This is a genomic window from Gloeocapsa sp. DLM2.Bin57 (genome assembly GCA_007693955.1).
Taxonomy (GTDB): Bacteria; Cyanobacteriota; Cyanobacteriia; order Cyanobacteriales; family Gloeocapsaceae; genus Gloeocapsa.
Window position 1 is genome coordinate 1 of sequence record RECR01000071.1, and the last position, 41,390, is coordinate 41,390.

At 38.1% G+C, this 41,390-nt stretch carries 36 protein-coding genes and 1 rRNA gene; 13 read left to right on the plus strand and 24 right to left on the minus strand.

What is annotated here, in order from left to right; all coding sequences use genetic code 11:
• Positions 1-328, minus strand: a 16S ribosomal RNA gene (locus tag EA365_08925); the annotation flags it as partial.
• Positions 329-463: 135 nt separating this feature from the next.
• Entirely contained in the window at positions 464-1,483 is a 1,020-nt protein-coding gene (locus EA365_08930) for a methionyl-tRNA formyltransferase (GenBank protein TVQ44904.1), read from the minus strand.
• A 115-nt stretch (positions 1,484-1,598) separates the two neighbouring features.
• Here EA365_08930 and EA365_08935 point away from each other — a divergent pair, with 115 nt between their 5' ends.
• Positions 1,599-1,895 carry a 4a-hydroxytetrahydrobiopterin dehydratase gene (locus tag EA365_08935; GenBank protein ID TVQ44937.1) on the plus strand — a complete coding sequence of 99 codons (297 nt, stop codon included), beginning with the start codon at positions 1,599-1,601 and terminating at the stop codon, positions 1,893-1,895.
• Here the strand turns inward: EA365_08935 and EA365_08940 are convergent.
• The 6 genes from EA365_08940 to EA365_08965 all read right to left on the minus strand — a co-directional run bounded on the left by EA365_08940 (position 1,892) and on the right by EA365_08965 (position 11,869).
• Positions 1,892-3,718, minus strand: coding sequence for a serine/threonine protein kinase (locus EA365_08940; protein TVQ44905.1), 1,827 nt, complete (start codon positions 3,716-3,718; stop codon positions 1,892-1,894). The two genes, EA365_08935 and EA365_08940, sit on opposite strands and share 4 nt — an antisense overlap.
• Before the next feature lie 34 nt (positions 3,719-3,752).
• Positions 3,753-5,690: a polysaccharide biosynthesis protein gene (locus EA365_08945; protein ID TVQ44906.1), complete on the minus strand. Its 1,938-nt coding sequence runs from the start codon at positions 5,688-5,690 to the stop codon at positions 3,753-3,755.
• A 102-nt stretch (positions 5,691-5,792) separates the two neighbouring features.
• Complete coding sequence (locus tag EA365_08950) at positions 5,793-7,877, minus strand: M3 family peptidase (protein ID TVQ44907.1); 2,085 nt, start codon at positions 7,875-7,877, stop codon at positions 5,793-5,795.
• A 48-nt stretch (positions 7,878-7,925) separates the two neighbouring features.
• Positions 7,926-8,828, minus strand: a complete 903-nt coding sequence (locus tag EA365_08955; GenBank protein ID TVQ44908.1) for a transglutaminase family protein — start codon at positions 8,826-8,828, stop codon at positions 7,926-7,928.
• A gap of 4 nt (positions 8,829-8,832) precedes the next feature.
• Positions 8,833-10,125 (minus strand): TldD/PmbA family protein, encoded by a 1,293-nt coding sequence (locus EA365_08960; GenBank protein ID TVQ44909.1) that lies wholly within the window; start codon positions 10,123-10,125, stop codon positions 8,833-8,835.
• 154 nt (positions 10,126-10,279) lie between these two features.
• Positions 10,280-11,869 carry a glycoside hydrolase family 57 protein gene (locus EA365_08965; protein TVQ44910.1) on the minus strand — a complete coding sequence of 530 codons (1,590 nt, stop codon included), beginning with the start codon at positions 11,867-11,869 and terminating at the stop codon, positions 10,280-10,282.
• 200 nt (positions 11,870-12,069) lie between these two features.
• Here EA365_08965 and EA365_08970 point away from each other — a divergent pair, with 200 nt between their 5' ends.
• The 3 genes from EA365_08970 to EA365_08980 all read left to right on the plus strand — a co-directional run bounded on the left by EA365_08970 (position 12,070) and on the right by EA365_08980 (position 15,454).
• On the plus strand, positions 12,070-13,176 hold the full coding sequence (locus EA365_08970; GenBank protein ID TVQ44938.1) for a histidine kinase: 1,107 nt from the start codon (positions 12,070-12,072) through the stop codon (positions 13,174-13,176).
• A gap of 8 nt (positions 13,177-13,184) precedes the next feature.
• Positions 13,185-14,609 (plus strand): receptor ligand binding family protein, encoded by a 1,425-nt coding sequence (locus EA365_08975; GenBank protein TVQ44911.1) that lies wholly within the window; start codon positions 13,185-13,187, stop codon positions 14,607-14,609.
• Positions 14,610-14,674: 65 nt separating this feature from the next.
• Positions 14,675-15,454 carry a metal ABC transporter permease gene (locus EA365_08980; protein ID TVQ44912.1) on the plus strand — a complete coding sequence of 260 codons (780 nt, stop codon included), beginning with the start codon at positions 14,675-14,677 and terminating at the stop codon, positions 15,452-15,454.
• 58 nt (positions 15,455-15,512) lie between these two features.
• Here the strand turns inward: EA365_08980 and fabG are convergent, their stop codons facing one another.
• Entirely contained in the window at positions 15,513-16,196 is a 684-nt protein-coding gene (gene fabG / locus EA365_08985) for a 3-oxoacyl-ACP reductase FabG (GenBank protein TVQ44913.1), read from the minus strand.
• A 94-nt stretch (positions 16,197-16,290) separates the two neighbouring features.
• Here fabG and EA365_08990 point away from each other — a divergent pair, with 94 nt between their 5' ends.
• Positions 16,291-18,120 carry a serine/threonine phosphatase gene (locus EA365_08990; protein TVQ44914.1) on the plus strand — a complete coding sequence of 610 codons (1,830 nt, stop codon included), beginning with the start codon at positions 16,291-16,293 and terminating at the stop codon, positions 18,118-18,120.
• A 46-nt stretch (positions 18,121-18,166) separates the two neighbouring features.
• Here EA365_08990 and EA365_08995 read toward each other — a convergent pair whose 3' ends face one another.
• Positions 18,167-18,385: a DUF4327 family protein gene (locus tag EA365_08995; protein TVQ44915.1), complete on the minus strand. Its 219-nt coding sequence runs from the start codon at positions 18,383-18,385 to the stop codon at positions 18,167-18,169.
• A gap of 191 nt (positions 18,386-18,576) precedes the next feature.
• On the opposite strand from EA365_08995, the gene EA365_09000 reads away from it, so the two are divergent.
• From EA365_09000 to EA365_09010, 3 genes are read left to right on the plus strand one after another with little or no spacing between them, the layout of a single operon-like run.
• Complete coding sequence (locus tag EA365_09000; GenBank protein TVQ44916.1) at positions 18,577-20,166, plus strand: peptidase S8 and S53 subtilisin kexin sedolisin; 1,590 nt, start codon at positions 18,577-18,579, stop codon at positions 20,164-20,166.
• Positions 20,156-20,980, plus strand: a complete 825-nt coding sequence (locus EA365_09005; GenBank protein TVQ44917.1) for an HAD family phosphatase — start codon at positions 20,156-20,158, stop codon at positions 20,978-20,980. The genes EA365_09000 and EA365_09005 overlap by 11 nt, the downstream gene beginning before the upstream one ends.
• Before the next feature lie 43 nt (positions 20,981-21,023).
• Complete coding sequence (locus EA365_09010; protein TVQ44918.1) at positions 21,024-21,668, plus strand: hypothetical protein; 645 nt, start codon at positions 21,024-21,026, stop codon at positions 21,666-21,668.
• A 27-nt stretch (positions 21,669-21,695) separates the two neighbouring features.
• On the opposite strand, the gene EA365_09015 is transcribed toward EA365_09010, so the two are convergent.
• The 3 genes from EA365_09015 to rsmA are packed head-to-tail and all read right to left on the minus strand — an operon-like array spanning position 21,696 to position 24,220.
• On the minus strand, positions 21,696-22,481 hold the full coding sequence (locus EA365_09015) for a YdcF family protein (protein ID TVQ44919.1): 786 nt from the start codon (positions 22,479-22,481) through the stop codon (positions 21,696-21,698).
• Position 22,482: 1 nt separating this feature from the next.
• Positions 22,483-23,427: a 4-(cytidine 5'-diphospho)-2-C-methyl-D-erythritol kinase gene (locus tag EA365_09020; protein TVQ44920.1), complete on the minus strand. Its 945-nt coding sequence runs from the start codon at positions 23,425-23,427 to the stop codon at positions 22,483-22,485.
• A 4-nt stretch (positions 23,428-23,431) separates the two neighbouring features.
• Entirely contained in the window at positions 23,432-24,220 is a 789-nt protein-coding gene (rsmA, locus tag EA365_09025) for a 16S rRNA (adenine(1518)-N(6)/adenine(1519)-N(6))-dimethyltransferase RsmA (protein ID TVQ44921.1), read from the minus strand.
• Positions 24,221-24,232: 12 nt separating this feature from the next.
• Between rsmA and EA365_09030 the strand changes: the two genes are divergently transcribed.
• On the plus strand, positions 24,233-25,180 hold the full coding sequence (locus tag EA365_09030; protein TVQ44922.1) for a class I SAM-dependent methyltransferase: 948 nt from the start codon (positions 24,233-24,235) through the stop codon (positions 25,178-25,180).
• A gap of 175 nt (positions 25,181-25,355) precedes the next feature.
• On the opposite strand, the gene EA365_09035 is transcribed toward EA365_09030, so the two are convergent.
• The 4 genes from EA365_09035 to feoB form a co-directional block, all read right to left on the minus strand.
• On the minus strand, positions 25,356-25,502 hold the full coding sequence (locus tag EA365_09035; protein ID TVQ44923.1) for a DUF3593 domain-containing protein: 147 nt from the start codon (positions 25,500-25,502) through the stop codon (positions 25,356-25,358).
• 79 nt (positions 25,503-25,581) lie between these two features.
• Entirely contained in the window at positions 25,582-27,369 is a 1,788-nt protein-coding gene (gene ltrA / locus EA365_09040; protein ID TVQ44924.1) for a group II intron reverse transcriptase/maturase, read from the minus strand.
• A gap of 980 nt (positions 27,370-28,349) precedes the next feature.
• Complete coding sequence (locus EA365_09045) at positions 28,350-28,541, minus strand: DUF3593 domain-containing protein (GenBank protein TVQ44939.1); 192 nt, start codon at positions 28,539-28,541, stop codon at positions 28,350-28,352.
• 5 nt (positions 28,542-28,546) lie between these two features.
• Complete coding sequence (gene feoB / locus EA365_09050) at positions 28,547-30,391, minus strand: ferrous iron transport protein B (protein TVQ44925.1); 1,845 nt, start codon at positions 30,389-30,391, stop codon at positions 28,547-28,549.
• A 177-nt stretch (positions 30,392-30,568) separates the two neighbouring features.
• Between feoB and EA365_09055 the strand changes: the two genes are divergently transcribed.
• On the plus strand, positions 30,569-32,029 hold the full coding sequence (locus EA365_09055) for an SGNH/GDSL hydrolase family protein (GenBank protein ID TVQ44926.1): 1,461 nt from the start codon (positions 30,569-30,571) through the stop codon (positions 32,027-32,029).
• 36 nt (positions 32,030-32,065) lie between these two features.
• Here the strand turns inward: EA365_09055 and EA365_09060 are convergent, their stop codons facing one another.
• Positions 32,066-33,448 carry a ferredoxin:protochlorophyllide reductase (ATP-dependent) subunit N gene (locus EA365_09060; GenBank protein TVQ44927.1) on the minus strand — a complete coding sequence of 461 codons (1,383 nt, stop codon included), beginning with the start codon at positions 33,446-33,448 and terminating at the stop codon, positions 32,066-32,068.
• A 12-nt stretch (positions 33,449-33,460) separates the two neighbouring features.
• Complete coding sequence (locus tag EA365_09065) at positions 33,461-34,321, minus strand: ferredoxin:protochlorophyllide reductase (ATP-dependent) iron-sulfur ATP-binding protein (GenBank protein TVQ44928.1); 861 nt, start codon at positions 34,319-34,321, stop codon at positions 33,461-33,463.
• 358 nt (positions 34,322-34,679) lie between these two features.
• On the opposite strand from EA365_09065, the gene EA365_09070 reads away from it, so the two are divergent.
• Positions 34,680-34,865, plus strand: a complete 186-nt coding sequence (locus tag EA365_09070; GenBank protein ID TVQ44929.1) for a hypothetical protein — start codon at positions 34,680-34,682, stop codon at positions 34,863-34,865.
• Positions 34,866-34,894: 29 nt separating this feature from the next.
• Positions 34,895-35,761, plus strand: a complete 867-nt coding sequence (locus EA365_09075) for a hypothetical protein (GenBank protein TVQ44930.1) — start codon at positions 34,895-34,897, stop codon at positions 35,759-35,761.
• Positions 35,762-35,790: 29 nt separating this feature from the next.
• Here the strand turns inward: EA365_09075 and EA365_09080 are convergent, their stop codons facing one another.
• The 5 genes from EA365_09080 to mutL form a co-directional block, all read right to left on the minus strand.
• Positions 35,791-36,549, minus strand: a complete 759-nt coding sequence (locus EA365_09080; protein TVQ44931.1) for a hypothetical protein — start codon at positions 36,547-36,549, stop codon at positions 35,791-35,793.
• Between the two features lie 127 nt (positions 36,550-36,676).
• Entirely contained in the window at positions 36,677-37,600 is a 924-nt protein-coding gene (locus EA365_09085; protein TVQ44932.1) for a carotenoid biosynthesis protein, read from the minus strand.
• 89 nt (positions 37,601-37,689) lie between these two features.
• Positions 37,690-38,568: an SDR family oxidoreductase gene (locus EA365_09090; protein TVQ44933.1), complete on the minus strand. Its 879-nt coding sequence runs from the start codon at positions 38,566-38,568 to the stop codon at positions 37,690-37,692.
• A gap of 15 nt (positions 38,569-38,583) precedes the next feature.
• Positions 38,584-38,832: a LapA family protein gene (locus EA365_09095; GenBank protein TVQ44934.1), complete on the minus strand. Its 249-nt coding sequence runs from the start codon at positions 38,830-38,832 to the stop codon at positions 38,584-38,586.
• The gene (mutL, locus tag EA365_09100; GenBank protein TVQ44935.1) at positions 38,833-40,491 is read right to left on the minus strand and encodes a DNA mismatch repair endonuclease MutL; all 1,659 of its coding nucleotides are present in this window, start codon (positions 40,489-40,491) and stop codon (positions 38,833-38,835) included.
• A gap of 15 nt (positions 40,492-40,506) precedes the next feature.
• On the opposite strand from mutL, the gene EA365_09105 reads away from it, so the two are divergent.
• The gene (locus EA365_09105; GenBank protein TVQ44936.1) at positions 40,507-41,241 is read left to right on the plus strand and encodes an ATP-binding cassette domain-containing protein; all 735 of its coding nucleotides are present in this window, start codon (positions 40,507-40,509) and stop codon (positions 41,239-41,241) included.
• Positions 41,242-41,390 lie beyond the last annotated feature (149 nt).

Here is a 41,390-nt window from a genome sequence, read left to right on the forward strand (position 1 = left end):
CCCCACTGCTGCCTCCCGTAGGAGTCTGGGCCGTGTCTCAGTCCCAGTGTGGCTGCTCATCCTCTCAGACCAGCTACTGATCGTCGCCTTGGTAGGCTTTTACTCCACCAACTAGCTAATCAGACGCGAGCTCCTCTTCAGGCGAATTACTTTCACCAATAGGCACATTGGGTATTAGCAGCAGTTTCCCGCTGTTGTCCCCATCCTGAAGGCAGATTCTCACGCGTTACTCACCCGTCCGCCACTATTCCCGAAGGAACCGTTCGACTTGCATGTGTTAGGCATACCGCCAGCGTTCATTCTGAGCCAGGATCAAACTCTCCATATTAATATGTTGAGTTTTTTTGGCTTTTGTTTTATAATGTTTCTTTAACTGGGGGTCAGTTACTTACTTTTAAACTTATTAATTTGTTTCGGTTCAGAGTTGCGCCTCAACCGCGCATTTACTAATCTATCTCTTTTCTTAGGCTTTGTCAACCCTTTTTTGAAAAAAAACTGAAAAAATTTTTTGACCTGCTGCTAATCGTTTACCGTTAACGAAGTCAATCCCTGACTGAGAGCGCTTTCCAGGTAATTGGACTTCTTTTAGTAATAATAATCCTTCTCCTGTTTGGATGATTGGTCCTAAATTTTTGGCGATCGCCACGATTGAGCCTATCTCCCCAGTTAAGTTACTAAATTGGGGAATGAGTTGACTAATTATCTCGGGTAAGTCTTGACTATATTCTGTAATTAGGGGTACTGTAGCGAGAATCTTGATCTCTTGCTCTTGCCAAGATGTATAACAATTAGGAAAAAATGCTCTAATTTGATTGTGTAGAGTTAAAGCAGATTTTGACCAGTCTAATAAATAATCTGATTTTTGTAATAGTGGTGCGTAGTTAGCTTGTTGGTTATCTTGGGGAATTGGAGTGATCTTACCTTCGGCTAATTTGAATAAGGTTTCTATGAGTAATTCTGCTCCTAGATTAGCTAAAGTTATAGCTAAATCTTGACTATTATCCAATAATCCTATATCAGTATAAGCTTTGAGCAGCATTGGTCCTGTGTCCATTCCTTCATCCATGAGTATGGTAGTAATTCCCGAGCTGCGATCGCCGTTATAAATACTCCACTGAATCGGTGCTGCTCCTCGATATTGGGGTAAAATTGAACCGTGGACATTGACAGAACCTAATTTAGGCATACTAAGTATTTCATTAGAAAGTATTTGTCCATAGGCGATGACTACGAATACATCAGCTGCTGTTGCTGCTAATTGTTGTAAAGTTGCTGGATGTTTTTTTACTCGTTTGGGTTGCCATACTGGTAAATTATGAGCTAAAGCTATTTTTTTCACTGGAGAAGGAATTAATTGACTACCTCTACCCCGACGTTTATCGGGTTGGGTAACTACCCCTAGTAACTCTATTTGAGGATGATTAATTAAAGCTTCAAGGGTAGGAACAGCAAATTGTGGTGTACCAAAAAAAACTACGCGCATTTTTTCAATTAACTAAATTATGAACATTATCCCGATTTTAGTTATTAATCTAATTCTCTGTTTAGGATTAATAGGTTATAATAATTTAGAGGAGTTTAGTTATCAAAACAACCTTATGGCTAGTACACAACTTTTATCAACAGAAGAATTAACTCAAAGTATCAGCCAGTTAGAAGGCTGGAGTATTGAAAACAAAAAGTTACATAAACGCTACCAATTTCGTTCCTTTGTAGAAGCCTTTGGTTTTATGACCAGTTTAGCTTTAGTAGCCGAAAGTATGGGACATCACCCCGAATGGTTTAACGTCTATAATCGCGTCACCATTGATTTAACTACCCATGACGCTGGAGGAATTACCAATTTAGATATAGATTTCGCCACAAAAGCTAACGAATTAGCGAATAAATTCTAGATATTAAGAACAACTCTGAATCCTCCCCTACTGTTAGAAGCGTTTGCTGCACTTTTATAACGTTTAGCACAACGACAGTTATTCGGAGCACTAAAACAAGAACCACCTCGTAAAACATAATAATCATCTTGAGGGTCAATTCTTGGTTTATCATCACCAGTTGCACCTAAATAATCATCATGCCACGAATCTAAACACCATTCCCAAACATTCCCCAACATATCGTATAACCCCAAGGGATTGGGATAAAAACTACCTACCTCGGTTGTTTCCTGTTTATAGACGCCTTTAGGTTCATTAGCATAGATATTGTAGCCATTATAATTAGCTAATTCTGTCGTAATAGTCTCACCACAATAGAAAGGTGTAGTTGTTCCACCTCGACAAGCGTACTCCCATTGAGCTTCCGAAGGTAGCGTGATTTTTTTACCTAGTTTTTGAGAGAGTGTAGCACAAAAAGCCAGACAATCATAATAACTCACATTTTCTACAGGTCTATTATCCCCTTTAGTTTTATTAAATAAACCTTTAAAGCGAGAGGGATTATTACCCATAATTGTGCGCCATTGCAGTTGAGTGATAGGATATTTTCCCATCCAGAAGGGGAGTACATCAACCCAATGTCGTGGTCCTTCGCTATCATCTCTACCTTTTTCTGAATCAGGAGATCCCATCATAAACCTTCCCCAGGGGATATAAACTAAATCCAAAGTTATACTATTACCGAGGTCAAGAGTTTGATATCTAGCGGTTTTAGGTTCTTGTTTAATAACCTTACCAAAGGAATTAACAGTAATAGCCTTAAAGTTCAATACATCTCTACCAAAAGTAGAAGTTTGATTTACTGTTGTCGGACTTGGGGAAGTTACTATCACTGTGGGAGGAGGTTGGACAGGTATAACCGAAGGTTTAACAGTAGGTTGGGTTAGAGATAGTAAATCCTGTCTAACTTCTTTAGCCTCTTTATAGCGTCTTTTGAGAGCATCCTCAATCATTTTATCGAGAACTTGGGCTAATTTGGGTTCTACAGTAATTTTTTGTTTTTTGAGATACTCTTTCCAACTCCATTTATTCTCATAGTCATCATAAATTAAATCCGTTGTTCCTGTGGGTAAACAACCCGTGAGTAAGCGTATGCAGGTTACCCCCAAACTATACACGTCACTAGCTTTAACTGCTCTACCATTGATTTGTTCACGAGAAGCATAACCAGGACTATAAATAGAGGTTAGAACACTAGGATCTTTACCACTAGTGACTCTGACTGCGCCAAAATCGATTAAGATCAACTTATTATCACTGCGACGACGCATAATATTTTCTGGTTTGATATCGCGGTGAAGTAAATCTTTACTTTGGATATATTCTAGAACTGGTAAAAGATTATGGAGTATTTCTCTAATTTTAGTTTCGTTAAACCGTCCTTTACGTTCAAATTCTGTTAACAGGTTCTCCCCATCTATAAACTCTTGAATCAGGAAAAAACTATTATTTTTAGAGAAATAGCGATAGATTTTGGGGATCTGATCATGATTCAGATTGTAAAGTTGTTGTGCTTCTCGTTGGAAAAGTTCCAGGACTTTGGGGTTATAACCCTCATTAGAGAGCAATTTTTTAATGACTATTTTTTGGTTAAATAAATCTACATCCTCTGCTAAATAAGTACGTCCAAATCCTCCTTCTCCTAATAGCTTAATTATGTGATAATGTTCAAAATTGTAACTATGGGTGCTTTCGATTAATTTGCTACCGCAACCGTGACAAAACTTATTTTTGTCGGGATTATCTGGTTTAGGACAAGCAGGATTAAGACAAAAAGGCATGAGTTAGCTCACAATTATCTCTACTCAATTAGAATTATAATGGATTTCTCTGATTAGCGTAACCATTAAATTCATTGATTACCGGATCATTTAAGAGATTATGAGCACATTGATACTCTGGTACTAACTTTTGCAGATAGACAATTACTTGTCGATGTTGATTAGCTTGAGCCTTATCTAAAAGTGTCTGTAACAGAGATTCTAACTCATGCCAACTCAAGCGACATTCATAAGCACAGAAAACCTTAGGGTGTTGGGTAGGATTAATATTATCTCCATCGATGAGTAACTCTTCGTAGAGTTTTTCTCCCGGTCTTAAACCTGTAATTTCGATTTTAATATCTTGGTCAGGTATAAGTCCACTCAGACGAATCATTTGTAAAGCCAAGTCATAAATACGGATAGGCTCTCCCATATCTAAAAGAAATACCTCACCACCCTGGGCCATTGCACCTGCTTGAATAACCAGACGTACAGCTTCTGGGATAGACATAAAATAGCGAGTTACATCGGGGTGAGTAACGGTAATAGGTTGACGTTGGGCGATTTGGCGTCTAAACAAGGGCACGACAGAGCCACTACTATCTAAAACATTGCCAAAACGAACGATCGCAAAACAGGTATGAGTAGTAGGTAAATCGCTCAAAGCTTGAATAACCAGTTCAGCGACGCGTTTACTAGCACCCATAACATTAGTAGGGCGTACAGCTTTATCCGTGGAAATCAAGACGAAATTATCTACCCTATTAGCGATCGCACATTCAGCAGTAACCAAAGTTCCATAGACATTATTATAGACACCTTGAGAAGGATTAGCTTCTACCAAGGGAACGTGTTTATAAGCTGCTGCATGATAGATGGTATTGACGCGATGTTTTGCCAAGATACTAGTTAAATGAGTTGCATCGGTGACGCTACCGAGATAAGGGATACAGTGAACTTCAGGGTATTTTTCCGCTAATTCTAGATTAATACTATAAAGTGAAAATTCACTAATTTCGTAAAGAATCAGACATTTAGGAGTTAATTGAGCGATTTGACGACATAATTCTGATCCTATCGAACCACCTGCACCTGTTACTAAGACTATTTTGTCAGTAATATTGATACGTAGTAAATGTGGTTCAGGTTGAACCTCTTCTCTCCCGAGTAAATCTGTAACATCAATGGAGCGAATTTCGCTAATAGATACCTTATTAGTAAGAATTTCCGTGAGACTAGGTACTGTTTTCACTAATATTGGTAATTCTTGTAGATTTTCGATAATTTCGCGACGACGTTCTTTATTCAGAGAAGGTATAGCCAGAATAGCAGTATCAAAAGGTTTCTGTTTATAGAGATGAATTAAATCACTAGGTGAATAAACAGGAATACCCTTAATAAGTTGTTGGTGTAATTCTAGGTTATCATCAATAAAGGCGATTAAATCATAACCTGGTTCATGGATAAGAGTACGAGCCAATTGAGATCCAGCTACTCCCGCACCATAGATAATTAACCTTTCTGGTTGTAAATCCCCATTAACGTGGTGCTTGAGTTGACGAAAACCCCAAGTAATAATTAACCTGAGATAGACGACGAAAATAAAGGTTAACATCGCGTCAATAATTAAGATCGAACGAGGTAAAGGCCATTCTCCTAAAAGATAAGCTAAAATTACCTGTGTTCCTGAACTAAAGATTACTGCTTGAGTTGCTGTAGCTAAAAATTCTGTATCAGTATAGCGTAAGATAGGGCGATACATACCCTTCCAGCGAAAGACCAGTATTTTAATAACAATCAGTAGTAAAATTTGCCAGGAAAATTGCCAGATTTTGGTAATAGGATAAAAAAAGTTAAAGCGTACTAAAAAAGCACTAACTATCGCCAAACAAAATAAAAATGTGTCACAAGCTATTAATAAACGCCTTTTTTTCGCTCTAGACAAAGCATGATAATGCCAATACAGCCATTCTGTAAACCGTTTTTTCATACAAAGTATGTTAATTTTACTCCTCACACCAGCCATGAAAGCTTTAAGTTATTTTAAAGCAATTTGTAGAAGCCTTGAAAATATCTTCAAGGCTAAAGGTAATTAAGCTACGCTGGTTAGTAAACCACTATGTCTTAACAAAGCATCAGTTTTTGGTTCACGTCCACGGAAACGAGTAAATACTTCCATAGGTGGTAAACTACCTCCTAAAGCTAAAACCGTATCTCGGAAGCGTAAACCCATAGTTTGCACAGTTTCAGGGGAATCTAAACCAGCTTCTTCAAAAGCAGCAAAAGCATCAGCGCTGAGTACTTCTGCCCATTTATAGCTATAGTAACCCGCGGCGTAACCTCCTGAGAAAATATGACCAAAAGAACATAAGAAAGAGTCTTCAGGAAGTGGGGGAATAACGGTGGTGGTAGCTGCAAGGCGATCGCGTAGTTGTTGAGGAGTTTCTTGACCGCCTGGTTGATAGCGATAGTGCAACTCTAAGTCAACTAGGGAGAAGTGTAATTGTCTGAGCATAGACATACCACTGAGGTAATTCTTAGCTGCTAACAGTTTTTGATAGTATTCTTCGGGTAAAGATTCTCCAGTTTGATAGTGTTTTGCCATTCCCATCAAAGTTGGACGATGATAACACCAGTTTTCCATAAACTGACTAGGTAATTCTACCGCGTCCCATTCAATGTTATTAATTCCTGCTGCACCGGTGTAATCGATTTGGGTAAGCATATGTTGTAAACCATGACCAAATTCATGAAAGAGAGTATTTACCTCCCCAAAAGTCATTAAACTCGGTTGATCTCCTACTGGTGGTGTTTGATTACAAATCAGATAAGCGATGGGTAAACGAATAGTTGTCTGATTATTTTCGGTAATTTTAGCACGATTGAGACAATCAGCCATCCACGCACCACCGCGTTTTTCAGCAGGGCGACTATAAGCGTCTAGATAGAAATAGGCGATCGCTTCTCCATCAGGATTACTAATTTGGCAATAGCGTACATCAGGATGCCAAACCGGGGCTTTACCGTCAGCAGGAGTAATTACTACCCCAAAGAGACGTTTAGCCAAGTCAAATAAACCAGTTAATACTTGTTCGAGGGGGAAATAGGGGCGTAATTCTTCATCAGTAAAAGCGAAGAGGGCTTCTCGTTGTTTTTCTGCCCAATAACTGATATCCCAGGGTTGTAACTCTGTTGTCTTAGCAAATGCCTGAAGATCCTCTAATTCTTTTTGGGCTGCGGGATAACTTACTTGACGCAATTCTTCAAGAAGATTTTCTACCGCAGCAACACTGCTTGCCATTTTACGAGCTAAACTCAACTCAGCGTAAGTATTAAAGCCTAGTAGTTTAGCTTTTTCCTGACGTAGTTCCAGAATCCGCTCTAAATTAGGGTAATTATTAAGTTCTCCACTTGAAGCGCGGGAGATAAAAGCGTGGTATAGTTTTGATCGTAATTCTTCATTAGCCGAGTATTTCATAAAAGGAACATAACTCGGATAATCTAGGGTAATTACCCAAGGTCCAGTTTCTGCTGTAGCGTCCTTTTCTCCTTCACTGCGCGCGGTTTGGGCTGCTAGATTGAGTAAACTTGGGGGTAATCCAACTATTTGTTCTTTCTTGGTTAATTTGAGTTTAAAGGCTTTGGTAGCGTCGAGAACATTATTAGAGAATTTTGTGGATAATTCGGCTAATTCAAGTTGGATTTGGTTAAAGCGATCGCGTAAGTCTCCTTCTAAGCCTACCCCTGATAATTCTGCGTCTTGAATTGCACTCTCTACGATTCGTTGTTGCGCGGGTTCGAGAGTTGACCACTCAGGACCTTGTTTAATAGCTTTAAAAGCTTGATAAAATGGTTTACTCTGACTAAGTTGATTATAAAACTGAACTACTTGGGGTTGTACACTTTCGTAAGCTTCTCGCAATTCGGGACTATTTTTTACTCCCATCAAGTGACTGATAATCCCCCAACTCCAGCTTAAACGTTCTTCAATAGCTGTGAGAGGATCTACTAAACCTGACCAAGTTGGAGTTACTGTTGTTTCTAACTTTTCCAGGGCTATTTTCAGTTCTGCTAAAAGAGTAGTTATTGCTGGTACTACTTGTTCTGGTTTAATTTCAGCAAAAGGTGGGATACCTTTGCCTATTAACAAAGGATTATCGTTAGTTACCTGATTCATTATTTATCTGGTTTGAGCTAGTTTATTTTTTTAGCTTAACTTAATCTTTCAGATCTCGAATTCTGGAAGTGTACCTAACTTACGAATCTTGACTGATACATCCATACCTAGATAGTCTTCTGATTCTCCAAACCAAGATCCTGATAGAGGGATGACTTGTGCGGGATGACGGGCGATCGCCACTTGAATCAAATCAAAACCCGCGGTAATCCGATTAGTGGGATCATAAGTACGCCAACCTGCACCAGGTAAGTACAATTGTAGCCAAGCGTGTGTAGCACCTGAGCCAACCATGCCAATTTCTCCCCCATCTAAAGCTTGGTCATAAAGATAACCACTAACAAAACGACAGGCAAAACCGAGACGTCGTAAGGCTTCTATCATCAACCAGGCGTAATCTCGACAAGTTCCTGATTTTAAGCGTAGGGTTTCTGCTGGTGGTTGTGTACCTTCTACTTCTCGTGATTGATAGGTCAAGTCTTTATTGATACTATTCATCATCCTATGTAACACATCCAAGGTCTCGTCTTGATCCCCTGCGACAAAGCTTTTTACCCAACTAGCCAGAATTTCTTCTGAATCTTCCGTGTGAGGACGAATAAAACCTGATAAATCTAGCCATTCATTGGGTGTATATTGTACGGGTACTTCTTCGGCGCGTTCATCTAGGGGAAATTGGGTAATTGCTTGAATCCCAAAATGTTCACATCTGATTTTATAGGCAACAATTAGTTCTTTACCTGATTCGTTAAATTCTAATATGGCAACATTATTGGAAAGTGTATCGGTCATCCAACGAATTTTAGCAGGGATATTGGTATCTATAGAATAATCTAAAACTCTTTCCCCATAACCACCAGTGGGTAAAAATATAGCGCGATGCTCACCAAATTTAACTGGATTAGCATATTTATAAGTAGTGATATGTTCTAGGTCGTAAATAACGCTCATAATTTTAAGCCGATGTTGTTAGTGATAAACCTTCCACAATCACCGAGGGAGTGCGATAAAATCCTGATGTATTGACGTCATTACCGATAGCGACTACTTTTTTTAAGGCTTCATAAACGTTACCTGCTACCATGGTATCTTTGACTCTGCCGATAATTTCGCCGTTTTCTACTCGATAACCTAAGTCAAGATTAACAGAAAAATCACCAGAAATATCAGGACCACCTCCGAGAATTTGGTCGATGATAATACCATTATCCAATTTTTGGATTAAATTTTCTAAATTTTCTGTGCCAGGATCAAGGGTAAGGTTAACTAGTATGGGGGTGGGATAATGACCTAGACTAGGACGAAAACCATTCCCTGTACTAGTTGTCCCCCTAGCTTTAGCGGTGGTGCGATCGCTGTAAAATTCTTGGACTATTCCTTTCTCAATCAGGGTTAAATCTTGAGTTGGTGTTCCTTCGTCGTCAAAAGGACAAGTAATACCTCGAAGGTGGGGTTGTTGTCTAAAACTGAGTAAATCACTAACTACCATTTGACCCTGTTTTTCACTCCAGGGTGATGATTTTTCCAGAACTCTTTTACTATTTAAGGCTGCGCTAAGGTTTGACCAAAGTAAATCTGCGGCGATCGGGGTGATTAAGACTGGTTGTTTTCCTTGGGGTGAGGGGACATTCTGTTTAGCCCATTGTAACCGTTGCAGTAATTGATTGACTATTGGTTGATAATTTAAGTCTGTTTCGCTGTCTTCTCCTGCGTAGATTCCTAAAAAATCTTCTCCTCTGATTAATTCTACCCCTAGAAAACAACTATGTTCAACACTACTATACTGACCATAAAATCCCGAGGAGTTAATTAAGGTTGTAGTTTCTAGTTCTGAGATTAATTCTCCGTTACAAATAACTTCGGGATATTCTTCTCTAATAGAGGCGATCGCCTCTTCTCCTAGATTAACCAAATCTGCTGTGGGGATTATTTCCCCTACCTGGGGATAAACTGCGGTGGTTGTTTTTGTTAATTCTGGTGTTTCGGGTGGATTAAGTGCAGAGATAGCGATCGCCTTACTTACCAGAGTTGCTGGATCTACTTTACCATAGGCTACCGCTAAACCAGGACAACCTTCGCGCCATAATCTCAACGCACAACCCGATGATTGAGAGGTTTCTATTTGTTTTAAGCGATTCCCTTCAAAAGATACTGGTGAGGCTTCCGAACTTACTTGATATACTTCAGCATGACTAGCACCGGCTGTGTAAGCCAGGTCTAAGATTTCTTCTAGATTACTTTTGCTCATAGATTATTTTAAAGAAAGAGAAGAGGGGAGAGGGGGAGAGGGGGAGAATTCGGAATTCTGTTCCACCGTTCCACCTAACCCCTAAAACCTAACTCATCATTATTTTGGGCGCGCTAGCTACAATAGCCAACGCGCTAGGTTTAGATCACTATCTCTACAGAGGTCGATAGACTTTATAGTTAATATTAGGGAAAATATTATCAATCATTTCTACTTTTTCTAACCATCCTGAATCTATTTTGCCAATGTTGAGGTCATCATAGATTTTATTGAGACGCATCAGGTGAGAGCGAGTACGACGCACTGCATAAGGAACCATTGTACCTGTTCGCATAATAAAAGCCCAGTCTGAGGATTGAGCTAATAATAACTCTCTGGCTGCTTGATTTAAAGCGCGTAACTCCAATTCATCTGCGGGATCTTTATAACTCAATTCAATCATTCTTTCTGCTGCTTTGTGCAGGTGGGGATATACCCAAGCGTTGGTTTCATTCAGCCAATATTCGTGAAATCCCTTGTAACCCCAACTAGATTGAGAAGGACAAGAGACTTGTTGAGTTTTATTAGTCCGCAAATAGTCAGCGAGGTGAGTCATTTGGTAAGTATTTTGGTCATACCAGGATTTACGGAATAAATAATCAATAAACCAAGGTCCTTCATACCACCAGTGACCAAACAATTCAGCGTCATAGGGAGACACAACCAAAGGTGGACGCTGCATTAAATGACCGAGGTATTCTACCTGCTTTTCTCGATTATACATAAAGTTACTGGCGTGTTCAGCAGCTTTTTCCCTTGCCCAATAAGGATCATAAAGTGCCTTATCGGCTAAACCAGAGTCACGACTGGTAATTTTATGATATTTAATTCCCGTATTTTTGCGCTGACCGTTAGGCATAATATAGGGTTTAATATACTCATACTCAGCCTCCCAACCTAAATCTTTATAAAATTCACGATAAACGGGATCGCCAGGATAACCAACTTGAGAGGACCAAACTTGCTGAGAGGATTCGTGATCACGTCCAAATACTGCTACTCCTGTTTCTGTAAAAATAGGTGCATAAGTCCCAAAACGTGGACGTGGACGAGCGTATAAAATACCGTGACCATCGGTTAGGAAATATCGTAAACCAGCATCAGCGATTAAGCGTTCTAAACCTTCGTAATAAGCGCATTCTGGTAACCAAATCCCTTTAGGAGGACGTCCAAAGTTTTCTTCGTAATGTTCACAAGCTACCTTAACTTGAGCCCAAACCGCTTGGGGATAGGTTTTCATTAAGGGTAGATAACCATGGGTTGCACCACAAGTAATAATTTCTAGGTTATTGCTATCGAGGTACTCTTTGAAAGCTGTAACTAAATCACCGCGGTAATTTTCCCAGGTATGGCGAATCTGGTTAAATTCATTAGCGTAAAATTCAGCTAAATATTTAACGTGACCGTTATGTTCGTTATATTCGATCTCCTTTTCGATTAATTCTTCTAATTTGGTGAGATGTTCCTCATAACGTTCTTGTAATAAAGGATCTCTGAGCATTGACACCAATGGTGGAGTCATACTCATGGTCATTTTAAAGTCTATCCCGTCTCGCTTTAACCCTTGAAAAACGTGCAATAGGGGTATATAGGTTTCGGTAATTGCTTCAAATAACCATTCTTCTTCTAAAACATAATCGCTTTCTGGGTGTCTGACAAAGGGTAGATGTGCATGGAGGACTAAAGCTACATAGCCATGAGTCATAATAATTCACTTTCCTGATGAATTTTATACTATTTTAAGATTTTACCTTTACATTGATCGTAATCAATAAGCTTTTCTTGAATTTGATGTAGAATAATAATACTTATTCTTTTAAATTTGTCTCTATCAACCTTGGAAATTGCTAAATTGTGTTAGAACCTCACAATAATCCAGTTGAATCTGTTAAATCTCCTTCGGGAATGACTCCTTTACAGTTACTGCTGTTTGTTGATGAACGTCCTAGTTCTCAAGATAACATTCAGCAGATCAAAAAATATCTGCAAAATTTGCTTGCTGATTATCCTTTTGAGTTAGAAGTTATCGAAATCACTAAAAAACCCCATTTAGTAGAATATTTTCGCATTATCGCTACCCCTGCTTTAGTTAAAATTTTTCCTGAGCCTCGCCATACTTTGGCTGGTAGTAATTTAGTCATGCAACTGCAAAAGTGGTGGGAACACTGGAAACCTACTAAACAAGAACAGTTAAATAGTGATACTGAGCTTCTTTCTCTAGATAAAAGCTCTTGGAGTTATTCTAGAGAATTAATGGAGCTTAATGATGAAATTTTTTGTTTAAAAAAGGAAAAGGAAGAGTTATTAGAACAATTACGCTTTAAAGACCAAATTCTGGCGATGTTAGCTCATGATTTGCGGAGTCCTTTAACCGCTGCTTCTATTGCTATTGAAACTCTAGAATTAGTGCAAAATTACTCGGAAAATGAACGTAATCAAGCTCTTAAGGATAATCTTAATAAACAGATTAAACAACAGTTTCAAATCATGAACCGCATGATTACTGATTTACTACAAGCTTCTAAGAATATGAGTAGTAGGTTAAGGGTTAAACCAGATGAACTTTATCTCAATCCTTTGTGTGAGGAAATTTTAGAACAATTCATACCTCATTTTCAAGATAAATCTTTACATTTAACTGAAGATATTCCCCAAGATTTACCCTCAGTTTATGGTGATAAAGAATTAATCCGTCAAGTTATTGTTAATTTACTCGATAACGCGGTTAAATATACTCCTGAAAATGGGATGATTAGTATTTTTATTCTCCATAGAACTACTCAAAAGGTACAAATAAGTATTGCTGATACAGGTCCGGGAATTCCTGAAGAGAAACGAGAGCATATTTTTGAGGGACATTTTCGCTTACAACGAGATGAAGAAAAGGAAGGCTATGGTTTAGGATTATATTTGTGTCGTAAGATTGTCCGCGCTCACTATGGTAATATCTGGGTGGATAGTATCCCTAATCAAGGTAGTTGTTTTCATTTTACTTTACCTGTTTATAGATAAAGTTTTTTATGTCTCAAAAAGAAACTAAAATTCTGTTAATGTCTTTTGTACTCACTCTCCTATTTTTATTGGGGGGAGGATGGTTATTATGGCAATTTGTTAACAAGGAAAATGATAATCTTAGTAATAATATCAATAAGCAAACCGAGTCAGAAGAAATCGTAACTCCAGATAGCCCAACTATTACTAGTCAACATATTAGCACTGGTCAACAATGGTTAATTAATGAAAATATAAATCCAAATAAACAAGGGGGAATTATTGCTTTTAAGAATGGTAATTATTTAGAAGCAGTAACTCAATTAGAAGCAGCAATTCAACAACAACCTAATGATCCAGAAGCTCTAATTTATCTCAATAACGCGCGCATTGGTCAAGGTCAAGCTTATACTATTGCAGTTGTTATACCTGTGGGTAGTGATGTCAATGTAGCTAAAGAAATCTTGCGCGGTGTAGCTCAAGCTCAAAATGAAATTAATAACAATGGGAAAATTAATGGTCTTCCTTTAAAAGTAGTTATTGCTAATGATAATAATGAACCAGAATTAGCGGTGAAAATAGCAGAAGCTTTAGCTAGTCAGAATGAAATTATCGGAGTGATTGGTCATTTTTCTAGTGATGTTACTATAGTTGCTAAGCCAGTTTATGATAGCAATAATCTAGTGGTTATTTCTCCTACTAGTACTTCAGTAGCTCTCTCGGGAGCAAGTCAATATCTGTTTCGCACTGTACCTAGTGACTCTTTTACTGGTAATGCTTTAGTTAAGTATATGCTGGAGGATTTAGTTTTAACTAAAGCGGCTATATTTTATGTATCTACCAGCGATTATAGCAATTCTTTACGCAATGTAGTCACTACTGCTTTATTTTCTAGTGGGGGAGAGGTAGTCTTTGAGTTCGATTTTGCCGAGACTGATTTTAATCCCTTTGAAGTGGTTAGACAAGCACAAAATAGGGGTGCTCAAGCTTTGATTTTTGTCTCTAATTCCCCTAACTTAGATAAAGCTCTGCAAATTATCCAAATTAATGAAGGAAGGTTGGCTATCCTCGGGGGAGATAGTATGTATAATCCTCGTACCCTACAATTAGGTCGTCAAAACGCGGTGGGTATGGTTATCGCTATACCTTGGCATATTGATTCTAATCGCAACAGCGATTTTGCCCAAGATTCTACCCGATTATGGCAAGGAGATGTAAACTGGCGTACAGCGATGACTTATGATGCAACTCAAGCATTGATTGGGGCGATCGCTACTAATCCCACTCGCACAGGAGTACAACAAGCTCTTTCTAACCCTAATTTCTCCACTATAGGTGCGGGTAAGGATATTCGCTTTTTACCATCGGGTGATCGCAATCTGGCGGTACAGTTAGTTATCATTGAACGTGCACCTAATACAGAACTAGGTTATCGCTTTTTTCCGTTAGAATGATTATTGTTATCATTCATTAGAGGGTCATTTTGGGCGCAATCACCGAAGCATTACAGTTTGAATTTATGCGTAACGCTATAACCGCGGGTATCTTAGTGAGTATTGCCTGTGGTATGATAGGTTCACTAGTAGTGATTAATCGCATTGTTTTTATTAGTGGTGGTATAGCTCATGCAGCTTATGGAGGGATTGGGTTAGGTTACTTTATGAGTTTTAATCCCGTAGTGGGGGCAATATTTTTTGCGCTGTTATCAGCTCTGGGAATGGGCTGGGTAGAGCGTAAATTACAACAACGGGCTGATACAATTATTGGGGTAATGTGGGCGATCGGGATGGCGGTGGGAATCATTCTCATTGATTTAACCCAGGGTTATAAAGCAGGTTTAGATAGTTATTTATTTGGTAGTATTCTAGCTGTGCCAAGACAAGATTTAATCATTATGTTCATTTTGGACCTAATTATTGTGGTGTTTTTGGCGCTATTTTATAAAGAATTATTGGCAATTTCTTATGACTCGGTTTACGCTACCACGCGCAATGTACCTGTTAATACTATCTATTTATTATTAGTAGCAGCGATCGCCCTTACGGTAGTCATGGTTATGCAGATAGTGGGGTTAATTATGGTTATCGCTTTATTAACTATTCCAGGAGCGATCGCCAGTCAAATGGTTAAAGAGCTTAAACAAATGATGTTGATTGCTAGTATCCTAGGTATTATTTTTAATCTAGTTGGACTATATCTCTCTTATGTGTTTAATCTTACTTCAGGTGCAACAATTATTCTAGTAGCGGGAATAACTTATCTGATTAGTTTAGCTTTACCGAAATTAACAAGAAAGTGAGCCAGAAGTCACCAGACTCCTAACTCTATTTTCTTTTGAGCGAATGGTCTTTTTAAGATTACATAGGTAATATTGATCCTGTCAGATCTTTTGCTCCATCAGAAGCTAAAAAAGCAATAACATTACCGATTGACTCAGGTTTAGTCCATTGATCTGCTTGTTGAGTTCCCATGGCTTCTCGATTGCCAGGAGTATCAATAACCCCAGGTAAAATCACGTTAGCGGTGATATCTAAATCTTGGGTTTCGGCGGCGATCGCCTTGGTTAAGGCTACTACCCCTGCTTTAGCTGCTGAATAGGCGGCTAGTTGCGCGGCAGGATCTATCGCTGCTCTTGAGCCTATAGTAATAATCCTACCAGAGCCTTGTTGACGCATTAATCTTAAACAATGTTTACAAACCAAAAAGGTTGTATCTAGATTCAAACTAAAAGAACTTTTCCAATCGCTAAAACTAAACTCGTGAGTTGCCCCCATGGTAAAACCCCCGACTAGATGAACTAAAACATCTACTCTCCCTAAATCATTGACTAGTTGTTCTACTGAACTTTCTTGACTCAAATCTGTCTGAATAAAGCGAATACGCTCAAATTCTGTCGCTGAGAGTCTTTCTTTGAGCCTTTTAATGCCTTTTTCTCCTTGATAGGGTATAGTTAGTTTTGCGCCTTGGGCTAACAGAGTAGGAGTAACTCCTAAACCTAAACCGCCTGTTCCTCCAGTTAATAAAACTTGTTTACCTTGCATAGTTTTTTGAGGGATTTTCTTTAAGATCTATAATATCATTCCCCTTGAGTTCAGATAAGCTAAAATAAACTTAAGATTAGAGAAATTGTCGGACATGATTATAGTTTGCCCCCATTGTCAATACACCAATCCCCCTGAGGCTGAAATCTGCGAACAATGTGGTACTTCCCTACTTGAACAACCTTGTTTTGATTGTGGAACTATTGTACCTTTTACTGAGCAAAATTGTCCTAATTGTGGTGCAGCTACAGGTAAGACTTGGTGGGCGCTCATTCTCCCTCCTCAAAAAGACAATTGGCAATTGACAGAATATTTAGATAATGATCAGCGTTATCAAATTATCACAGATTTAACTTCTTTTCATGAAGACGAGTCTGTTTCTGTTAGAGTGCTTGATGCTAAACCTCTAACCCTTCCTGATTTTCAACATTCCTCTATTCAAGTTGCTGATGAGGAGGCAACTACTTCTGATTCTGAACCAGAAGAGCCTATAATGACTCCTTTAGTAGAATTATATCTTGAACTTAGAGATAAACTCCCCGATTTAATTCCCGCAATTCATGATCATTGGTTAGATGAAAATGGTGAATACTTACTCTTAGAAGATCGCTCCAAGTGGCAAAATATAGCTACTATCAAAAATTTGCCTAATCTGCAAATTCTTACCTATCTCAAGCAAATGACCGGTCTTTGGTCAGAATTTTCTCAACAACAACTGACTCGTACTTTTCTTGATCCTGACAATTTGTACCTTGATGAAGATGAATGTATTGTTCTCCAAAAAGTTAGTGAAAATATCTCAGAACATGATGATAATTTAGCTAATCTAGGTAAACTATGGCAAAGTTTATTTGCTAGTTCCGAACCATCCCTACAACAACTGTATCAACAATTAATTGAGGGAGAAATTACTACTATTGCTCAATTAAACGCCACTATAGAAGAAATTGAGTCACAGTTAGATTTGACAGATTATGGCTTACCTTCTCTTAATTTAGCTTTTCAACCAGATAGTCAGGAGCAAGAGGAGGATGAAGATGATAATGAAATTCTCGGCGATCCTACCGAAGGTGATAATCTTCCCACACTGGTTTTACCAATGCAGCTGTTGAGCATCACTGATGTTGCTATTACTGATATTGGTCACCAACGCGAGCATAATGAGGATTATTATGGCATCGTTACTAAAACTTCTAAACGAGAAAATCCCCACAAGATTAAATATAGCTCTCGCGGTTTATATATAGTATGTGATGGTATGGGAGGACACGCCGCGGGTGAAGTCGCTAGTCGCATGGCTGTGGAAACTTTACAAGAATATTTTGAAGAACATTGGATTGATAAACTTCCTAGTGAAGAAGTGATTCGTCAAGGTATCTTGTTAACTAATCAAAAAATTTATCAAGAGAATTTGCAGTATGGGCGTTCCGGAAGTGGTCGAATGGGAACTACCCTAGTTATGGCTCTCCTGCAAGATACCCAAGGGGCGATCGCTCACGTCGGAGATAGTCGGATCTATCATATTACTCGTAAACGGGGTCTCAATCAATTAACTCTTGACCACGCTGTAGCTCAACAAGAAGTTTTATGTGGAGTTGAGCCTGAGATTGCTTATCGGCGTCATGATGCCTATCAACTTACTCAAGCGATTGGACCTAGAGATAATAGTTGTGTTCATCCTGAAATTCAGTTTCTAGACTTTAAAGAGGATACAATCTTATTTTTGTGCTCCGATGGTTTTTCCGATAATAATTTTCTTGAAACTGCGGCTAAAAATCAGCTGTTATCTTTAACTAGTTCTAAAGCTAATCTAGAACAAGAACTCAGACAACTTCTAGAACTCGGTAATCAACATAATGGTCATGACAATCTGACTGCTGTTTTGGTCAGAGTTAAGGTACAACCATCCTTAGAAAGAATCTAACACTCGGGTTTAGTGGGGCGATCTTATCCCGACTAAACCAACCTGATTAATCTTCGTCCCAAGCTTCTACCATTAAAATTTCGCTGATAGGATCGTGCATGGAAAAGCCAAACTCTGCTAGTTCCTGTTTCCAGTAGGACCACTGATCGCCATAAAGTAAAGCGACTTTTGAGATATTATCGGTTGGTTTCAGGATGTTGGCGTCAACCAGTGAAGCTACTTTACGCTGGAACTTCACCATAGGGTGAAAGACTTGTTTGGTCATACGCTATTTCTTAAGATAATTTATTGTACAAATGGTTTACAGAATCTACTCCCCAACTCTAAGGAATTTACCTATGATTTAGAGTATTAAGTTGCCAGGAAGTATTAATATATATTAATAGCGCACCTAACCCCATTTAGGCAAGTGTTTTTAGGAAAAAGTTCGGTAATTACTACCTTTAGTCACCAAAAATGAGCAAAAAATGGCGATTCATTGTTATTAGTTTCTTAGGATTTAGTCTAATTTTACCAGGATTAGCCCTAGATACATCTATTAGCAGAACAGGTATTAACGCAAGTAAACTACATCAGCCTCCTTATAATTTAACGGGGCGTAAAATTGCCATCGGACAGGTGGAAATTGGCAGACCTGCTAAACTAGGTTGGGATAAGCCCGCTAATCGCTTACCTTTACAGGTAGCGGGAGTATTTGAACGAGATCGCCCGGCTCAACCGAATAAGGGATTAGATAGTCACGCACAAATGGTAGCGATGGTGATGATTAGTCAAGATAAACTCCTACCTGGAGTAGCTCCCGATGCGCTATTATATTCAGGAGCGATCGCTACTGTCAAAGGTGGTGCACAAGCCGAAGAATGTCTAACGACTCAAACTATTGCAACACAAAATAATACTGACGTCCGAGCGATTAATTTTAGCTTCGGTGAATCCCTAGAGCAAGATAGTAGAGAAGAGGCTAAACTAGACGGGAATGCACTATTAACTCAGTGTATCGATTGGTCAGCCAGGGTTCATAACACCCTCTACGTCATAGCAGGGAATCAAGGTAGAGGAGGAATACCAATACCAACAGACAATTATAATGGAATTACTACAGCTTACTCAAGAAAAGAAGAAAACCAATATACCAAAGTAGATTTTTCTAATTTAAGCAGAAGACCAGAAGGAATCGCCAGACGTCTAATCAGCCGAGAAATTAATACAGGAATAAGAAGGGGAATAAGTCTAATCGCACCAGGACACCAATTAACGGTATATAATCTGCAAGGGAAAAGAGAAACAGTATCAGGGACAAGTTTTGCAGCACCCCAGATCACAGCAACAGTAGCACTATTACAAGAATATGGCGATCGCCAATTAGCCCAACAAGAACCCAATTGGACAATAGCATCAAGACGTCCTGAAGTGATGAAAGCAGTGTTATTAAATTCAGCAGATAAAATCAAAGACTCTGGAGATGGTCGCTTCTTGGGGATGGAGAGAACAACCCTTAGTAAACATAATCGCACTTGGCTAGAATCAGATGCTTATCATAGTGAAAGAATACCCCTAGACCTAGAAATGGGTACAGGACATCTCAACGTCTATCGCGCTTATCAACAGTTTAGCGCTAAACAATGGCAACCAACAGCAGCAGTACCTACTAGAGGTTGGAATTACGGAGAGGTAAGTAGAGGAGAGGACCAAGATTATCTCATCGATGAACCTCTAGAAGGTGGTAGTTACGCTTCGATTACTTTAACTTGGAATCGTTGGGTAGAATTAAGAGACACTAACCAGAATGGACAATATGATATCGGAGAAAGTTTTCGCGATCGCGGTTTAAATAATTTAGACTTATATCTAATTGCTGTGGATAGCGAAGAAATAACTGTATGCGCTTCCACCAGTATCCATGACAGCGTCGAACATATTTTTTGTCCAATTCCCACCACAGGACGTTATAAAATTCGAGTATCCTATATAAGTCAGATTAATTATCCCGAGCAAGCCTACGCTTTAGCTTGGTGGACTAAAGGAAATCAAGATAATGGCAATTAAATTATTAGTATTAGATATAGATGGCACGATCGCCGGAGACAATAATCAAATCAGAAAACCCGTCAAATTGGCGATCAAAGCTGCTCAAAAACAGAATATAAAAGTAACTCTAGCCACAGGGAGAATGTATCGTTCAGCTTTACCCTATTATGAGCAGATAGAGACTAAATTACCCCTGATCGCTTATAATGGAGCTTGGATTCAAAATCCTGATACTCAAGAAAAAGAACATTTACCTATAGGTAAAGAAATAGCTCTAGAATTACTCGACTACTTTGAGTCACCAGCGATGAACTCCTATTTTGGGGTTCATTGTTATTTAGAAGATCAACTCTACGTTAAAGAAATAACTCCATCTACTCAAGAATATGCTGAGAGATCGCAAGTTGCAGCTATACCCGTAGGAGATTTAAGGAAGATACTCCAAGTTAATCCTACCAAAGTCTTGGCGATCGCTCATAAGCCCCAGATGATTAAAAAATGTTTTCCCGAATTAAAAACTCGTTATAGCAGAGAAAAAGTACATCTAACCCAATCATCCCATAACCTCTTAGAAGCAATGCACCCCCAAGTCAATAAAGGTAAAGCAGTACAATATCTAGCGGAAAAAGTCCTAGGAATTAAACCAACAGAAGTAATGGCGATCGGGGATAATTTTAATGACCTAGAAATGTTACAATACGCAGGTGTAAGTATCGCTATGGGAAGTGCTCCCGATGAAATTAAAAAAGTTGCCCATTGGGTAGCACCAGACGTAGAAGCAGACGGAGTAGCAGTAGCGATTAATAAATTTCTAGAGAAACAAAATTACTAGTAATTGCGTCTAGTAAATAAAGAGTTATCACCTAGGAGCAAAAATGTTGAAACATCAATTAACCACAGCGTTAGTAGCTATGAGTTTAACCATAGCACCTTTGAGTGTTATTCAGGCAGAAACCATAGCTGTAAATAATAGAGATGTTTACCAAGCTCAAATTTATAATAATGTTGTTCCTTCAGGGACAGTTATACCCTTAGAATCCCTAGATACTGAAAAAATCCTCCTCTTACCAGGAGAATCCATGACCATTACCTTACAAGTTGCTCAAGACATTAGGAATAATCAAGGTAGAGTAGTTATCCCTAGGGGTACAGAAGTATCAGGAAGACTCGAACCAGATGGTAATGGAACTCGTTTTATTGCGGAATATCTTTATTTAAGGGATGGAAATAGTTACTCTATTGACGGTGTCTCCAGAGTCGTTACCCGTAGAGAAATAGTAGAACAAGGAGCTAATAACCGTGCTATCTTACAAGGAGCAGTAATTGGAGCTTCAGCTGCTACACTAATAGCAGGTATCACAGGGGATAAAAAAATTCGCGCACCAGAAGTCCTCGGAGGAGCCGGATTAGGTGCTCTCATCGGTTATGCTTTTAGGGGTGGTCAACGTTCTCAAGAATTAATATCTATTAATCCTAACACTGATCTAGATATCACCCTTCGTACTGATTTTTATGAGTAAGTACTAGGGGTTATTGAGAATTAAGAATTATAACCAACCCCGTAACCGATAAACAACTATACCTAGATACTCTTTAAGGGCTAGATTAGTTAAAGCGAGGCGATTAGCATGAGGTAAGAGATTCAAAATAAAGTCCTCGAAAGTGTAATTATAGGTTCTAGTGACTAGAAAATCCGTAGGTGCGGGGATTGCCTCTATCCCTAGTTTAGTAAAAATAGCCATAGAACGGGGCATATGAAAAGCAGAAGTAACTAGTAAAATACGTTTAATTCCTGTTTCTTGGAGAATTTCTTGGACATTAACCGCGTTTTCATGGGTATTAAGTGAGAAAGGTTCTTCAATCATCGCTTCACGGGGTACACCTAACATCTCTAATAGAATAGCCATATCAGCAGCTTCGGAACTTCCAGGACCATCTTGCCAACTGATTCTACCCCCTGCCAAAATAATTACAGGTGCTCGTTGAGTATGATAGAGATGTGCAGCATAAAAAAGGCGATCGCCGTGTTCATTAATATTCACCATCAATCTAGGGGGTTCAACGCTTTTGGTAGCACCTCCTAAAACCACGATCGCCTCTGCGGTAGGAGGATCAACCAAAGGAGGGTATCTTGACTCTAGAGAAGCAACCAAAGCACTACTTACCCAATCATTACTAGCAATTAATAAGATAGCTAAAGCAGTAACAACAGGAACAAAAGTCCAACGAGAACGTTTCCACCTCAGAATTAAGGCCATCATTAATAATACACAAGATAAGCCCAAAGGATACAAAAAAACAGGTAACAGTTTAGAGAGAAACAGAAAACTCATCTTAGGTTACTAAATGAATACCACTAGCACTCAGTTGCGCTGTCCAAGCGGCTAAATCAGGATCATCCATTCTCACCAATAATTTTTCTTGGAGAATTTCTGCTTCTGTTAAATTATTACAAAGAGTAAATACCGTAGGACCTGAACCAGACATCATTGTTCCCAAACCTCCTAAACTCGACATAGTGCGTTTTAATTGTTCTACTTCGGGATACTCAGGAAAAACCGCCTTTTCTAAATCATTGTGCAATAATTGACCGATTTTAGCGCCATCTTGTCCAACGATCGCCTGTACTAATGGACCTGAATGGATTCTTTGACTAGTAGTGAGAAAATTATTAAGATCATTAGGGTAGGTATGACCATATTCTTGACGATAAGTACCATAAGCCCAAGGAGTGGAGACGCAAAGATGACGATATTTAGCTAAAACCACAGCTAGATTAGTTAAATCAGGAATGGGATCTAATTGTTCACCCCTACCCGTGGCGATCGCCGTTCCTCCTGTAAGAGAAAAAGGTACATCTGAACCCAATTTTGCCCCAAGTATTTGTAATTCTGGTTGAGTTAGCCCTAATTCCCACATTAAGTTTAATCCTACTAACACTGCAGCAGCATTACCAGATCCTCCCGCTAACCCTGCAGCTACAGGTATGCGTTTATCAATGATAATATCTACACCACCATAATTAGCAGCGATTTTTGGGAATTCACCTTGGATTAATCTTACTGCTTGATAAGCTAAATTATCCCTTGTCAGAGGAACTTCGGGATTATCACAATATACCCTAATTTCTTCAGTTCCATTAGAACGTATTTCTAGATGATCTGCTAAATCGATACTTTGCATAATCATTACCAGTTCGTGATAATTATCCTGACGAATACCGATAATTTCTAGATAGAGATTAATTTTACCAGGAGCAACAAGATGATAAGAACGCATAAATCTAGTTTTGTAGATAATTACTCAATTGTATCCAGTTAGATAAGCTTAACTCTTCAGCCCTAGCTTGAGGATTTAACTGCAATGTGGTTAAAATTTCACTGAGTTGATCTACCTCTACTAAAGATTTAAGATTATTGCGTAACATTTTACGACGATTAGCGAACCCTAATTGTAAAATTGTTCCTAAATGTTGGGGATTATTGGCTACTAAAGGAAAAGTACGAGGAGATAAACTCACTACCGCTGAGTCAACCTTGGGTGGTGGATAAAAAGCCTTAGCAGGAACTTGACAAACTAATCGACAATCGGCTAAATATTGAATACGTACCGATAAACCCCCAAAAGCTTTAGTTCCTGGTTGAGCTAAAAGGCGATCGGCTACTTCTTTTTGGACTAAAAGTACGATTAAATCATAATTTTCTCCAGCAGGTTGACTAATCGTCCCTAAGAGTTTTGCTAAAATCGGACCTGTGATATTGTAGGGTATATTAGCTACTACTTTATTAATGGGGTAATTATGATAATCTAGTTGCAGGATATCACCTTCAAGCAGATGAAAATGATCTTGATTACTAAATCGTTTACTTAACTTAATACATAAGTCGCGATCGAGTTCTACAGCGATTACAGCTGAGACTTTAGCTAATAAACGACTAGTCAAAATACCTGTACCTGGTCCTATTTCTAAGACTACATCATCTTGACATAAGTTAGAAGCTGCAATAATCTGATCCAGTATTGCTTCACTTTTTAACCAATGTTGAGCAAAACGTTTGCGAGTTCGTTGCATAATTTAACTATCATGGAAACAAAATTAAAACCAGATTGGGCGGGAGAAGATTGGTTATCCCAATTCGTCAATGTCTTAATTAACACTAAACCAATTTACGCACTGATGAGACACCAAGCTAGACAGGTGATGATTACAACCGCTGAGAAAAAAGGTATCCCCTGGCGTCAAAGTTGTCAAGCTATCTCAGCTACTGGGGTGGAATCTAGCCTAGATAGCGTTACCAATCCAGAGGTTGTTTATCCTGATTATTATCGCGTTCCCTTCCACGCTTATCCCGAAGGTAATCTCTGTTGGCTAGCTGCTTTAGAAGCCCCTTCGGCTACCTATGCTATGGCTTTACGCGTCTGGAAGGAAGAGGATTTAACCTGGGAAGCTGCCCATAATCGCTTACGAGATAATTTTTATCAAGTTTTGAGTCAATACACAACCAATCCGGTGACTCGTCTTTTAGATTTGGGCTGTTCTGTAGGTATTTCTACTCGTACCCTCCACAACCATTATCAATCCTTACAGGATCAACCTATAGAAACTATCGGGTTGGATTTATCCCCTTATATGTTAGCAGTGGCTAAAACTCTCGACACCGATCATAGTATCTCTCAATGGTGTCATAGTCTCGCGGAAAAAACCCCTTTTGCTGATAATAGCTTTGATGTGATAACTATACAATACACCATACACGAGTTACCTAACGAAGCTACTCGGGCTATCTTTACAGAAGCCAGAAGAATTCTTAAACCAGGTGGTTGTCTAGGTATCGTTGATAATAACCCGCGATCGCCTGTTATCCAAAACCTACCTCCTGCTTTATTCGTGTTGATGAAAAGTACTGAACCCTGGACCGATGAATACTATACTTTTGATGTGGAAGCTAATTTAGAAGCGGTGGGTTTCCATCATGAAACCACCGTCTCCGTTGATCCTCGTCATCGCGCCATTATAGCTATAAAAATCTAATGGGCGCAACCGTTACCATCGTATTTATCAGTATTGTAAAAACCGTTTCTGGTGGCAAAAAATAAAGCCGAAACGGTAAAAAGGCTGGTCAAAATGACCATGACTAATTTAACATCCATGATTGATAATAGCTAGTTGTGGTGAGTTCATACTAGCATTATCTTCTTAAACTTGTCTATGATTTATTTTTAATTCGTAAAATCGCCTGACTAAAACCTAAAACAACTACTAAATTAGAGACAGTCAGAAAAAATTCTGCGCCTCCGTGTAACCAATCTATATTAGCTAAGTTAGAGTCGATGGGTGTATCACTACACCACACCTCTCTTCCGAAACCGTACGTGAGAGTTTCCCCTCATACGGCTACTCAACTAGAATGCGTTTTGACATTACGCGCTTCCTCAGTTCCAGTGACCTTCCTCGATGTACTCTTTTAGCCATCTTTTTTGATCCTGTTTTGTTTTTTCATCATGACAATGTCCATGCAGTAGTTGTAAGTTTTTCAAACCATGACCTCCACCTTTCGATTTTGGCTTAATATGATCAACTTCCAATATATCTCCATCTTTGAAATATAAACCACACCAAGTACATCTACCCTTCTGTCTTTGTAACAGTTTCGCAACCTTATTCGGAGTTTCAGGATATTGACCTCTTCGCGTAGCCCAGTACTTCCAATCTCCATCGTAAGGACTTTTATCTCCCCTAACCTTTATATAGTCAACACTTGAATGATGTTCACCTTTAGGGTTATAGGTTTCCAACTTATACCTAACTTCTCCTTCTCTGGTCGAAAATACCTTTCTTCCATCTATCTTCTGCCAGTATTTTTTATAGAAGTTTTCTTTCGATCCCTTCGATACTGCCCAACCTCTGAGTTTTTCATACAACATACTATCACATTTTGAGAGTATCCCCATACTTTTTGTATCACTATGTCTGTAATACTGCCTCCACCCTCTTATTTTCGGATTTAACTCCTTAATTAGAGCAGCTTGTGGGGCTTTTCTTAGAGCTTTAATTACTCTTTCTATCCCCTTCATATGATTCGCTATTTTCTCTTTGGTCGGATGAATGAGTACTCTCCACCCGAGGGGAACACTTTTCGTATTTCTTGCACACTTATGTTTACTCATCTCGTATCCACGTATATGGAATCCTAGAAAATTGAAACCTGCCTCTCCATCTTCACTTCGTTCAGGATAAACAGTGTGTGCTAGCCGTGTCTTTTCAGGTTTTAGTTCAAGTCCTATGTCAAGTAACCATGAGGATATTAATTCCTTACATTCCAAGACAACCTCTTTATTCCTATGTAGTACAACAAAGTCATCCGCATATCTTACGAATGTTAATGACCATACTCTGCCTTCTCTACTAAGGTTATGTCCTCCAGGTGATTTCCACCCTTTTGCATTTTCTGCATATTTTTTTAGCATTCTTTCAATCCCATCTAGAGCTATGTTTGCTAATAAAGGGCTTATAACACCACCTTGAGGAGTTCCCATTTCTGTCTTAGAAAATACCCCTTGGTCTAATACACCAGATTTTAACCAGGCTTTAATTTGTTGCCTTAACAAACCTTTATAACCTGTTTTATCTAGTAGGGCATTATGGTTTATGCGGTCAAAACATTTCGCTATGTCAGCATCTAGAACATATTTCTCTGCTCCTTTTACTGCATCTTTTATGTGTTTTATCGCATCTTGACAAGACCTTCCTGGTCTAAACCCATAACTGGAAGGCTCGAATTTTGCCTCCCATTCAGGTTCTAAGGCTAATTTTACCAGTGCCTGGAGTGCTCTATCATACATTGTTGGTATTCCCAATGGTCTCTTCTCTGTCTTTCCGGGTTTTGGTATCCACACTCTGCGCGTAGCTTTTGATTTCCCAGTTAACTTTAATTGACCTACGAGTTTCACACGAGCTTCTCGGGACAACGATTTAACACCATCCACACCTGCCGTTTTCTTCCCTCGATTATCTTGCGATACCTGTCTGACAGCTAACACCTTAGCCGACCAAGATCTCATCAGCGTTTTCTGGAGTTTCCTTACTTTACGGACATTACCACAACGTGAAGCTTTGTATATTCTCTTTTGGAGGCGAAACACTGTAGTTTGAACTTTCCGCCAATCGACATTAGCCCATTCCCAATCAATGTCTCTTACCACATTTTCTGTTTTAGTCATTTACCTTTCCTACTTGAAACTATACTCTGTTCTAATTGCGGAGTACGTCTGCATATCCCGGGCATTACCCCTTCCCTTTTTAGGCATTACCTGTCAATTCAGGTTAGGCTTTAGCTTCTTACTCCATCCCTCCTATACCTACCGTCTGGCTGACTAACCTACTTGGAATATCGACCCTTCCAAGAGATAGATATAGGTTAATTCGTTCCGAAATTTCCATTGATTGTAATCTTTAGGTCTTATCTTTACACCGGGTCTATATAAATGCTCTACATAACGACACTTGTTCTGTAGTATTGACCTTATCCTATATTTAGGACGCCAGGAACTCAACCTATATATCTCCCTGACTACTAAATTACGATGCTTCATACGATAATTCGTTTCCTAACCCACGAGTTCCGCTTCCTTGATGCTATCTCAGTCCCGCTCGAATATAAATTACATGCTCGTTATTCTTTCGGCGCAAGGTTGTACTTTGCCTCAGTCTAACTTTTAGCCCTGCTTCAACTCCATTCGTCGTCAACGTTCATGTGTTGAGGGTCTCCTCATCTCCTTTCAGAGAGAGGCGCTCTATGCTTTTCCACCAGCATTAAGTGGGTAGGACTTCCTCTTTTAAGATGTTCTCTTCTACTGTCTTAGTATTTACTCGGTAGAATTCAGTCACCTACATGGAAATTTCAGTTGTCAAGGTTCGGTTTTTACTGTTCGGTAATCACTACTCGGCTTGTTCGGTTTTCCTCTGTAAAGTTATGTAAACTTTATTTCTTCACCATTATTTTGAGTATGTCTTTAAGTATTATTACTTATCGATTTTCAGACTCCCTTCTTTCATCACCTTCCTCTAGAATCGATTTTAAGATATCTTAAAATCCCTTTTTGAGGATTTATACCTTGCTAGGTCTTATAGTGTCTAGAATCGTCATCTAATGTCCTTTCAGATGATAATCTGATTAGACTTTGGCTATACACACTTCAACCTAAACGAATCGCACAGAATCGTTATAGTGAACTTTACTATAAATCCCCGCGGGAATAGTAATCGCCACAAATAATAACAATAGATAAAAGCCAATTAAGGCTAAACGAGGGGTTGTCTCGGATTTCGTTAGAAACCAAAGAAACCCCAAGTAGGGGAATAAAGACACAGCAAAAAGAGTCTCTGGAGAAATCATTATTATGCTAAACCAACTAAACGCATACCTTGATAGAATAGCAAACTCATTACCCATGCTAAGGCAAGAGGGAACACTAAGGATAAAATAGTAAAGCCAACTGAACGAGTTTCACCCCAGATAGTGCTAATAGTGGTTAAACAGGGAATATAAATGAGACTAAAGATACAGTAGCTAAATCCTTGAGCAAAAGTGATAGTCTCACTCAATTTAGCAGCTAAAAGGTCATTATCACTCAAAGAGTAAATAGTAGCTAAAGCCGAGATTTGTACTTCTTTAGCAATAAATCCAATCAACAGAGAAACAGTTAGAAAAGGATTAATCCCAATTAGACTCATAATTGGGTCAAAAATCATTCCCAATCTACCAGCAAAAGTATCTAAACCTTCGCTGTCTGCGGGAAAATTACTTAATAACCAGATCACTGTTCCACCTACGATCGCAAAAAGAGTTACTCTCTGTACAAAATGTTTCATCTCATTCCAGACTCGCCAGAATACCTGTTTCAGGGTAGGAAAACGATAGGGAGGTAATTCTAACACGAAAGGTTCACGACTTTGGAAATGTTGGTTATTGCTTAAAATTGCGGCTACTCCAAAAGCAACGACGAAACTAAGTAGGTAGAGGAGGAATAAAGCGATCGCCCCCTGTGGACCTGGTAAAATAATCGCTAAGATAAAGACGAATACTTGTAATCTAGCTGAACAAAGAGAAAAGGGAATAATCAGCATAGATAATAACCGCATGGATCTAGAACGAATTACCCTAGTACCCATTATTGCAGGAACATTACAACCAAAGCCCATCATCTGCAACACAAAAGCGCGACCATCTAGCCCCAGACGCGCCATAAAAGCGTCCATAATATAGGCGGCGCGAGGGAGATAACCACTGTCTTCTAATACCGACATAGCCACGAAAAATAACCCTACCAGAGGTAAGAAAGAGATAATCGCTGCAAACCCCCCCCAAATCCCATCAATTAGTAATTCTTTGACTGTTTCGGGTAAAAAGCTCAATACTGGTTCAAGTATTGTCTCTTGTATCCAACCTGTTACCGCATCTACAGGATCAGCAGAAGGAAGACCAATAGTCCAAATTAACCAGAATACCACTAACATGGTTAGAAAGAAGACAGGTAAGCCCCAAATTGGGTGCAACATTACCTTGTCTATAGTATTGGTAAAGGTCATCGCGGTGAGAGAAGGCATTTCTACCGCATTTTCTAGGGTGATAACTAAATCATCTTCTGTGACAGGGTTAGTAGCAAGATGAGTTTGGAGATTATCGACTTTGTAGCTTTGAGGTTGTTCGGCTAAAACTTTTTCTATCCCTGCTATCGCCCTTTGACAACCAGTCCCATATTTAGCACTAATGGGGTAAACTGGCATTCCTAGGCGATCGCTTAACATCTCTTGGTTGATTTTAACACCATAGCGTTTAGCCTCATCGGACATATTTAAAACTACTACCGCAGGAATCCCTAGACTTTTAACCTGTAATGCCATCCGAATCTGACGATCTATTTGCGTTGCGTTAATAACCACCAAAATCAAATTAACCGAGTAAGTTTCTAAAAACTTTTGTACAACCCTTTCATCTTCGCTATAACCATTGAGATCATAGATTCCTGGTAAATCAACAAATTCTACCGACTCTTGGTTCATTTTGATAGAAGCTTTCAATAAATCTACCGTTAATCCCGGCCAATTAGCTACCGCAGCCCCAGCCCCTGTAATTCGGTTAAAAAACGTGGATTTACCCGTATTTGGTTGTCCAATCACCCCAATGCGTTTGATTTTACTGGAGATATCTGGATATACAGCCCCACTATGACAATGACTCATGACTTATCTAACTCTTGATTAACCTGAAAGTAATGGCAAAATAGTTTTGCTAATAATTCTCAATAGTACCAGAAAAAATCTAGACTTGCTAGAATCTTAATGATCATTTAGACTTCTGGCACTAGCTCAAAAACAGTAGCCTTATTTACATTTATTATATAACCAATTATCGATATAATGTTCCTAAGCAATTTTAAATTTAAAAAAATTAAACCTTGGGTTACTCTAGTTTTGTTAGTAACAACCTTAGTCATCAGTACAGGTTTTTATAAGTTATCGATTAATATTCAAGAATTATATCCTAACTTTAATCCAGGTTTAAATTTAGCTTATACAACTAATTTGTTATCTCAAAACGAAAGAGAAATTAGGGTATTATTTTATGGTCAATCTATTACTCGTGATCAGTGGACCGAAGAAGTAACTAGAGGATTAAAAAGACGTTTTCCCCAAGCTGATATTGTTAGTAAAAATTTAGCTATCGGTGGTTTTAGTTCACAATTATTAGTTCTCAATGTGGAGAGAGATTTAATTAATTTTTATCCAGATTTAATCATTTTTCATGTGTATGGAGCCCACGATAAATATGAACAAATCATTCAAAAAATGCGCACTTTAACCACAGCGGATATCGCTATTCAAACCGACCATTATGCAGGTAGTAATAGTGATTGGTCAAGATTTATGAATCAGTATTTTTTACCAAGAATGGCTGAAAAATATCATTGTGAATTAATCAATGTGCGGTCAATTTGGCAAGAATATTTAAGTAAACATAACTATCAACCCCAAGAATTATTAAGAGATAATATCCATCTAAATAGCCATGGAAACTTGTTAATGTCTCAGATAATCAAAGCTTACCTTGTAGTTAATCCCCAAGCTCAAGATATTTGGGAAGATAGAGTCAAAACTTATCAAGTTAATCGAGATATTCAGTGGAATAATGGTCAATTAAACTTAGAATTTGTGGGGAATAGAGTAGAAGCGATCGCTAGTCTTTTTGGAGAAGCTGAAGCAGAAATCTTCATAGATGGTAAACACCCCTCAGAAATCCCCGATTTATACAGTTTTACCAGAGCTAACTATGATGATACCGTAGATTGGCCCTGGGATGTTAGCGCACCCTTTCGGATTAATTGGGAATCTCCCCTACAAGCAGAAGATTGGGAAATAGAAATTTTAGAAATTGAATCAACAGCAGAAAATATGTTATTTAACTTTAAATTAACTGGAAGTAAAACGGGATTTGATGGAATAGGTAACAATGGGGAAAAATTTACTTCTAATTCTCATAGAATAGTAATTCTTCCCGAGGATTGGTGGTTAAAAACCGTTAATTATAAAGTATCCCCAATTAAACCAGGTTATCAATTAAGATTCAGCTCTAAATTATTAGGCACAGATATTTATCAGAAACCTAAATTTAGAGGATTTCACCGCGAATCTACAGTAATTTTAGCTCAAGGATTGACTAACGAAAAACACACTTTAACGATTATTCCTAGAGAATCAGGAAAAGTTCCCATTACCGCAATTCGGATTTATAAACCTCCTTTAGATCCAGCTAAACTGAATTTAGAAGAAATTAACCCAGAGCAATGGATAGAAGAAAAAGGTAAGAGAATGAAGAATTAATTATTTTTTCCCTCATTCGCTCATTCTAAATCCTTTCTACCAATTAGTTGGCATTAAGGGCAAACTATCTAATCGTTGATTACGACGTAAAGGACGAGTGGCTAACTCTAAAATATCTCTAGCGTTAGTAAAACCGTGAATTTGAGCAAAAGTGAACTCAACTGACCATTTAGTACTAATATTACGCGCTTCGAGAGGATTAGCGTGAGCCATACCCGTAATAACTAAATCAGGTTGTAATTCCTTGATCCGTTGAATTTGCGCGTAGTTGTCGGGTTTTTCCACAATTTTGGGTAAAGGTACACCCATTTCTTGACAAGTTTGTTCGAGAAAATCTAACTCAGCTTTTTGGTAGCGTTTATCCATGTAGGGAATACCAATTTCAGGACAAGTCATCCCACAGCGAATCAAGAAGCGCGCTAAAGATATCTCTAGTAAATTGTCACCCATGAAGAAAACCGATTTACCGCGCAACAATTCTAGATAATCTTCCAGACTTGACCAGATTTTAGCTTCTCTTTCCTCCAATCCCTGTGGTTCAATCTTAAAAACAGAACAAATCTTCTCAATCCAAGCACGTGTACCATCAGGACCAATGGGGAAAGGTGCGCCAATTAGTTTACACTGACGCCGACGCATTAAAGTAGTAGCTGTGCGACTTAAAAAAGGATTAACCCCACAGACATAGTAGTCTTTTTCAATCACGGGTAACTCGGTATAACGTTTAGAAGGTAACCACCCTGAAACCTTGATACCTTGTTTCTTCAATTCTAGAGTTAAATTAGTAACCACTGGATCAGGAAGAGATCCAAACAAAACCAAAGGAGGATGATCCTTGTAACTAGCTTCTTCTGCTTCTATTTGCTCTTCCTTACGTCCAAAATTGAGTAGCTTGTGAATCGCGTTACGTTCCTCTTTTTCCGTTGTCGGTGCTTTATCAGGACATTTATTAGCCATTGCAGCTAAGACTGTATCTTCTCCCTGAGTAAAAGCATAGTCTAAACCATTAGCTCTAGCTACTACTATAGGAATACCTATGTCTGATTCGAGTTTAGGTGCTAAACCCTCTAAATCCATCTTGATAATTTCGGTGGTACAAGTACCAATCCAGACAATTACACTAGGATTGCGATCGCGTTTGATTTGAGTACAGAGTCGTTTTAACTCTTCATAATCGTGGAGTTGTGCAGAGATATCCCCTTCTTCCAATTCTGCCATAGCGTAACGAGGCTCAGCAAAAATCATTACTCCCATAGCATTCTGTAAGAAATAACCACAGGTTTTAGTACCAATCACCAAAAAGAAGCTATCCTCTATCTTTTGGTATAACCAAGCTACACAGCTAATGGGGCAAAATGTATGATAATTTCCCGTTTCACAAGAAAAATCTAAATTACTAGTCTCTTTAGCTAAAGTCATAATTATCCTCTCTTAAACAATCATTAGATCTAATTCGTTGGCGGTGTTATTATTACTCACAGGATTGAGATAAAAGTCGGACAATAACTCAAATAATTCGCGATCTTGTGCTCCCGTAGGTACTACTCCCTCTGGTAAAGCTAAAATCTGGTCAGCTATATTCAGATAGTAATCACAGACATAAGCTAAAGAGGGATCACTTTCGGTCATTTCAAACAGGGTTTTCCCTTTAACACGAGACACTCGAATATCTTCAATTAGTGGTAAAATTTCTAAAACCGGCATAGGTACAGCTTCTACGTATTTATCGATTAAATCTCGTTTAGAGGTGCGATTACCGATTAAACCCGCTAGACGTAAACGGTGAGTACGCGCTTTTTCTCTTACTGATGCAGCGATACGATTAGCAGCAAAAAGAGCATCAAAGCCATTATCAGTGACAATCAGACAATAATCAGAATAGTTCAAGGGAGCAGCAAAACCACCACAGACTACGTCTCCGAGAACATCAAAAAGAATTACATCGTATTGGTCAAAAGCGTTTAATTCTTTGAGTAATTTAACAGTTTCTCCTACTACATAACCACCACATCCAGCCCCTGCGGGTGGTCCTCCTGCTTCGACGCAATCAACCCCACCATATCCTTTATAAATTACATCTTCGGGCCAAATATCTTCATAGTGAAAGTTCTTTTCTTGTAGGGTGTCAATAATCGTAGGGATTAGAAATCCAGTCAGGGTAAAAGTACTGTCATGTTTAGGATCACAGCCTATTTGTAAAACCTTTTTACCTCTTTTAGCTAGCGCTACTGAAATATTACAGCTCGTTGTTGATTTACCAATACCACCTTTTCCATAAACTGAGATTTTCACCTTGACTTTCTCCTAATCTTTTTTTGACCTTGATCGCATTATTGTCTATCTTTCTCGGAATGAAAAGAGGTTGCTTAATCATTTAACCTAGCTAGTTCTAGTTAAATCACTTAAAAAGCTAATTTATGCTTATTTTACAGTTTAATTCTGACTGAAGCTTAAATAAGTCAATAAATCATTTTTTTTGTTTTTACTTTTAATAATGCAAAACAATAAACAAATTCCCCACCAACATGCTAAATTGCTACTATAAATGAGTTCGGGGTTAGGTATTCCGTCTCTTCCTCTCCCCTATTCCCTTTTCAAGTAGAGCTATATAATTAAAAAAATGAAGTTGTAAATTATTATTAATTTTTAAATGTCTAGAAGATATTGGCGAGAATTTTTACGTTACCTAGTGATTATTTCCATACCCCTAAGTACAATTATCTATTTACTCAGAGGTATCGGTATTCTTTCGGGTATGTCTGGTGGGGTAATTTTGTTATTATTTTTATTAGCTTCTGTGAGCACTATTACTTATGGGCTAGAAAAAACCAGATAAAATAGAAAAAACAATAGGATATTCGAGCTATGTTTATAACCAATAAAGAAGCTAACTCTGAAGCAAGAGACTGCCAATTAGTAGATTTAGCGGCTAAAGCAATTTATGTAGATAATTTTTTAAAAGCAGAATCTTTATTACTCAAAGTTATTCAAAACACACCTACTAACTATATATATCAATATGAAGAAGCTAATCAATTAGTTATCAAGTTTTGGAATCAACAAGAATTTAATCAATATTATAGTTGGCAAAAAAAACAAGGAATTGATCAACAAATTGTTTGGATTAAATCCGCTTATCCTAGGGCTTTTTACTTTTTAGGAATACTCAACAATAAAACCCAAGAATATACTAAAGCTTTAGAATTTATCGAAGAAGGATTAAGTTTAGAGCCTACTAATACTAAACTTCTCTTAGAAAAAGCCAAAGCTTTCAAAGGATTAAAAGAATATCAACAAGCCTTAAAAATTTATGAGAGTATTAATCAACTTGGACCCTATATTAGTAAATATGATATTGCTAAAGCTTTACAAGAAAAGGCTTCCTTACATTTAGAGTTAGGAGATGTAGATAGAGCAGAAGAAATTTATCATCAATCACTTAATTGGGATACTTATAATGATCTAGCTATTCATAAAATTAAAGATATTCAGGAGTCTAGAGAGAGTCATTTAGGTAATTATCCTTTAACTTTAACCACCAAATCTAGTCATTTAGATAATAATCCTATTTATCAATCTTTGCTAGAAAGAGATTATTTAAAACAAGCTAAAAAATTAGAGCCTCGGGAATTTGCACAAATAGACAAAATGAAAAATAAAATTTATTTTCTTGTGTTGATTTCTGGTTGTTTATTGATTATGACCCTTGTTTTGTCTTTAATTAGTAGTTAGGAGCGTCAATGCGCTCCTTAATTAGCAAATTATAGCGAAGAAAAGAGACTCTCTTGAGAATTACTAGCTGTTTGTAAGAACTTTTGCTTAACTACTTGTCTAAAAGTAGTCATATTTTCTTGCCAAAGATTGAGGTATGTTTTTAATTTATCTAGTTTGAGATCATCGTCATTATCTTCGGGAAGATTGTAAGTAAAGTTGCCAGCAAACAAAAGACCGGCTAAACTTACCTTATTAGGAAGTTGTATTTTAGCTTCATTAATACCGAGATTGAAAATAGTTTGTTCTAACTGATAAGATAGATTTAAGCTTGCTTGAACTGGTGCTTGACCAAATTCTTTCCAAGAACCCTCATTTAATAAAACTTCTGTGATAAATTTTCTAGCTGCATCGGGATCGCCCTCTCCAAAAGGTACAATCATTTTGGGAGTAATATTGAGCCTTTGATATTCAGCATGAGGTAATTTAGTGATGTATTCTAAAACAACATTAGGAGACAAAAGCTCTTTAAGTTTTTTACCGTTGACTCCTTCGACAAAATTAACTACACCCGGTTGAGCGACGATACTAACCCCATTTTGAAAAGCAATCTGACTCATCCGTTGATTAGTAGCGGGTTGTTTGGCTAATTCCCAATTACGTGGCACAATTCCACTAGAGGTAAGAAACTCATAACTTAACATCATAGGATTGAGATTATTACCGACTAGGGAAAAACCAATCTCTTCGATTTCCTCTGTCAGTAGATTAGGATTTGGTATAGAAGTATTGGTGGCTGGTGTATTCATAGTTTCCTTAATTTCTTACTACTTCTAGATTAGCTTTTTTCGGTCACCTTTGTAGGATGATATTAAGTTTGATTAATTATTTAAAAATCTCCTAGTCAAGCTAGGAGAATATTAAGGGAGGCTTGGCTTACTTAATTGAAGCTACAGGTAATTGCATACCTTGCTCTTCTAGTATCTCATAATTGAGAGAGTTAGAGTTTTGATTATTTTTAGCACTACGGTAAAGCCAAAGTACAGGAATAACCCCTAGTATAATTCCAAGTATTACAGGTATATAAATACCTTCGGCTAGACTCATAATCATAGCAAAACCAAAATTACCTAGATAAACAATCAGAGGTGTTTCTAGTTGTATATTAGTAGATAAAGGTTTAAATTTCCAGAAAAAAGTAGCCACAATCATAAATACTACTCCAGTACCAAACCAACCGACAAAGTTCTGGTAAGGCATTCCAAAGAAAGCTCCAGGTTGCTCCCATAACCAAAAGGGTACTTTAGTTTGGCTCATCGCAGGATCTAAAACAAAGTCCCAGGAAGTTAATAATAATGACCCTAAAGAAATTACTAGGGGAATTTTGAGCCAATTAGTCAAATTGCGGTTAGAAAGTCCTAGAAGTGCGATTAAATAGGCGCTGAAGCCCAAATAAAACCAGGATAGGGGTATAGTAAAGGGTACTAAGCCGGCGATTTTGTAACCCAAACCGTTGAGATAGCGATAATGTCCAAAAGGAAAACCAGTACTAGTTCCTAGTAATTCGCTACCCAGAGAAATAAATAAAGCGGGCAACATAAAGGTCAACCAGTGCCATAATCCTAGACTACGATAAGCGTAGATAGCTACGGTTGCTATACCTAGGAGCATATATACCACTCCTCCACCAGCCATAGACCACCCAAAGGCTTTTTGACCAATTGCTGGTAAACTAGCGATAAATTGGGGATTAGGTAGGACGATTAATAATCCTGCTAAACCAAAGCCCATCGACAGGATATGACCAATTAGCAGACTCCTTTCTAGAGTCAGCAGTGATTTACTTGAGTTTGAATTCATCTGTTTTGTCAATTAAGTTAAATCGATTTTAACAATAGTTTACAAATCTTTAGCAAAAAATGTCACTAAGAGAAAGATTTTTTCCAGTGTTAAACCGCGGGAACGTAACGTTTTAAGAAATTTTCCAAGGTTTCTAGTTGAAAATCGTAAATCTGCTCCACTCTAGCCACTTCATCGGGAGTACAGAAGAATTCGTTGGCTAATAAAGTTCTTAATGTTCCCAATCCTCTCGCGATATCAGGATTGACTAAGCCAAAGAAGTTGCGCACACCGTCTAGTAATAATAGGGGAGGGTTGAGGATAATAGGGTCTTTCTGGTATAACTTAGCGAAAATTCCGGCGATATCTTCCCTTTTGAGGATTTCTGGTCCTCCTACGGGGATAATTTGATTAAATGCTCCTTCTTTAGTCACAGAGGCGATCGCTATCTTGGCTAAATCATCGGTACTAATGATCGAGGAACGATTTTGGGTGTCTCCAATCACTAGATAGATACCGGTTTCTTTGAATCTTTCTGCCAGGGGAATCAAACTACTAGCAAAACCAGAAGGTCTCAGAATAGTATATCTAACCCCACTGTTAACTAAATATTTCTCTACCTCTCGTTTAGCTTTAAAAACTGCACTATCTTGATAACCTCTATCTACACCAATGACGGAAATGTACACAAAGTGTTTGACACCATTTTTTTTAGCTTGGTCGATTAATTCGACATTAGCGCGATATTCGATCGCCTCTGTATCTCCTCCTGAGCCATGAGTAGAGATAATATATTCTACACCTTGACAAGCTCTAGCGATATCGCGATCTTGTTTTAAATCTCCTAGACAAATTTCCGCACCGAGAGTCTCTAACTCCTGATATTGAGATAATAATCTCACCATAGCTCTAACAGGGAGATTTTCTGCTCTTAATTGTTTAACGATTCTGCGTCCTAGTGAACCTGTAGCACCTGTAACTAAAAACATTTTATACTCCTATCGTTAATATTGTAAGGGTTTTTTCTTTTTACTAGTAACGAGTAATCCCCAAGCAAGAGGGAGGATCGCGCCTAAAATCAGACCAAAACCCACGCAAAAGGCTAATAAAACTCCTATGGGCATTGTAATCGATTCCCAAACTAAAAAACTGATACTAACTGGTTGGATATTTTGAATCGAAAAAACCGCAACACTGACAATCCAACCCATGATTAGAGTAGCTGCGATTAAATTAGCTAGGTTTTTCATCATCTAAATTCCATGACTTTTGCCAATTACCCAATGACGACGGAAAAAACGCGCTAGACTAGACTCTTCTAAGGATAAATAAATTGGTCTTCCGTGGGGACAAGTACGAGGATTGCGCGTCATTTGCCATTGGTCAAGTAAGTTTTGCATTTGTGTTAAGCTTAATTCTGTACCATTGCGGATTGCACTACGACAAGCGATCGCCACTTGTGCACTGTCTAAATCCCCACCTTGACTTAATTCTATCAAAGCTTCATGACAATCAGAGCGATTAACTAAAGTAGCGGGAATATTGCGGATCAACCAGGTTTGTTCTCCAAAATTTTCTACTATTATCCCTAAATTTTCTAAGTTTTCCCTAGCTTGATTACTAATTGTATTGAGCATAATTGGTTTATCTAGAGCAACTAAAGACCAATCTTGTTGTAATTGTTCGTAGATAACTCGTTCATGAGCTATATGTTGTTCAATCAACCATAAACCATTACTATGTTCAGCGACTATATAAGTGCGATGAACTTGAGTTAAAGCTTTTAATTGCATCAGACTGATTTCTGATTGGGGAAGTTTATTAAGATGATAACCTTGTTGAGGCTCGGAAACTTTCAGTAATTGTTTAACTCGTTGATTGTGAACCCCAGGCTCTAGATGTTCTAAATTAAGTTTAAATATTTCTGTTAGTGTGGTTTTAATTTGCTCTTGGTAAAAAGTGTTATTTTCTAGATATACTTCTGATTTAGCGGGGTGACGATTCCAATCAATATGTTCTGGTGTAATCTGTAAATGGAGAAAACATAAGGGATAACGATCGCGAGGAAACATTCTGACTGTGTTAGCTAAAATTGTTTGTTCAAGTTCAGGACATTTGACTACACGACCGTTAATAGCTATTTTAACCCAATCTGGACGTTGACGGTGACAACGATCTGGTAACCCCATCACCAGAGTTATTTTACCAGAGTTAAATTCCCATTCTTTTTGGATTAAATCATTGAGAGTGATCGCTTTAATGATTTGTGGTATGATTTCTTTGGGGCTATTGCTAGGACTAATTCTTAACCAAGGTTGATCTTTAAGTTTAATTTGCCAATTGATTTGAGGATGAGTTAAAGCCATATCCCCAATTAGTTTTTGAATCTCTTTAAGTTTAGGTTTACTATTTTTTTGGATTGCGTCTCTCCTGACTTCCCAATTTTGAAAGAGGTTACTAACATTAATAATAGTTCCAGGAGCGATCGCTATATTCTCTTGAGAGACTATTTTTCCTTCTCGATAAACTAAACACCATCCTAAAGAATTTTGTTGATTAAGACGGCTTAAAATCTCTAAATCAGCCAATTGCGCTAAACTATAGAGGGCTTCTCCCCTAAATCCTAAACTCTTGATTTGATGTAAATCTTGTGATTGAGTAATCTTACTGGTACTATGGGGAGCACAAGCTAAACGTAAATCTTCAGGTGACATTCCACAACCGTTATCTACCACTTGTAAACGCCATAAATCGGGCCATAATGAGATAACTAGTCGATTTGCTCCCGCATCTAGGGAATTTTCGACTAATTCTCTCACTACCGCTGCAAAAGAGTCAATTACTTGACCTGCAGCTAAGAGCGCACTAACATCAGTAGGTAAGATTTTGATTTTATTGGTTGGACTAAGCACGAAATTATCAACATAATGAGTTTAGAATTATCAGCAGTAAGCTTAACTACTCCTAATCAATCTCGGTATTTACTCTCAGGAATTTCTTTTGAGGTTAAACAGGGCGATCGCCTTGGTATTATTGGTACAGTTGGTTCTGGTAAAACCTCTCTGTTAAGATTACTCAATAGACTTAATAGTCCTACTCAAGGTAAGATTTATTTTCAACAACAAGATATTACGACAATTTCTGTCTTTAAACTGCGATCTATGATAGCATTAGTTCTCCAAGAACCTAAACTATTAGGTATGACTGTCGCTGATGCTTTAGCTTATCCTTTAATCTTACAAAAACAATCTGCGACTCTAATTAAAGCAAGAATTGATTATTGGCGAGAACAATTACATATACCCGAAAGTTGGTTAGAACGTAACGAACTACAATTATCACTAGGTCAACGACAACAAGTAGCGATCGCTCGTGCTTTAATTCAAGAACCGAAAATATTACTACTAGATGAACCTACCTCAGCTTTAGATGTAGCTGTAGCCCATCATCTCATGGAAACGCTCATCAAACAAGCTCAAGAACGTCAAATGACCATTATTATGGTTAATCATCAATTAAATTTAGTCCAACAATTCGCACAACAAATCCTCTGGTTACACCAAGGTAAAATTTATCAACATACTCCTAATAGTCAAATAGATTGGCAAACCTTAAGCTCAAAATTTAGTCAATTATCTCAGGAAAATCACGAGGAATGGTGATAATTAACGTAAGTCCTTATATATATAATATATATGATTGAGTTAGTTAGAGTCAAAGTAAAATATATACCAGTTTTAGCGCCCAAATCTTATGTAGGGCTTGCTGAATAAGTCTAAAACTGAGACTGGAAAAAGAAGATAAGGCAATT

Bases quoted from the DNA above. Each gene is read 5' to 3' on its own strand.
- EA365_08930 (TVQ44904.1), bottom strand. From the start codon at position 1,483: ATGCGCGTAGTTTTTTTTGGTACACCACAATTTGCTGTTCCTACCCTT.
- EA365_08935 (TVQ44937.1), top strand. From the start codon at position 1,599: ATGGCTAGTACACAACTTTTATCAACAGAAGAATTAACTCAAAGTATC.
- EA365_08940 (TVQ44905.1), bottom strand. From the start codon at position 3,718: ATGCCTTTTTGTCTTAATCCTGCTTGTCCTAAACCAGATAATCCCGAC.
- EA365_08945 (TVQ44906.1), bottom strand. From the start codon at position 5,690: ATGAAAAAACGGTTTACAGAATGGCTGTATTGGCATTATCATGCTTTG.
- EA365_08950 (TVQ44907.1), bottom strand. From the start codon at position 7,877: ATGAATCAGGTAACTAACGATAATCCTTTGTTAATAGGCAAAGGTATC.
- EA365_08955 (TVQ44908.1), bottom strand. From the start codon at position 8,828: ATGAGCGTTATTTACGACCTAGAACATATCACTACTTATAAATATGCT.
- EA365_08960 (TVQ44909.1), bottom strand. From the start codon at position 10,125: ATGAGCAAAAGTAATCTAGAAGAAATCTTAGACCTGGCTTACACAGCC.
- EA365_08965 (TVQ44910.1), bottom strand. From the start codon at position 11,869: ATGACTCATGGCTATGTAGCTTTAGTCCTCCATGCACATCTACCCTTT.
- EA365_08970 (TVQ44938.1), top strand. From the start codon at position 12,070: ATGACTCCTTTACAGTTACTGCTGTTTGTTGATGAACGTCCTAGTTCT.
- EA365_08975 (TVQ44911.1), top strand. From the start codon at position 13,185: ATGTCTCAAAAAGAAACTAAAATTCTGTTAATGTCTTTTGTACTCACT.
- EA365_08980 (TVQ44912.1), top strand. From the start codon at position 14,675: ATGCGTAACGCTATAACCGCGGGTATCTTAGTGAGTATTGCCTGTGGT.
- fabG (TVQ44913.1), bottom strand. From the start codon at position 16,196: ATGCAAGGTAAACAAGTTTTATTAACTGGAGGAACAGGCGGTTTAGGT.
- EA365_08990 (TVQ44914.1), top strand. From the start codon at position 16,291: ATGATTATAGTTTGCCCCCATTGTCAATACACCAATCCCCCTGAGGCT.
- EA365_08995 (TVQ44915.1), bottom strand. From the start codon at position 18,385: ATGACCAAACAAGTCTTTCACCCTATGGTGAAGTTCCAGCGTAAAGTA.
- EA365_09000 (TVQ44916.1), top strand. From the start codon at position 18,577: ATGAGCAAAAAATGGCGATTCATTGTTATTAGTTTCTTAGGATTTAGT.
- EA365_09005 (TVQ44917.1), top strand. From the start codon at position 20,156: ATGGCAATTAAATTATTAGTATTAGATATAGATGGCACGATCGCCGGA.
- EA365_09010 (TVQ44918.1), top strand. From the start codon at position 21,024: ATGTTGAAACATCAATTAACCACAGCGTTAGTAGCTATGAGTTTAACC.
- EA365_09015 (TVQ44919.1), bottom strand. From the start codon at position 22,481: ATGAGTTTTCTGTTTCTCTCTAAACTGTTACCTGTTTTTTTGTATCCT.
- EA365_09020 (TVQ44920.1), bottom strand. From the start codon at position 23,427: ATGCGTTCTTATCATCTTGTTGCTCCTGGTAAAATTAATCTCTATCTA.
- rsmA (TVQ44921.1), bottom strand. From the start codon at position 24,220: ATGCAACGAACTCGCAAACGTTTTGCTCAACATTGGTTAAAAAGTGAA.
- EA365_09030 (TVQ44922.1), top strand. From the start codon at position 24,233: ATGGAAACAAAATTAAAACCAGATTGGGCGGGAGAAGATTGGTTATCC.
- ltrA (TVQ44924.1), bottom strand. From the start codon at position 27,369: ATGACTAAAACAGAAAATGTGGTAAGAGACATTGATTGGGAATGGGCT.
- feoB (TVQ44925.1), bottom strand. From the start codon at position 30,391: ATGAGTCATTGTCATAGTGGGGCTGTATATCCAGATATCTCCAGTAAA.
- EA365_09055 (TVQ44926.1), top strand. From the start codon at position 30,569: ATGTTCCTAAGCAATTTTAAATTTAAAAAAATTAAACCTTGGGTTACT.
- EA365_09060 (TVQ44927.1), bottom strand. From the start codon at position 33,448: ATGACTTTAGCTAAAGAGACTAGTAATTTAGATTTTTCTTGTGAAACG.
- EA365_09070 (TVQ44929.1), top strand. From the start codon at position 34,680: ATGTCTAGAAGATATTGGCGAGAATTTTTACGTTACCTAGTGATTATT.
- EA365_09075 (TVQ44930.1), top strand. From the start codon at position 34,895: ATGTTTATAACCAATAAAGAAGCTAACTCTGAAGCAAGAGACTGCCAA.
- EA365_09080 (TVQ44931.1), bottom strand. From the start codon at position 36,549: ATGAATACACCAGCCACCAATACTTCTATACCAAATCCTAATCTACTG.
- EA365_09085 (TVQ44932.1), bottom strand. From the start codon at position 37,600: ATGAATTCAAACTCAAGTAAATCACTGCTGACTCTAGAAAGGAGTCTG.
- EA365_09090 (TVQ44933.1), bottom strand. From the start codon at position 38,568: ATGTTTTTAGTTACAGGTGCTACAGGTTCACTAGGACGCAGAATCGTT.
- EA365_09095 (TVQ44934.1), bottom strand. From the start codon at position 38,832: ATGATGAAAAACCTAGCTAATTTAATCGCAGCTACTCTAATCATGGGT.
- EA365_09105 (TVQ44936.1), top strand. From the start codon at position 40,507: ATGAGTTTAGAATTATCAGCAGTAAGCTTAACTACTCCTAATCAATCT.